Annotated in this window: 55 protein-coding genes and 2 tRNA genes (2 of these 57 cut by a window edge); 29 read left to right on the top strand and 28 right to left on the bottom strand. The window is 51.3% G+C overall.

Translation table 11 applies throughout. The features are described 5' to 3' along the window. From P2G88_RS10765 to P2G88_RS10745, 5 genes are all read right to left on the bottom strand, one after another. Positions 1-540, bottom strand: the 5' portion of a protein-coding gene (locus P2G88_RS10765) for an SCP2 sterol-binding domain-containing protein (RefSeq protein ID WP_275795867.1). It extends 78 nt beyond the left edge of the window; the window shows 540 of its 618 coding nt (coding positions 1-540); it begins with the start codon at positions 538-540; its stop codon lies off the left edge, out of view. Between the two features lie 9 nt (positions 541-549). Next, positions 550-1,308, bottom strand: a complete 759-nt coding sequence (gene ubiE / locus P2G88_RS10760; protein WP_275795866.1) for a bifunctional demethylmenaquinone methyltransferase/2-methoxy-6-polyprenyl-1,4-benzoquinol methylase UbiE — start codon at positions 1,306-1,308, stop codon at positions 550-552. 66 nt (positions 1,309-1,374) lie between these two features. Next, positions 1,375-2,088, bottom strand: coding sequence for a DNA-3-methyladenine glycosylase I (locus P2G88_RS10755; RefSeq protein WP_275795865.1), 714 nt, complete (start codon positions 2,086-2,088; stop codon positions 1,375-1,377). A 73-nt stretch (positions 2,089-2,161) separates the two neighbouring features. Continuing rightward, a complete protein-coding gene (gene prlC / locus P2G88_RS10750) occupies positions 2,162-4,201 on the bottom strand; it encodes an oligopeptidase A (protein ID WP_275795864.1) in 2,040 nt (679 codons plus the stop codon). 119 nt (positions 4,202-4,320) lie between these two features. Next, the gene (locus P2G88_RS10745) at positions 4,321-4,785 is read right to left on the bottom strand and encodes an Hsp20/alpha crystallin family protein (RefSeq protein WP_275795863.1); all 465 of its coding nucleotides are present in this window, start codon (positions 4,783-4,785) and stop codon (positions 4,321-4,323) included. A 153-nt stretch (positions 4,786-4,938) separates the two neighbouring features. Between P2G88_RS10745 and gorA the strand changes: the two genes are divergently transcribed. From gorA to P2G88_RS10720, 5 genes are all read left to right on the top strand, one after another. Beyond that, positions 4,939-6,288 carry a glutathione-disulfide reductase gene (gene gorA, locus P2G88_RS10740; RefSeq protein WP_275795862.1) on the top strand — a complete coding sequence of 450 codons (1,350 nt, stop codon included), beginning with the start codon at positions 4,939-4,941 and terminating at the stop codon, positions 6,286-6,288. A 108-nt stretch (positions 6,289-6,396) separates the two neighbouring features. Next, complete coding sequence (locus P2G88_RS10735) at positions 6,397-7,107, top strand: SIMPL domain-containing protein (RefSeq protein ID WP_275795861.1); 711 nt, start codon at positions 6,397-6,399, stop codon at positions 7,105-7,107. 5 nt (positions 7,108-7,112) lie between these two features. After that, positions 7,113-7,646: a GNAT family N-acetyltransferase gene (locus tag P2G88_RS10730; protein ID WP_275795860.1), complete on the top strand. Its 534-nt coding sequence runs from the start codon at positions 7,113-7,115 to the stop codon at positions 7,644-7,646. Positions 7,647-7,737: 91 nt separating this feature from the next. Beyond that, positions 7,738-8,829 (top strand): esterase-like activity of phytase family protein, encoded by a 1,092-nt coding sequence (locus P2G88_RS10725; RefSeq protein WP_275795859.1) that lies wholly within the window; start codon positions 7,738-7,740, stop codon positions 8,827-8,829. An 80-nt stretch (positions 8,830-8,909) separates the two neighbouring features. Beyond that, complete coding sequence (locus P2G88_RS10720) at positions 8,910-11,078, top strand: methyl-accepting chemotaxis protein (RefSeq protein WP_275795858.1); 2,169 nt, start codon at positions 8,910-8,912, stop codon at positions 11,076-11,078. Between the two features lie 3 nt (positions 11,079-11,081). On the opposite strand, the gene ilvN is transcribed toward P2G88_RS10720, so the two are convergent. The 10 genes from ilvN to orn form a co-directional block, all read right to left on the bottom strand. Beyond that, the gene (ilvN, locus tag P2G88_RS10715; RefSeq protein WP_275795857.1) at positions 11,082-11,579 is read right to left on the bottom strand and encodes an acetolactate synthase small subunit; all 498 of its coding nucleotides are present in this window, start codon (positions 11,577-11,579) and stop codon (positions 11,082-11,084) included. Continuing rightward, the gene (locus P2G88_RS10710) at positions 11,579-13,297 is read right to left on the bottom strand and encodes an acetolactate synthase 3 large subunit (protein WP_275795856.1); all 1,719 of its coding nucleotides are present in this window, start codon (positions 13,295-13,297) and stop codon (positions 11,579-11,581) included. Before P2G88_RS10710 ends, ilvN begins: the two co-directional genes overlap by 1 nt. A 175-nt stretch (positions 13,298-13,472) precedes the next feature. Next, entirely contained in the window at positions 13,473-13,841 is a 369-nt protein-coding gene (locus P2G88_RS10705; protein ID WP_275795855.1) for a DUF413 domain-containing protein, read from the bottom strand. Positions 13,842-13,963: 122 nt separating this feature from the next. Further along, a complete protein-coding gene (gene nhaD, locus P2G88_RS10700; protein WP_275795854.1) occupies positions 13,964-15,217 on the bottom strand; it encodes a sodium:proton antiporter NhaD in 1,254 nt (417 codons plus the stop codon). Positions 15,218-15,263: 46 nt separating this feature from the next. Continuing rightward, positions 15,264-15,761: a DUF4442 domain-containing protein gene (locus P2G88_RS10695; protein ID WP_275795853.1), complete on the bottom strand. Its 498-nt coding sequence runs from the start codon at positions 15,759-15,761 to the stop codon at positions 15,264-15,266. Positions 15,762-15,828: 67 nt separating this feature from the next. Next, entirely contained in the window at positions 15,829-17,400 is a 1,572-nt protein-coding gene (locus tag P2G88_RS10690; protein ID WP_275795852.1) for a tetratricopeptide repeat-containing sulfotransferase family protein, read from the bottom strand. A 63-nt stretch (positions 17,401-17,463) separates the two neighbouring features. After that, a complete protein-coding gene (locus tag P2G88_RS10685; RefSeq protein ID WP_275795887.1) occupies positions 17,464-19,917 on the bottom strand; it encodes a TonB-dependent receptor in 2,454 nt (817 codons plus the stop codon). Positions 19,918-20,969: 1,052 nt separating this feature from the next. Then, a tRNA-Gly gene (locus tag P2G88_RS10680) sits at positions 20,970-21,045 on the bottom strand. Between the two features lie 188 nt (positions 21,046-21,233). After that, a tRNA-Gly gene (locus tag P2G88_RS10675) sits at positions 21,234-21,309 on the bottom strand. A gap of 293 nt (positions 21,310-21,602) precedes the next feature. Beyond that, a complete protein-coding gene (gene orn, locus P2G88_RS10670; RefSeq protein WP_275795851.1) occupies positions 21,603-22,148 on the bottom strand; it encodes an oligoribonuclease in 546 nt (181 codons plus the stop codon). A 122-nt stretch (positions 22,149-22,270) separates the two neighbouring features. On the opposite strand from orn, the gene rsgA reads away from it, so the two are divergent. From rsgA to P2G88_RS10650, 4 genes are all read left to right on the top strand, one after another. Then, positions 22,271-23,305, top strand: coding sequence for a small ribosomal subunit biogenesis GTPase RsgA (gene rsgA / locus P2G88_RS10665; RefSeq protein WP_275795850.1), 1,035 nt, complete (start codon positions 22,271-22,273; stop codon positions 23,303-23,305). Positions 23,306-23,402: 97 nt separating this feature from the next. After that, a complete protein-coding gene (gene asd / locus P2G88_RS10660; protein WP_275795849.1) occupies positions 23,403-24,257 on the top strand; it encodes an archaetidylserine decarboxylase in 855 nt (284 codons plus the stop codon). 13 nt (positions 24,258-24,270) lie between these two features. Continuing rightward, complete coding sequence (locus P2G88_RS10655; RefSeq protein ID WP_275795848.1) at positions 24,271-25,146, top strand: DMT family transporter; 876 nt, start codon at positions 24,271-24,273, stop codon at positions 25,144-25,146. Positions 25,147-25,148: 2 nt separating this feature from the next. Next, on the top strand, positions 25,149-25,853 hold the full coding sequence (locus tag P2G88_RS10650) for a glycerophosphodiester phosphodiesterase family protein (protein WP_275795847.1): 705 nt from the start codon (positions 25,149-25,151) through the stop codon (positions 25,851-25,853). A 23-nt stretch (positions 25,854-25,876) separates the two neighbouring features. Here P2G88_RS10650 and P2G88_RS10645 read toward each other — a convergent pair whose 3' ends face one another. From P2G88_RS10645 to gpmM, 5 genes are all read right to left on the bottom strand, one after another. Then, complete coding sequence (locus tag P2G88_RS10645) at positions 25,877-26,269, bottom strand: MerC domain-containing protein (protein ID WP_275795846.1); 393 nt, start codon at positions 26,267-26,269, stop codon at positions 25,877-25,879. A 90-nt stretch (positions 26,270-26,359) separates the two neighbouring features. Then, on the bottom strand, positions 26,360-27,151 hold the full coding sequence (locus tag P2G88_RS10640; RefSeq protein ID WP_275795845.1) for an SDR family oxidoreductase: 792 nt from the start codon (positions 27,149-27,151) through the stop codon (positions 26,360-26,362). Between the two features lie 2 nt (positions 27,152-27,153). Then, positions 27,154-27,867: a divergent polysaccharide deacetylase family protein gene (locus tag P2G88_RS10635; protein WP_275795844.1), complete on the bottom strand. Its 714-nt coding sequence runs from the start codon at positions 27,865-27,867 to the stop codon at positions 27,154-27,156. Positions 27,868-28,000: 133 nt separating this feature from the next. Next, the gene (locus P2G88_RS10630) at positions 28,001-29,161 is read right to left on the bottom strand and encodes a peptidoglycan DD-metalloendopeptidase family protein (RefSeq protein WP_275795843.1); all 1,161 of its coding nucleotides are present in this window, start codon (positions 29,159-29,161) and stop codon (positions 28,001-28,003) included. Then, positions 29,155-30,687 (bottom strand): 2,3-bisphosphoglycerate-independent phosphoglycerate mutase, encoded by a 1,533-nt coding sequence (gene gpmM / locus P2G88_RS10625; protein WP_275795842.1) that lies wholly within the window; start codon positions 30,685-30,687, stop codon positions 29,155-29,157. The genes P2G88_RS10630 and gpmM overlap by 7 nt, the downstream gene beginning before the upstream one ends. Positions 30,688-30,886: 199 nt before the next feature. Between gpmM and P2G88_RS10620 the strand changes: the two genes are divergently transcribed. From P2G88_RS10620 to gpsA, 4 genes are read left to right on the top strand one after another with little or no spacing between them, the layout of a single operon-like run. Further along, positions 30,887-31,312, top strand: a complete 426-nt coding sequence (locus tag P2G88_RS10620) for a rhodanese-like domain-containing protein (RefSeq protein WP_275795841.1) — start codon at positions 30,887-30,889, stop codon at positions 31,310-31,312. Positions 31,313-31,345: 33 nt separating this feature from the next. Further along, a complete protein-coding gene (gene grxC / locus P2G88_RS10615; RefSeq protein WP_275795840.1) occupies positions 31,346-31,615 on the top strand; it encodes a glutaredoxin 3 in 270 nt (89 codons plus the stop codon). An 8-nt stretch (positions 31,616-31,623) separates the two neighbouring features. Beyond that, a complete protein-coding gene (gene secB, locus P2G88_RS10610; RefSeq protein ID WP_275795839.1) occupies positions 31,624-32,139 on the top strand; it encodes a protein-export chaperone SecB in 516 nt (171 codons plus the stop codon). After that, positions 32,139-33,146, top strand: coding sequence for an NAD(P)H-dependent glycerol-3-phosphate dehydrogenase (gpsA, locus tag P2G88_RS10605; RefSeq protein ID WP_275795838.1), 1,008 nt, complete (start codon positions 32,139-32,141; stop codon positions 33,144-33,146). Before secB ends, gpsA begins: the two co-directional genes overlap by 1 nt. Positions 33,147-33,149: 3 nt before the next feature. Here gpsA and trmL read toward each other — a convergent pair whose 3' ends face one another. Next, positions 33,150-33,614 (bottom strand): tRNA (uridine(34)/cytosine(34)/5-carboxymethylaminomethyluridine(34)-2'-O)-methyltransferase TrmL, encoded by a 465-nt coding sequence (gene trmL / locus P2G88_RS10600; RefSeq protein WP_275795837.1) that lies wholly within the window; start codon positions 33,612-33,614, stop codon positions 33,150-33,152. 61 nt (positions 33,615-33,675) lie between these two features. On the opposite strand from trmL, the gene P2G88_RS10595 reads away from it, so the two are divergent. Continuing rightward, positions 33,676-34,671: a cation diffusion facilitator family transporter gene (locus P2G88_RS10595; protein ID WP_275795836.1), complete on the top strand. Its 996-nt coding sequence runs from the start codon at positions 33,676-33,678 to the stop codon at positions 34,669-34,671. Here the strand turns inward: P2G88_RS10595 and P2G88_RS10590 are convergent. From P2G88_RS10590 to P2G88_RS10580, 3 genes are read right to left on the bottom strand one after another with little or no spacing between them, the layout of a single operon-like run. Next, positions 34,634-35,611, bottom strand: coding sequence for an alpha/beta fold hydrolase (locus P2G88_RS10590; RefSeq protein WP_275795835.1), 978 nt, complete (start codon positions 35,609-35,611; stop codon positions 34,634-34,636). The genes P2G88_RS10595 and P2G88_RS10590 overlap by 38 nt on opposite strands. A 29-nt stretch (positions 35,612-35,640) precedes the next feature. Beyond that, entirely contained in the window at positions 35,641-37,020 is a 1,380-nt protein-coding gene (locus tag P2G88_RS10585; RefSeq protein WP_275795834.1) for an ATP-binding protein, read from the bottom strand. Beyond that, on the bottom strand, positions 37,020-37,718 hold the full coding sequence (locus tag P2G88_RS10580) for a response regulator transcription factor (protein ID WP_275795833.1): 699 nt from the start codon (positions 37,716-37,718) through the stop codon (positions 37,020-37,022). Before P2G88_RS10580 ends, P2G88_RS10585 begins: the two co-directional genes overlap by 1 nt. Before the next feature lie 163 nt (positions 37,719-37,881). On the opposite strand from P2G88_RS10580, the gene P2G88_RS10575 reads away from it, so the two are divergent. Next, entirely contained in the window at positions 37,882-38,643 is a 762-nt protein-coding gene (locus P2G88_RS10575) for a Spy/CpxP family protein refolding chaperone (RefSeq protein ID WP_275795832.1), read from the top strand. 28 nt (positions 38,644-38,671) lie between these two features. On the opposite strand, the gene P2G88_RS10570 is transcribed toward P2G88_RS10575, so the two are convergent. The 3 genes from P2G88_RS10570 to argE are packed head-to-tail and all read right to left on the bottom strand — an operon-like array spanning position 38,672 to position 40,910. Then, on the bottom strand, positions 38,672-39,079 hold the full coding sequence (locus tag P2G88_RS10570) for a methylglyoxal synthase (protein WP_275795831.1): 408 nt from the start codon (positions 39,077-39,079) through the stop codon (positions 38,672-38,674). 9 nt (positions 39,080-39,088) lie between these two features. Beyond that, complete coding sequence (gene hxpB, locus P2G88_RS10565) at positions 39,089-39,766, bottom strand: hexitol phosphatase HxpB (protein WP_275795830.1); 678 nt, start codon at positions 39,764-39,766, stop codon at positions 39,089-39,091. Continuing rightward, entirely contained in the window at positions 39,759-40,910 is a 1,152-nt protein-coding gene (argE, locus tag P2G88_RS10560; RefSeq protein WP_275795829.1) for an acetylornithine deacetylase, read from the bottom strand. Before argE ends, hxpB begins: the two co-directional genes overlap by 8 nt. A gap of 324 nt (positions 40,911-41,234) precedes the next feature. Here argE and argC point away from each other — a divergent pair, with 324 nt between their 5' ends. The 6 genes from argC to argA are packed head-to-tail and all read left to right on the top strand — an operon-like array spanning position 41,235 to position 47,893. Beyond that, a complete protein-coding gene (gene argC / locus P2G88_RS10555) occupies positions 41,235-42,254 on the top strand; it encodes an N-acetyl-gamma-glutamyl-phosphate reductase (RefSeq protein WP_275795828.1) in 1,020 nt (339 codons plus the stop codon). Further along, entirely contained in the window at positions 42,251-43,021 is a 771-nt protein-coding gene (argB, locus tag P2G88_RS10550; protein ID WP_275795827.1) for an acetylglutamate kinase, read from the top strand. The genes argC and argB overlap by 4 nt, the downstream gene beginning before the upstream one ends. 18 nt (positions 43,022-43,039) lie before the next feature. Beyond that, positions 43,040-43,948 carry an ornithine carbamoyltransferase gene (locus P2G88_RS10545; protein WP_275795826.1) on the top strand — a complete coding sequence of 303 codons (909 nt, stop codon included), beginning with the start codon at positions 43,040-43,042 and terminating at the stop codon, positions 43,946-43,948. Positions 43,949-43,962: 14 nt separating this feature from the next. Further along, positions 43,963-45,186, top strand: coding sequence for an argininosuccinate synthase (locus tag P2G88_RS10540; protein ID WP_275795825.1), 1,224 nt, complete (start codon positions 43,963-43,965; stop codon positions 45,184-45,186). Next, entirely contained in the window at positions 45,186-46,574 is a 1,389-nt protein-coding gene (gene argH / locus P2G88_RS10535; protein WP_275795823.1) for an argininosuccinate lyase, read from the top strand. The genes P2G88_RS10540 and argH overlap by 1 nt, the downstream gene beginning before the upstream one ends. Before the next feature lie 8 nt (positions 46,575-46,582). After that, positions 46,583-47,893: an amino-acid N-acetyltransferase gene (gene argA, locus P2G88_RS10530; RefSeq protein WP_275795822.1), complete on the top strand. Its 1,311-nt coding sequence runs from the start codon at positions 46,583-46,585 to the stop codon at positions 47,891-47,893. Positions 47,894-47,947: 54 nt separating this feature from the next. On the opposite strand, the gene P2G88_RS10525 is transcribed toward argA, so the two are convergent. Continuing rightward, a complete protein-coding gene (locus P2G88_RS10525; protein ID WP_275795821.1) occupies positions 47,948-50,503 on the bottom strand; it encodes a PBP1A family penicillin-binding protein in 2,556 nt (851 codons plus the stop codon). 136 nt (positions 50,504-50,639) lie between these two features. Between P2G88_RS10525 and pilM the strand changes: the two genes are divergently transcribed. The 8 genes from pilM to P2G88_RS10485 all read left to right on the top strand — a co-directional run. Further along, the gene (gene pilM, locus P2G88_RS10520) at positions 50,640-51,698 is read left to right on the top strand and encodes a type IV pilus assembly protein PilM (RefSeq protein ID WP_275795820.1); all 1,059 of its coding nucleotides are present in this window, start codon (positions 50,640-50,642) and stop codon (positions 51,696-51,698) included. Then, positions 51,686-52,264, top strand: coding sequence for a PilN domain-containing protein (locus P2G88_RS10515; RefSeq protein ID WP_275795819.1), 579 nt, complete (start codon positions 51,686-51,688; stop codon positions 52,262-52,264). The genes pilM and P2G88_RS10515 overlap by 13 nt, the downstream gene beginning before the upstream one ends. Then, on the top strand, positions 52,264-52,872 hold the full coding sequence (locus tag P2G88_RS10510) for a type 4a pilus biogenesis protein PilO (protein ID WP_275795818.1): 609 nt from the start codon (positions 52,264-52,266) through the stop codon (positions 52,870-52,872). The genes P2G88_RS10515 and P2G88_RS10510 overlap by 1 nt, the downstream gene beginning before the upstream one ends. Further along, complete coding sequence (locus P2G88_RS10505; RefSeq protein WP_275795817.1) at positions 52,869-53,408, top strand: pilus assembly protein PilP; 540 nt, start codon at positions 52,869-52,871, stop codon at positions 53,406-53,408. Before P2G88_RS10510 ends, P2G88_RS10505 begins: the two co-directional genes overlap by 4 nt. Next, positions 53,401-55,158 (top strand): type IV pilus secretin PilQ family protein, encoded by a 1,758-nt coding sequence (locus P2G88_RS10500; RefSeq protein ID WP_275795816.1) that lies wholly within the window; start codon positions 53,401-53,403, stop codon positions 55,156-55,158. The genes P2G88_RS10505 and P2G88_RS10500 overlap by 8 nt, the downstream gene beginning before the upstream one ends. Before the next feature lie 201 nt (positions 55,159-55,359). Then, positions 55,360-55,875: a shikimate kinase AroK gene (gene aroK / locus P2G88_RS10495; RefSeq protein ID WP_275795815.1), complete on the top strand. Its 516-nt coding sequence runs from the start codon at positions 55,360-55,362 to the stop codon at positions 55,873-55,875. 23 nt (positions 55,876-55,898) lie between these two features. Beyond that, positions 55,899-56,972, top strand: coding sequence for a 3-dehydroquinate synthase (aroB, locus tag P2G88_RS10490; RefSeq protein ID WP_275795814.1), 1,074 nt, complete (start codon positions 55,899-55,901; stop codon positions 56,970-56,972). 8 nt (positions 56,973-56,980) lie between these two features. Then, positions 56,981-57,671, top strand: the beginning of a protein-coding gene (locus P2G88_RS10485) for a hypothetical protein (RefSeq protein WP_275795813.1). It continues 719 nt past the right edge of the window; only the first 691 of its 1,410 coding nucleotides appear in the window; its start codon is at positions 56,981-56,983; the stop codon falls past the right edge of the window.

Below are 57,671 nucleotides of genomic sequence, written 5' to 3'. Positions count from 1 at the left end.
GACTTCACCGGCGAAGTCTTCCACTGCCAGCGGATGAGCTGCTACGGGTTTTTCCTGCAAGGCCACATCACTGAGCACGCTGCGAAGCTGTGCCATATCTCTGGAAAATTTCTGCTTCAGGCCTTTCATCAGGTTGAATGACTGATGGGCAACGACATCGCCGGTATAGCGGGAAAGCTGCTCTTCCCAATCGATATTCAGCTCTTTGAACAGTATGCCAAAGGCTTGGGCAGTATGTAGATCGCCTTTAAGGGTCAGGGCCTTTTGCTGAATAAGCTGGTTTAAGCGGTTGAGATCACCAATTTTATCCAGGGTGTTGATGGACAGCTCAATATCGCAATCCACCGGGCTGTCGGTGTCGCCAAGCAAATCGACCTTGTCTGAAAAGGCAAAGGTTAGTGGTTGAGGGAATTCTCTGATACGCACCCGAAGTCGCTGTCCGGACAATGCGCGCAACCGCTCTGAACTGGCATCATCCAATGTCAGCAGACGATTGAGCAGAATTTCCAGAGAAGCATTAACCAACTGAGTGAAAGGCACTTGCAGTCCTTAGAATTTGAAACCGCGATGCAGGGCGACAATACCACCGGTCAGATTATGGTAAGTTACCTGTTCAAACCCGACTTGCTCCATCATGGCTTTGAGAGTGTCCTGATCCGGATGCATACGGATAGACTCGGCCAGATATTGGTAGCTTTCGGCATCGCCTGCCACCAGTTGCCCCATCTTGGGCAGCACGTGGAAACTATACAGATCATAGGCCTTGCTCAGGGCTTCGTGGGTGGGTTTGGAAAATTCCAGTACCAACAAACGACCACCCGGCTTAAGCACACGATACATAGAAGCCAGGGCTTTGTCCTTATCGGTCACATTACGCAGGCCAAAGGCGATCGTGATAAGGTCAAAGTGGTTGTCCGGGAAGGGCAAGCACTCGGCGTTGGCCTGCACATATTCGAGATTGCCGATAAGGCCTTTGTCACGCAGCTTGTCGCGACCTACTTTAAGCATGGCCTGGTTGATATCGGCCAATACCACTTGTCCCTTTTCGCCCACCAAACGCGAGAACTTAGCGGCTAAATCGCCTGTGCCGCCGGCGAGATCGAGCACCTTGTGGCCAGCACGCACGCCACTGCAATCAATGGTAAAACGTTTCCACAGACGATGGATGCCCATGGACATCAAATCGTTCATCAGATCGTACTTGGCGGCGACGGAATGAAACACCTCGGCGACCATCGACGCTTTGTTGGCCTTGTCGACCGTTTTATAGCCGAAATGGGTGGTTTCATTATTTAGCTGCTCGCTCATGCTGACTCCTAGGTTGCGTGCGGCGCTAGTGTACTTTATTGAGGTCAGAATACCAGCCAAATGGCCTTAATGCTGCCCCTCGGTGGGCAGATTGTCGCCCACACTAAAAGCGATAATACGGCTGAGTTCCTGAAAAGACCGCCCACTTTGTTTTTTGAGCAGATTAAAGGCGTCCTGAATGGCTTTTCTGCTGCCTTTGGAACTCACGGCGCCGGTAATGAGATTGCGGCTACGAAGATAGCCTTCCACATCTTTGCTCAGCAAGAAGGTGTCTTTTCCAATAAAGCGCAGCGCATAAGGGCCGGTATTGCCGCCCAAACGGGCACCGTGTTTTTTAAGGTAATCCCACAGGCCGATAACGTCATCCTCTGGCCAATCCGCCAGGAAACGGGCAAAGCTACCGTGCTTTTTACGCATATCATCCATCATCAACGCATTGTCACGAATGGTTTTGACCTTGTTGAAGTTGCGGATAATGGCCGGATCGCTGGCTTTACGTTCAAGCATCTCATCGGGCATCAGTAATATCTTGTCGATATCAAAACCGAAGAAAAGCTCTTCAAAAGCCGGCCATTTCTGTTCCACTACCCGCCATACAAAACCCGATTGGAAGATCTTTTTGGTGAACTCGGCCAGGATGCGATCATCCCCTACCTTTGCTAATGCGCCGTTACTCAGAGGTTTACCGAGCATGGCCTCAAGGGCAGCTTTGCCGCCCTTGCGCTCACATGCCCGCTGATACAGGGCATCAAAAGATTCCAATTGGTCGAGATATTCCATCGGTTTCGCCTTTAGTTGGAAAAGTGACAGCTATGCCTCCCCAGTCATTCCCGCATGTCGCTAGCGGGAACCCTTACGCATCAATACCGCTGTGGCGCAGCAAGGCATCGACCTTAGGCTCACGACCACGGAAGGCTTTAAACAGCTCCATTGGCTCACGGCAACCGCCCATTTCCAGGATATGCTCCAGGAAATCCTGACCGGTTTGTGGGTTAAAGATGCCTTCTTCTTCAAAGCGGGCAAAGGCATCGGAAGACAAGACTTCGGCCCATTTGTAGCTGTAATAGCCGGCCGCATAACCACCGCCGAAGATATGGCTGAAGCTATGCTGGAAGCGATTGAATGCAGGGGGAATTATCACCGCCACGTCATTACGCACCCTGTCCAACACGGACTGTACCTGGTTGGCTTTGCCCGGTTGATATTCGCGGTGCAAATGGAAGTCAAACAGGCTGAACTCCAACTGTCTGACCATTTGCATGGCCGATTGGAAGTTACGGGCTGCCAGGAGTTTATTCAGCAGATCTATGGGTAGTGGTTCACCGCTCTCATAGTGGCCGGAAATAAAGGCCAGCGCTTCTTCCTGCCAGCACCAGTTTTCCAAAAACTGGCTGGGTAATTCCACTGCATCCCAGGGCACCGCATTGATACCGGCCACGCCCACGGCGGTGACCTTGGTCAGCATATGATGCAGGCCATGACCAAATTCATGGAACAGGGTCAGTACTTCGTCATGGGTGAAGAGGGCAGGTTTTTTGCCTACCGGGCCGTTAAAGTTACAAGTCAGGTATGCCACCGGATGTTGCCAGCTGCCATCTGTTTTTTGGCGTTTGTCCAGGCACACATCCATCCAGGCGCCGCCGCGCTTGTGGGCACGGGCATAGAGATCCAGGTAGAAGCTGCCACGCAGTTCCCCTTGCTTATCGAAAATATCGTAGAAGTGCACATCTTTGTGCCAGGTAACCACATCGTTGCGCTCAACGATGTTCAACCCATACAGGCGTTTCACCACTTCAAACAGCCCCGCGACGACCCGCGGTTGCGGGAAATAAGGGCGCAGCAGCTCATCGGAAATGCTATAGCGGGCTTCTTTGAGTTTTTCGCTGTAATAAGCCAGATCCCAGGCTTGCAGTTCGTTCATACCATGTTCGCGGGCAGCAAAATCACGCAGGTCATCGAGGTCGCGCTTGGCCTGTGGACGTGAGCGGGCGGCTAAATCATCGAGAAAACCAATAACCTGCTCCGGGTTTTCGGCCATTTTGGTAGCCAGTGAACGATGGGCATAGCTGTCAAAATCCAGCAGCTGTGCCAGTTCGTGACGCAACTCTAGAATTTCTTCCATCACTGCAGAGTTATCCCACTTGCCGGCATTGGGTCCTTGCTCTGAGGCTCGGGTGCAGTAAGCGCGGTACATTTCTTCGCGCAAGTCGCGATTATCGGCATACATCATCACCGGCAGATAGCTGGGTATATCCAGGGTAAACAGCCAGCCATCCAGCTCCTTCTCTTTGGCAGCCTGGGCGGCAGCTTCAAGGGCGGACTCCGGCATCCCAGCCAGCAATGACTGGTCGGTGATATGTTTGGTCCAGCCTAAAGTGGCATCCATCAGGTTATTGCTGAATTTGGAGGACAGATCCGAAAGCTTACTTTTGATCTCGGCGAAGCGCTTTTTCTTATCCTCGGGCAAGGCAATACCGGAGAGAGTGAAGTCCCGTAGGGTATTGTCGATAACTTTACGCTGCGCTTCGCTTAGTTGCTGGAATTGTTCGCTGTCTTTGATGGCCTTGTAGGCCTGATAAAGTCCCTGATGTTGGCCCACATAAGTGCCGTAATCCGATAATAGCGGCAAGCAGGCATCGTGGGCTTCGCGCAGGGCGTCGCTGCTAAGCACAGAGTTTAAGTGTGATACCGGCGACCACAAGCGATTAAGAGCATCATCTGCTTCTTCCAGCGGCGCTACCAGATTGTCCCAGGTAAAGTGGTCTTGCTTTACCAGTGCTTCTATTTGGGATTTGCAGTGAGCAATGGCGTCTTCCACTGCGGGGCGGATATGTTCCGGGCGAATATGGGAAAAGGGCGGCAGATGAAAAGGCTGCTGCAGGGGATTGGTCATAACAAGAGTCCCGTTTGCAAAGATTGAAATACAAGATAAGGCTAAACGCGGCAAACTCAATACAAGTAGTAAGAAAAAGGGCGCCATTTGGCGCCCCAAGGGAGAGTATCAATGGCGTATTAGCCTATATTGATGCGTCTTTTATCTTGTACTGCGCCAGCCGGTCTTGGGATCAAAATGGACAACACGCCCTTGTCGTACCTGGCAGTGACTTTACTGCTGTCTTCCAGGGCGAAGGGCAGAGGAATATCCCGTCTGAAAGAGCCGTAACTGCGCTCCAGCAGATGGTAGCCTTTGTCTGTCTTGTCTTCATGCTTGAATTCTTTCTCCCCCTCGACGGTGAGTTGGTCACCGTGCAGGTGCAGATGGATGTCCTTTTTATCCATATCCGGTAAATCGATCTTGATTTCCAGTCCTTCTTTGGTTTCGGCCATATCCACCGCGGGACGCATCCATTTACCGGCCAAATCACTTTGCTGTGGCCAGTCTTTGAAAAAATCATCAAACAGGTTATCTATGCGACTGCGAAGTGATGTCACCGGGTCATTTTTATGCTGTCCGAACAAACTGGGAAAAAAGCTCATGATATTTTCTCCTGTGTTGTAATGGCGAAATAAAAAGTAGATCCGGCCTGTCCCGTTCGCCAGTGACAAACTTGCTTTGGATCAAAGGCGTTGCAAAAAAGTAGAATGGCCTTATTTGTAGACCCTCAGCCCAGCCAGTAAACAGGAAAAATAATGAAGGAATTTGACTATATCTGTATCGGCGCCGGTAGTGGCGGCATCGCCTCGGCCAACCGCGCCGCCAGTCATGGTGCCAAAGTGGCACTGATTGAAGCAGGCAAACTGGGCGGCACCTGTGTCAATGTGGGGTGTGTGCCCAAAAAAGCCATGTGGTTTGGCGCGCAGGTGGCCGAGGCCATCCATAAATATGCCCCGGATTACGGCTTTGACCTAGAGGTAAAGGGCTTTGACTGGCAAACCCTGGTCAATAGCCGTGAGGCCTATATCGAGCGTATTCATGGCTCTTACAACAGGGGATTGGCGAATAACGGCGTGGAGGTCATTCAAGGTTTTGCCCGGTTTATTGATGCCAACACGGTGGAGGTCAACGGCCAGCAAATAACGGCTAAACATATTCTGATCGCCACCGGCGGTAAGCCCATGATCCCTGATTTGCCGGGATCGGAATTAGGCATAGACTCTAATGGCTTCTTTGCCCTGACTGAGCAACCCAAGCGGGTGCTGGTGGTGGGAGCGGGTTACATTGCCGTGGAGCTGGCCGGTGTGTTGCATAGCCTCGGCAGTGAGACCCATCTGGCCATTCGCCATGATCGCGTGCTGCGCAGTTTTGATCCCATGCTTTCCGATACCTTGATTGAGTTGATGGAAGCCGACGGTCCTACCCTGCATAAATTCTGTGAAGTGAAGTGTGTTGAAAAGCAGGACGATAACAGCCTTAACGTTACTTTTAAAAATGGTCAATCTCTATTGGTGGATTGCCTGATTTGGGCCATTGGCCGCTCGCCTAATACTCACAATCTGGGCTTGGAAAAGGCTGGTGTGGCCTTGGATGAAAAGGGCTATATCTGGGTGGATGATTATCAGAATACCCGCGCTGCGGGGATCTATGCCGTTGGCGACAATACCGGCAGGATTGAATTGACGCCGGTGGCAGTGAAGGCGGGACGCTTGCTGTCAGAACGCCTGTTCAACGGTCAGGTCAATGCCAAGATGGATTATGGCAACGTGCCTACCGTGGTTTTCAGTCATCCTGCCATCGGCACCATCGGCATGACCGAGCCCGAAGCCAGAGAAAAGTTTGGTACCCAAAATGTAACGGCCTACCATTCCAGCTTTGGTGCAATGTATACCGCGGTAACCCGTCATCGCCAAATAACCCGCATGAAACTGGTATGCGTCGGCCCCGAACAAAAAGTAGTGGGTCTGCATGGTATTGGTCTGGGCATGGATGAGATCCTGCAAGGTTTTGCGGTGGCGATTAAAATGGGGGCGACCAAGGCGGACTTTGATGCTTGTGTGGCGATTCATCCCACTTCGGCGGAAGAGTTTGTGACGATGCGATAGTGCTTACTGAGACATCAATCTGTCTTCTGTCTCTGGTTACAGATTGTTGCGCATCCTATGAAGAATTTGAGAGTAGACTGATGCTTTGGGTAAAGAGGGAAGGTCAGAGTGAATAGACAACAAAATCTGGTGTTGGCAATAGGCGTCTTTCTGGGCCTGACTGCTTTGGGGTATTTGCTGGGTAATGCTGCCATTAAAGTGAAGGAATTCGAACGCACTGTGCAGGTTAAAGGACTATCCGAGCGCGAAGTTAAAGCCGACCAGGTCATCTGGCCCATTGCCTTTACCCAAGCCGGAAATGATTTGGCCGAGCTCTATCAGGAGATGGAAAAAAACGCGGACAAGGTACGGGCCTTTTTGGTGTTAAAAGGTATCGATCGAGAGGAAATCAATATCGCCGCCCCGATGGTCACCGATAAGCTGGCCCAACAGTGGGGCGGTGGAGAGCAGCCCGAATTCCGCTACACCGCCAATCAGGTAGTGACAGTCTATTCCGCCAAAGTGGATATGGTCAGATCCGCTATGCAGGATATGGTGGAGTTAGGCAAACAGGGCTTGGTGGTAAGCGGCAATCAATATGAATATGCCACCGAGTTTATGTTTACTGGTCTGAATGAGATCAAACCTGAGATGATTGAGGAAGCGACTAAAAATGCCCGCGCGGTAGCCCAGAAGTTTGCTCAGGATTCAGATAGTCGTGTCGGCAAAATTCGCCAGGCTACGCAGGGGCAGTTCAGCATTGAGAATCGTGATCGCAATACGCCCTACATTAAGAAAGTGCGTGTGGTCTCTACCATTGAATATTACCTGGCGGATTAATGCGCATGTCAGATTACAGCAAGCCACAAAGCCTTCACACAGAGCGTCTCAGATTACGCCAGGTCACCTTTGATGATGCGCCTTTTATCTTGTCGTTGGTGAATGACCCGGACTGGCTGAGGTATATCGGCGATAAAGGGGTAAGTGATATGGAAAGTGCCAGGGGCTATATCGAGAAAGGCCCCATGCAGCAATACCAACAACATGGTCATGGACTGATGTTAGTAGAGCTGGCATCTACTCAAGAACCTCTGGGGTTGTGCGGTATTCTCAAGCGCGACACGCTGCCGCAACCTGATCTGGGATTCGCCTTTGCAGCGCATGCCAGAGGCAAAGGTTATGCTTTGGAAGCGGCCAATGCCGTGCTGCGTGTGGCTAAAGCCGACAATCACCAAGAAGTCCTTGCCATCTGCCTGCCAGAGAACCATCGTTCAATAGGCTTATTAGAGCATTGCGGATTTGCCTTCCGGTCAACCTATCAGGCCAAGGCGGAAGATCCGGTTTTGAGTCTGTATGCCTGGTGTGCAGAGCAAAAATAAACATGAAAAATCAATGACATTGACCGCAATGCCTTGACCGACGCCCGCTAACCCAATATAACTGCCCGCCTGGCCCGACTAGACATAGACTATGAATCTAACCCTGCGCCTTCTTATATGCCTTTTCTGTATCGCTGGTCCTTCTGCCTGTGCAGCCACTCAGCCAACCGAGCAGAGCAAGGGAAATTGGGTCCGCCAGGCCAACGGCGATATTTTAAATGATCCCCAGCCGTCTGGCTTAACCGTTTGGCGAAAGCAACTGGTAACGTTGTCGGACAGAAGCGCCGTTCAACAGCAGCAACTGAAGCTGCACGTGCTTGATGCAGAGAGCGCACGTATACGACAGAGCTTACCGATCAGACTGTCGCCCGCACTTAACGCCAGCTGTTTTGCATCCTATTTGTCCTCAGCACCTGATCTGGAAGCCTTGGTTGCCGACAAACAGGACGACCGCGTGCTTTATTCGGTGACAGAAGATACCGCCGGTCTGCAGTTGTCTGAAGAGTGTCAGAAGCGATTTGCCGACAGTGGCTCTACCCTTTATCCCACCCTTTTGCTGCGCCTGGAATATCAGGACAACCAAGAAGTGCTGATCACCGCCGTGCGCCCCCTGCGTTATAGCCCAGATATGGCGGTGGGCAATTTTCCCAATGACGGTATTGAGGGGTTGGCGATTAGCAGAGATGGCACCTTGTACCTTGGCCTGGAAAAGGACATGGCCTCGCAGCCACGTATTTTTAAGTTAGCTCTGAATAGGGTGCAATGGAGCGAGGCTGGCTTTCTCGATGTACAAGATGCCAAGCTGCAACTCCCCGCATTCAGCGAAGGGGCACATCCGATTAATGCCCTGGAGTTTCTCGATCACCAGCAAGGATACTTGTTAGCCTTTGCCCGCAATGATGACCAGCTGTGGCTGGTGGATCTGACGGCCAAAAAGCCAACCAAAATCATCCCCATGGACTTCCTGGCGCCGACAGCCGATGCTGCTTGCCCTGCCTATGAGCTGATGGATAACGCATCCATCGAGGGCATTACCCTGATGGACGGTCAACTGTGGATGGTTAACGATCCATGGAAAGTCAATTATCTGAAGAATATTCAGTGCCCAAGCAATGCTGAGGCGTACCAGAAAATGGGTGCGCTACTCTTTAATATTCCTTTTAATATTCAATGGTTAGACTGATCTAAACTTATTCTGTTCTAGCTTGCGAGCGACCAAAAGTTTGCCACACTTAGACTCACCATCTCGATGTGAGTCTTTCTATGTCGCAGCAAATAACCACCCCAAGTCACGGCTTCTCATTACGCAGTGCGTCGATCTCCAGCAAGTTAATGCTTATGGTAGGTGTCGTGCTCTTTATTGTGACACTGGCTTTCCTGCTATATAGCCGGTTCTCTCTTCAGCAAACTCAGAAAGAAATCGTCGGACAAGTAAGCAATGAATTAGAGACGGAACTGATTGCTCGTCTTCAATCTCAGGCCAGTAAAGATGCTGCTGACGTGACCCTGACCATTGAGAAAGCATTCCAATACCCCGCCGCCCTCGCAGCGAGATTGGCAAAAACCATCGACAGGGGGGATGACCTGGCGCTTTCACGACCCCAGGTGGAGCGCACGCTAAAGGATACTCTTAGTGTGGCTCCGGCATCTTCTATGTATGCCCAGTTCGAAACGCAGGGGTTTCATGATAATGACGCAGATTACCTTGAAGGCACCACACACTCTGTTGTTGGCGTGGGCACGCTGGAGGTTTATTTTGTGCGTGAAACTGACGGCACGATCAACCAAGTACCCGTGGAAGACGCAGAAGAAAAACACGATGCAACCTTGGATGAGTTTGGGTTAAGGGAAGCAGAGTGGTATTTGTGTCCTTTTGAGCAGGCTAAACCCTGCGTATCGGATCCCTATGAATTTGAGATACGGCCAGGTTACTCAGAACTGATGACCAGTATCGTCGCGCCGGTAAAAGCCAAAGGAAGAGTGGTTGGTGTGGTCGGGGCAGATATGAATCTTCCGTTGCTGCAGTCCCGTGCAGAACAGCTAGCCGCCTCCCTCTACAATGGCAAATCAAAGGTTTATCTGGTAAGCCAAAATAAGCTTTTGGTGGCGGCTTCCGATGCCAAGGAAAAGTTGGCCAGACCTTTATCTGAGGCAATGGATAGCAAATTGGCAGACAGGTTATTTGCCTTGATTTCATCAGGCGGCTCTCTGCGAGAGGGAGACTTTTTGTATGTGGCAGCGCCTGTGACTATTCAAACCGCGTCCACCAATTGGTTAATGGTGATTGGTGTGGATTATGAGTCGGCAATGGCCTCTGTCAGCAGTTTGTCCAAGTCTATTGAAGATCAGGTTGCCAGTTTATTGTGGCAACTTTCTGTGATTGCTTTAGTTCTGTTGGTTGCCGCACTGCTTGTTACCAAAGTGGTCAGCTCCGGTATTGTTAATCCGGTGCGGATGGTGGCTGGAAAGATGACTGACTTAGCTAATCGAGGGGGCGACTTAACACAGCGATTACAGGTACAAACCCATGCGGAACTGATCGCCTTGGCAGAGGGCTTTAATACGTTTAAAGATACCATTGCCAACCTGTTGGAGATGGTGAAATCTTCCAGTCAGGAAGTGGCAAAAAGTGCTACGCAGACGCAAAAAGATGCAGAACTGACCAGCAAACAACTATCGCGTCAGCATCAGGAAATAGACAGTGTGGTGACTGCCGTCACACAGATGTCGGCCACCGCCAGCGAAGTGGCTAGCCACGCTAACGAAGCGGCTAATAGTGCCAATACGGTGAAAGGCTCGGTACACCGTACCGAGCGCACCCTGTCTGATGCGGTAGGCCAGGTCAAACAACTGGCCACCGATATGCAAAAGGCTTCCGAAGCGGTGTCTGAGGTGGCCAGTCGAAGTAATGATATCCGTAAGATCTTGGATGTGATTGGTGCTATCGCTGATCAAACCAATCTGCTGGCATTGAATGCCGCAATCGAGGCAGCTCGAGCGGGTGATCATGGCCGCGGCTTTAGTGTGGTGGCTGATGAGGTCAGGGCGCTGGCATCCAAGACCGCTGAATCGGTGGGGGAAATCGACAAAGTAATTTCAGGACTTCAGCAGGAAGTGAAAAACACCGTGAGCATGATAGATGCCAATAGCAGCAGGGCTAACAGCGCGTCTTCGCGTTCGGAAGAGGCCTTTGTGGAACTATCCAGCATTGTTGAGGAGATCGGCATTATTTCCGATCGCTTGATGCAGATGGCCACCGCCGCCGAAGAGCAAAGTTCGGTCAGTGAGGCCATTAACGAAAATATCGTTTCTATCGGCGATGCCGGCCGTTCAGTGGCAGAGCTGGCGGTATCGTCCTCTGACAGTGCCAGGAATATCGGCGAGCAGGTTACCCAATTGCAAACGCAACTGGGTAGACTGAAGACAAGCTAAGTCTTAAGGCCGCATGGCCTTTTCGCCACGGGCCAGGCCGCAGACCCCGGTGCGGGATATTTCCACTATTTCGCCCACCTGCGCCATGGTATTTACAAAGGCATCCAATTTGTCGCTGGTACCGGTAATTTCCATGGTGTAGTTGGTGGGGGAAATATCCACCACCTGGCCCCTGTAAATATCCACGGTGCGTTTGACCTCGGCGCGGATGCTTTCGCTCTTGGTCGCTACTTTTATCAGCATCAGCTCGCGCTCAATGTGCTGACCGTCGGTCAGATCAGAGACCTTGAGCACATCCACTAACTTGTTAACTTGTTTGGTGATCTGTTCAATGACCTTATCGTCGCCCACGGTGGTAATAGTCAGCCTCGAAAGGCTGGAATCTTCCACCGGCGCCACGCAGAGGGTATCCAGGTTATAACCGCGCTGTGAAAACAAGCCGATAATGCGAGACAGGGCGCCAGGTTCATTCTCCATCAATACGGAAATAATACGTCTCATCAGGTGCGCTCCGTCTTACTCAGTCTCATATCATCCATGGCCCCGTATTTGATTTGCATAGGGTACACATGTTCGTTTTGGTCGACGACAATATCCATAAACACCAGGCGGTCCTTTTCTGCAAAGCAGCGGGCCATGGCCTCATCCAGCTGGTCTGGGTGTTCCACCCGGATCCCGATATGACCGTAGGCCTCAGCCAGTTTTACGAAATCGGGTAGCGATTCCATGTAAGAGTGGGAGTGACGCCCCTTGTAAATCATATCCTGCCATTGACGCACCATACCTAAGGCACGGTTGTTGAGGGAGATGACCTTAATGGGTAAACCATACTGCAAACAGGTAGACAGCTCCTGAATGTTCATCTGAATACTACCGTCGCCGGTAACGCACACAGACACCGCCTCAGGGTGGGCAAATTGCACGCCCATGGCCGCAGGTAGGCCGAAGCCCATGGTGCCAAGCCCGCCTGAGTTGATCCAACGCCTGGGCTTATCAAAAGGATAATAAAGCGCAGCAAACATCTGATGCTGGCCTACATCCGAGCTAACAAAGGCATCGCCTTTGGTGTGCTTATACACAGACTCAATCACTTGTTGTGGCTTAATGTGCTCTGCATCGGTTTGGTATTTAAGACATTGGCGAGTGCGCCAGGAGGCAATCTGCTCCCACCAACCGGCCAGTTGCGCCTTGCGTTCGTTATCGTCAATTTCGTGCATCTGTTCAAAGAACTGGGTTAGCACAGACTTGACCGAGCCAACCACCGGAATATGAGCATTCACGGTCTTAGAGATAGACGCCGGGTCGATGTCCACATGAATAATGGTGGCGTGCGGGCAGAATTTCTGCACATTGTTGGTAACACGATCATCAAAACGGGCGCCTAACGCCAGAATACAATCGGCGTTGTGCATACTCTTATTGGCTTCCAGGGTGCCATGCATGCCGAGCATGCCCAACGACTGCTGATGCGTTCCTGGGAAGGCGCCTAAGCCCATCAGCGTGCTGGTCACTGGCAAGTGTAGTTTTTCTGCCAGTTCGGTAACCAGGCTGGCGGCATCGCAGGCAATGGCACCGCCACCCACATAAAGCACCGGACGTTTGGCGTCGAGCAGCACTTTAAGGGCTTTTTTAATCTGTCCTACATGCCCCTTGACGGTGGGGTTATAGGAACGCAGCTGCACTTTGTCAGGGAAGTGATAGGGATGACGCTCTTGAACATTGACCACATCTTTGGGCAGATCCACCACCACCGGACCAGGGCGACCGGTATTGGCAATATAGTAAGCTTTGGCAATGACGGCCGGGATGTCGATGGCGCGTTTGACCAGGAAACTGTGCTTAACGATGGGGCGTGAGCAGCCCACCATATCGGTTTCCTGGAAGGCATCTTCGCCGATGTGCATGGACGGTACCTGGCCAGACAGAATCACCATGGGAATACTGTCCATATAGGCTGTGGCAATGCCAGTCAGGGTATTGGTTGCACCGGGACCAGAAGTGACCAGCACGGTACCCGTTTGTCCAGTGGCACGGGCGTAGCCGTCCGCCATATGGGCAGCTGCCTGCTCATGACGTACCAATATATGCTGCACATCGTTTTGTGCATAAAGGGCATCGTAAATATCCAATACTGCCCCGCCGGGATAACCGAATAGATGTTTTACCCCAATATCTTTCAGCGCCCTGACCACCATGGCGGCCCCTGACATCATTTCCACCTGACAATCTCCCTGCGTTGTATGAACCGGCACTATAACCAAGGAATAAGTCTGAATAAACAGTATTTTGGCAAAAAGCGGGATATTTATCCCTGTATATCGATAAAATAGGATGGGTGTTTCTTTCTGTGCCAAAAAAAAGCCCGCACGGGCGGGCTTCTTCTCATCGGATCTGTTAATCGTCCAGTTCGATTTCCATATCGGTATCTTCACCCATATCGTCGCTGTCTGCGACCACACGGGATTTAGAGCCATAAATACTACCCAATTTTGGACGATTGATACGCTTCTGGTATTTACACCAGGCTTTTTCTATAACGGTCGAAGGCGCTTTATCGCCCCTGGCCGCGGCGATCAGAGCATGATCTTCCTCGTCCTCAGGTTCGATTTGGCCGTCAACCAAAGCTGCAACCAGGGTGCCATAACGGCTAAGTGCCTGGCTTTCGCCAATAGAAAAATCTCCCGAACGAGAAAAACCATAGGGGTAATTCTTTGGATCGAGAAAAGCGCGTTTTAGCAGAGATTCTTTCGTTAATTTAGCCATGATGGGCATCCCCAATTAACAAGTCATAAACATCAGGAATGAAGGGCATTTGCCAAGGACTAGATAGTGGCAAAAGGCAAAGCTGTCAACAAAAATTTGCTGTTGAACTGAACAATTGACTGTTAGATGGCCAATAGGTCGACCAATACTCTGACCGCCAGGTAGCCGAAGCCATAACAAAACAACAGCAATAGGGAATAGCGTGCATACTGAGCAAAGGTCAGGCCTTTAACTTTGCTCATGGCAACGATGCCTGCAGCAGAGCCGATCACCATCATCGAGCCACCTACACCGACAGCATAGGTCAGTTCCAGCCAGGCGCTTCTGTCCATCATAATGTCGGCTTTTAAGAGCGCTGCGGTCAGAGGCACGTTATCGATAAAAGCAGACAGAATACCCATCAGGAAATTGGCCCATTCCAACGGCACCAACTGATAGACCTGGAGTAGCAATTCCAGCACCTGAATGTGCTTGAGCATGCCCACAAGTAGCAAAATACCGAGGAAGAACAGCAGGGTGTCAAACTCGATGCGACGGATGTAATCCAGAATCGGATCTTTCTCCTGATCGGGGCGCAGGAAGTGGGCGATTAAAAACATAAGGGATAACCCACACAGGAAACTCAGTACCGGTGGAATAGAGAACAGGATGTTGCCGGCGATGGTGCATAGAATGGTGGCCAGGAACACCAATGAAATCAGCACATCCACAGGCTCTACCTGAGCACGATGCTTGTTAAGGGTAATGCGACCGTTCATGCGCACTGACAGTAGGGCAGCCAATAACATGACTGACAGGAACGAAGGCACGCTGAGCCACATCAGATCCTGAATGCGGGTTTTGCCTTCCAGGAAAATCATCAGGGTGGTCACGTCACCCGTGATCAGGGCCACGCCACCAGAGTTCACCGCAAACACCGTCAATACTGCAAACTTGACCGTTTTGGCTTTATCCAGACCCAGCTGCAGCACCATGGCAATGGCCACCAGGGTGGCGGTGATGTTGTCAGCCAGTGAGGAAAAGAAAAAGCAGAAGGCGCCGGTGATAAACATCATTTTGCGCTCGCTCATTTTGGCCGGCAGCAGAATATTCATCAGGCTTTCGATCAGGCGCTTCTTGTTGAGGTAGGCGACAAAGGTCATGGCGGCAACGAGGAAGAGCCACAGGTTTGCTATCTCGGCAATGTTTTCATGCAGTTGATGGTCTACAACGCTGGCCTGTGGCCCTCCGGCAGACTGAATATACAACATGATCCAGGACACGGTGCCGGCAAACAGGGTGACCTTGGCTTTGCTGATATGGGTAACTTCTTCAAAGATAACACCAAGTAGCGCCAGTAATGCGATGGCGATCAGCAGCATGTCCAGTGTGGGCATAGGTCGTCCTGTTACAACTCAGAAGGCACGCTTCCTGCGAAGAGGGTTAGGCAGAGCGTTTTTTGGGGATCCAGGCCCAGATCATCTCACAATCAACGGTTTGTGTGCCAGTGGCATCGGTCACTTTTACCGCCACATTAACTTCACCTTTGTCCTGCTGCATCATGGCGGAAATTTGTTCGTCACTGAGGTGCGCGACTGCCTGCATATCGCCCTGAGCACGAGTCAGGTAGCGGATGTTCATGGATTTGATCAATGGCAGCTTATCGCCGGGCAGGTTGATGCCGGTAATAAAACCGGTGGCAGACTCTGCCAATAAAGCCATGCCAGCGGCATGCACACTGCCAATATGATTCTGTACTTTCTTGCGGTTTTTCAGGCGAAAGGTCACGGATTTACCGTCGGTTTGCAGAATTTCTACCCCGGCGGTTCCTGCCAGTTTTACCTTGCTGCAAAAAGCTCGCGTCATAATGAAAGAGGCCATCTTGGGACCGAAGCGATTGGCGGTATCAACGAGTTTGCGAAGCGGGTTTTTGGCTGCCATGGTATTTTTCATCTGGTTGGACCAGGGTGAAGATTGCCAGATTGGCGGGTTTCTGGCAATGCTGGCGTTAAGACTTCAGCCATCCTGCAAAACGCAATAGTTGCTCCAATTCCTGCGTATAAGCCTGATAACGACGCCAGCGTCCTACAGAACGCGTATTGATAGGCTCTCTGACCTGCACTTTGCTGGCGGTGGAGACGGGAGTTTGATTGTCTTCCACTCTAAGGCAGGCTTGTTGCCAGGAGAGACCGCAAAAATCCAGTAAGGCGCGAACCTCTTCCTCAGGATTGGCGACCAGTTTTTCATAGTCCACAAAGCGAAAATGAGGATGCTGCATCTGGCTAAAGGCTTCTACCCACTGCCTGAATGCAGCATAGAATCGACCGGTGTTTTCGAGGTTATAGGCATAGGAATAATAGGGACTACTGATGGAAAACAGCTGGCGGAAATTACCAATGCAGGTATCCAACGGGTTGCGAAGCAGGCACAGGATTTTGGCCTTGGGTAATGCGCGGCGAATCAGGTCGAGATAGAAAAAGTTAAAGGGTAGCTTATCCACAAACCTGGGTGTTTGTCCGGTAACGGCGCGGGTTCGCTGCAAATAGCGCTCGCCCAACTGGGCAAAGTCTATTTGGTAGGCGCTTTCCAGGGTTTGTACATCGAGTACCTGACGACTGGGTGTTCGGGTCAGTTCTTTCACTGCCATGCCGAAGTCCTGCAATTCACCGGCAGAGGTCACCTCCGAATGGGAAGACAGTATACGTTCCACCAAGGTGGTACCAGAACGTGGCATACCCAATACAAAGATCGGCTCTTCGCTGACACAACCCTGGCTCATCTTGTCTTTGTATTGGAGCAGCAGTTGCTGGCAATGAGTATACAGGCGGGCATCCTCGGCAAAGTCATAATTTATGCTGGCCAGTTTTTTGTCTTTGCAGTCCCTGAGGATGGCAAAAGCCTGGTCATACTGCCCTAAGGCCTCATATTCTTTAGCCATGGCATGACCAAGATGCAATCCGGCATCGGCATCACTGTTGGCCTGATACAGGGGTTCCAGGCGATGCAGGTGATGGTTCTGCGTATCGATACCGCCCAAATCAGAGAGCGCAAAATGGGCTTGGGCATAATCAGGCTTAAGGTTAATCGCGGTTTCAAAGGCGCTTTTTGCTGTGTCAAAGTCACCACAGAATTTGGCACTGACTGCCAGGTTGTAATGGTATGCGGCTTTGCTGGCATCCAACTGCAAGGCTTTTTCAAAGTACTGCAAGGCTTGTTGATGCAAGCCCACGCGGCTTAAAGCGACACCCAGAGTATCCAGGGTCAGAGCGTTATCCAGTTTCTCAGGCGGACAAGCCTGTGCCAGTGCCTTGGCTTGGCGAAGATTGCCGAGCAGGGCGTGAGCCTTGGCCAAGTGGGCCAGATACTCAGGCTTGGGATCCCGTTTGATTGCTTCTTCTATCAATGCGGTGGATTTGGCAACCTGCCCCAGCTCAAAGTTGATCACCCCCAGTAAAAAATAGGCATCGGCATGGCCGGGCTGTGCCTGAATCACCTGCACACAGAGTGGATGAGCTTCGGTATAGCGCCTTTGGTTGATTAGGTTGATGGCTTGTTGATGAAGCGAAGCGATGGATGACATAGCGTTACAGTCTCTGCAGAAAAAAGGGCGCCTCAGGCGCCCTTATCTTAACAACAATGACGATCAGAGTGTGAAGTCGTAACTGAAATTCAATCCGATGGTGCGTGGACGAATCAGATAATGACCGTAATTCCGTTGAATGTCCGTACCGTTGCTATTCATGACCGGGAATTTGGCCAGGCCGATATCGGCTTTATCACGGCGTACCGCCGAGTAAGCATACTTGTCGAACAGGTTGTCGATATAGAAGGTCACAGACCAGCTCTCATCAGACAATTTGGCAGCAATATTGCTCAGAGAATACCCCGGTAAGGTTTCTCCGTCGGCACGATTACCTACTTTAGTGAATACATCACTCTGGTAAGTCAGGCCATAGGTCAAATCCAGTAGTAGGTCGCCTAATACTTCTGTGGTGTAAGTAGCACCGAAGGAGAACTGATTCTCAGGTGAACCGGGGAGTCTGTCACCATCTTTGCCGTCATAGAAATCCTGTAGCGGGGTGCCTTGGTCGTCCACCACGCCAAACAGGTAAGGGGCATCTTCGGTTAGCTTGGCCTTTGTATGGGCGAAGGTGGCATACACCGAGAAGTCATCTGTCAATAAAGCGCGGCTGGAGATCTCTACCCCTTTGGAGTTGGCGCTGCCGGCATTGGAAGTAATGGGCTGTTGGCCGTTCACGGTGGCACCCGCTACCTGAGCGTTATCCCAATCCACATTAAACAGGGCTGCGTTGAAGTGGAAGCGGTTCTTAAGCCATGAAGACTTAAAGCCGAGCTCATAGTTGGTAGTGGTATCCGCTTCATAGGTCATTTCATCTGGTTCAGCACATACATATTGCTTTCCGGGCTCGAGAACCTGAGGGCAGGCGGCAACGCTGTTTGAGCCACCGATTCGGAAACCCTCACTGATGGTCAGATAGCCCAGAATATCGCGGGTGAATTTATAGTTGGTGTTAAACTTCAACAGGTTGCCGTCATCCTCGGCAAATGAATTCTCGAAATCTAAGACGATACTGTCGGGATCGCGTCCACCGAATACGGTTTCATACAGAGGCAGGTCTAACGCAGAGCTGTTGTCTACCTCGTACTTGTAGAAACGCGTACCTACGGTGAATTCCAGTTTATCGGTGGCTTTCCAGCTTAGCTCACCAAACAGGGCTTGTTCTGTGACTTCGGTATCATCCACACTGTAATATTCGAGAGAATCGGGGCGAAGGAAGCCTTCAGCACCCCATACGTCAATGGCGTATTCATCGAAGCCGGGGGTAAATTCGCTGCTGGAGCCGTCAGATTCGTCCTTGTTGTAGTAGCCGCCGACAATCCATGACCAGTCAGAATCCCCTTGAGAAACCAAACGGATTTCCTGGGTGAATATCTTCTCTTCACCCAATTCACGGGTAAAGGCGGTAAAGGCCGGGAATTCTTCGTAGCTGAAAGCCAAGCGGATCAGCAGGTCAGTTTGGTCGCGTTGTCCATCCTCTTCCCACTTGGACATACCGGTGGCAGAGACCAATTCCGCAAAGCCTAAATCGGCAGTAATCTCCAGACTCAGTAATGAATCGGTGCGCTCATAGGGCTCTTCTACCCGGTAGGCTGATTCATAGTCGCCGATGATGTCGCTCAGAGGATTGCTGTCAGCCAAAGAGGTAGCATGCACAATAGAGCGGCCTTCTGCTTTTTGATTCTGGCGCAGATAGCTTAGCGTGGTGTCCAGCCAGTCAGTCGGGGTCCAGCGCAAGGCAACCCTTGTAGTCAGGGTTTTTTCGCCGTTGGCATCGGCAACACGCTTGAGGTTACTCTCTACTTCAGAGGCATTTGACCAATCTGGATCGGGCAATGAGGTACCCGGTTGACGCACCACATAGTTGTAATCGATATAGCCCGGGTCGTTTACGTAATTCAATGAGGCACGTAAGGCTAGTTTGTCTTCTATCAAGGGGGTGTTGAAGATCAAGCCGCCTTCAGCGCCGACGCTATCACTCTCTGCCATTTGGGAGATATCACCGAATACCTTGAGGGTGGTGAAGTCCAGATCCGGCGCTTTAGGCATATAGCGGATAGCGCCGCCCAAAGTGCCTGCACCATAAAGGGTACCTTGTGGGCCAATCAGCACCTCCACGCGCTCGATGTCTGTTAAGCGCATATTGATGTACAACGGAATCTCGCCCACATAGGTAGCTACCGTACCGCCATCGCTATTGGGGCCGGAGCTGTTGGTATTCAGGCCACGCACAATCAGAGCCGCATCGTCCCGGGCGCCCTGGTCGGGAGCGCTTAAGCCTGGCACCCAGCGAGCTACATCGGAGATATCTTTGATATTTTGCTCTGCGATCACGTCGTCATTTAACGCGGTGATGTTCAGTGGAGCCTCTTGCACCGTACCAGAACGGCGAGTGGCCGTGATTTGAATGGTTTCGATGGCTTTATCTGCTGCAGTCTGCTCCTGAGCTTTCGCCGGGGCAGGCAAGAGTACCGATGTGACGGCGATAGCAACCAAACTTAATGCGGGTTTTTCCAATGCCATGGTGGGTGTGCCTCTGTCTGAATGGACCATAAAATTTTTATCATTCTTTTTCCATGAAACCACATAAGGAATGGGGCTATCAATATGCAATTTAGCCCTAAAAATGTTGTTTTCTATATGTAAACAGAATGTTTATGCGAATTACTTTCCTGCTTCTTGTTATCCCCTTGCAGGCTGCGGAATAGAGGCTGGATTGTTAAGGATGGGTGCGGTAATTGTTAATGGTGTGTCGGCGGCTAAAATTGTGGATTTGATGATATTTGATTGCAAGTGCAGGGATTTGGAATATTTATTCAGTAACTATTGGTTAACAAATGCTGAAAATTAGAAGGATTATCCTAATTTTGGTGATAGCCCAAAGGGCGGAAGACAAGGATAGTCTGAAATAACACGCGGATGGCCGACCTGGAACGCTGCCATAAGGATGTGTACTGAGCAAAAAGAGAATTTGATATAGAAGAATTTGGAGCGGGGTAAATAGCGTCTCGGGACAAGCGAGGGCGCGCAGCTTGGCTAGCTATTTACGGGAGGCCGCGGATGGCCGACCTGGAAAGCTGCCACAAGGATGTGTACTGAGCACGAAGAGAAATTGATATAGAAGAATTTGGAGCGGGGTGAAATGCGGTGAGCGAAGCGAGCGAGAGGTGACTTAACGTCACGTCGAGAGCATTGAACGACTCATCGTGGACGATGAGGCTGGAACGCTGCTACAAGGATGTGTACTGAGCACTAAGAGTATTTGATATAGAAAAATTTGAAGCGGGGTAAATAGCGTCTCGAGACAAGCGAGGGCGCGCAGCTTGGCTAGCTATTTACGGGAGGCTGCGGATGGCCGACCTGGAACGCTGCCACAAGGATGTGTACTGAGCACTAAGAGTATTTGATATAGAAGAATTTGGAGCGGGGTGAAATGCGGTGAGCGAAGCGAGCGAGAGGTGACTTAACGTCACGTCGAGAGCATTGAACGACTCATCGTGGACGATGAGGCTGGAAAGCTGCCACAAGGATGTGTACTGAGCACTAAGAGTATTTTATATAGAAGAATTTGGAGCGGGAAACGAGACTCGAACTCGCGACCCCAACCTTGGCAAGGTTGTGCTCTACCAACTGAGCTATTCCCGCTTATTGGATACGTCCGCTGTTTTACTCAGTTTAGTGCGACGTGAGGCATTCAACTGAGCTATTACAAAACACTTCCTGTGTTTTGCCCTTCGGGCCATCGCTGGCGATGTTCAAAATTGTTCCAGACAATTTTGTCCCGCATATATGATTTTCCCTAAATCGGATTTCTAACGAAGAAGATAGAAATTTGGAGCGGGAAACGAGACTCGAACTCGCGACCCCAACCTTGGCAAGGTTGTGCTCTACCAACTGAGCTATTCCCGCTTACTTCTTTTGCTGCTTGGTATGACAGCATTTCCTTCAATTCGATGGAATGCTTTAACAGCATTGCTCCACTGAGCTATCGTACGTCCTGTACTTTTCCCTTCGGGCCATCGCTCCGCGATGTTCAAAATTACTCCGGGTAATTTTGTCCCGCACCGATTTAGACTGCTTGCTGTCGACTTTTGTCGACCACAAGCGGAGGCGCATTTTACAAAAAAAGCCGCGCTTAGCAAGCATTAAATTCACTGTTTTGTGCTAACAGGCGAAAAAGTGAGCGCGACGTCTTGCTGTCATCAAATGGAGAAAACGTTTTCCCGATAGAATTGAAGCTCGGCAATGGACTCACGAATATCATCCAAAGCCAGATGGGTGCCTTTCTTGTTCAGCTGAGACATCAGCTCTGGCTTCCAGCGCCGCACCAGCTCTTTGATGGTACTGACATCCACATTGCGATAGTGAAAATAGGCTTCAAGCTCCGGCATATGACGCACCATAAAACGCCGGTCCTGGCCGATACTGTTGCCGCACAAGGGGGACTTGCCCTTTGGCACCCAGTCGTTAAGAAAGGCGATAGTCTGACGGGCGGCTTCCTCAACATCCACCTTACTGTCCCGGCAGCGTTGGGTGAGACCGCTGGCACCGTGAGTTTTCACACACCATTCATCCATGTTGTCCAATACGCTGTCCGGTTGATGCACCGCCAGCACAGGCCCCTCGGCAAGTACATTGAGTTGTTGGTCGGTGACGATGGTGGCAATTTCCAGCACCTTGTCGGTATCAGGATCCAATCCGGTCATCTCCATGTCTATCCATACCAGGTTATTGGGATCTTGCGCCATCTTTGTCCTACCTTAGAAATAAACCGTATTCATAGCCTTGCTGGCGGGGTAAACTCTATGCCCTCAACTAGGCCTGAACAGCAAAGTACTGTAAAGGCATCAATATAGCATTCACAGTTAACGTGGCAAAAAGAAACCGACTCACACAGCGCCAGAAACGCCAGGTATCCAGCAACCTGGAGAAACGTCTTAGCGGCGGCGATTGCGCCATTGCCGATGAGCAATTAGGGGAACCCTTAGCCGGATTGGTGGTGGGGCGATTCGGTCAACACGCCGATGTGGAAGACGACGAAGGAACGGTCTACCGCTGCAATATCAGACGCACCATCGGCAGCGTGGTTTGTGGCGATAAAGTAAAATTCAGACCCGGAAAAGACTTAAGCCTGAATGTCAGCGGTGTGATTGAAGCTGTTGCTGAACGTCAGTCAGTGCTGACCCGTCCGGATTTCTATGACGGTATCAAACCAGTGGCCGCCAATATTGATCAAATTATTGTGGTCAGTGCAGTCTTGCCTGCACTGTCTCTGAATATTATTGATCGCTATCTGGTGGCCTCCGAAGATGTGGAAATAGCGCCCCTGTTGCTACTAAACAAAGTGGAAATGCTGTCCAAAGAGCAGCGCCAGGTAGTAGAAGAGAGCCTGGCCCTGTATCGTCAAATTGGTTATCAGGTGCTATTGGTCAGTTGTAAGACCGGCGAAGGTATCGATGAACTGGCCGCCTTACTGAAAGATAAAACCAGCGTGTTTGTTGGTCAGTCTGGCGTAGGTAAATCCAGTTTAATCAATAAGTTGCTACCTGGTGCCGAAGAAGCCATCGGCGATGTGTCCGATAACTCGGGACTGGGGCAACATACCACTACGGCGGCCAAACTGTTGCGTTTCCCCGGCGGCGGCAATTTGATCGACTCCCCCGGCGTGCGTGAATTTGCTTTGTGGCACCTGCCTGCTGAGCGCGTCACCTGGTGCTTTAAAGAATTTCGCGATTTTCTGGGCGGCTGTAAGTTTAGAGACTGCAAGCACGGGGATGACCCAGGTTGCCTGATTCGGGAAGCGGTGCAGCAGGGCAAAATCAGCCAGGAAAGGTTCGACAGCTATCACAAGATCTTATCCGGTATGGAAGAGCAGCGCCCAGCTCGCAGCCGTCCACCGCGTTAAGCATATCAATAAGATTTGATACCGACGTTTTTGCTATTTCAACTCCCGGCTCGGGATAGGTTACAATCCGCCCGTCTTTATCAACAGGAATATTCACGTGACGCCAATTAAGGTCAGCCTTCAGTACTTTATTCCCAAGCACGCCATTTCCAGATTGGTGGGCTTTCTGGCCGCCGCTAAAGCTGGTTTTATCACTACTGGCTTGATCAAATTGTTTATCCACCAGTTTAAAGTGGATATGACCGAGGCCGAGCGTGAAGATCCAGCAGCTTACGAGAGCTTTAATGATTTTTTCACCCGCTTGCTCAAGCCAGGCCTGCGTCCCATCGATGCCGATCCAGAGCGCCTGGTGTTCCCGGTGGATGGCACGGTGAGTCAATTAGGGGATATCGACAAGGACAGAATCTTTCAGGCCAAAGGTCATGATTACAGCCTGACCGCATTATTGGGCGGTAAGAAGGAACTGACGGAGCAGTTTGAAGAAGGTAAGTTTGCCACTATTTATCTGTCACCCCGTGACTATCATCGTATTCATATGCCCATGGATGCTGTACTGACCGATATGATTTATGTGCCCGGTGAACTCTTCTCAGTCAATCCCCTGACCACAGCCCATGTGCCAGGCCTTTTTGCCCGTAATGAGCGTGTGGTAGCACTCTTTGATACCGACAAAGGCAAGATGGCCATGGTGCTGGTAGGTGCCACTATTGTGGCCAGTATCGAAACCATTTGGGCAGGTACCGTTACCCCACCCGCCGGTAAAAAAGTCATGCACTGGCAATATCCGGCGCAGGGGCTTAATGCTGTGTCGTTGAAAAAAGGCGAAGAAATGGGTCTGTTTAAACTGGGCTCTACTGTGGTGATGTTGTTTGCACCCGATATGCTCGACTTCGATGACATTAAACCTGCAGATACCACGCGTTTGGGTGTGGGCTTCGCCAGCTTAAACTGATCGATCCAGCCTCGTGGATCCAGTTAAAAAAAGCCTCTGGTCCTTGCACCTGGCAGTGATTCTGTTGGGTGCTACGGCGCTTTTCTCCCGTATTATTCCTCTCTCTGCCCTGGATATCACCTTGGGCCGGGCTGTGATCGCCTTTGTGGTATTGGCATTGCTGGTCAAGTTAACCGGCGGTAATTTCCGCTTGCATCGTCGCCGGGATGTCTTTGTGGCTTTGCTATTGGGGTTGTTGATGGCGGTGCATTGGGTAACCTACTTTGCCGCCATGCAGTATTCCTCAGTGTCCGTAGGCATGATCGCCCTTTTCACTTTTCCGGTGATCACCGTCCTGCTTGAACCCTTCTTTGAAAAAATCCGTCTGGTTTGGCAGGACGTAGCCAGCGCTCTGGTGGTATTAGCGGGCATCGCCTTGATCGTTCCTGAGCCATCCCTGGGCAATGATGTCACTTTGGGTATTCTGGTAGGGGTATTTTCGGCGCTGCTATATGCCCTGCGTAATCTTATCCACCGTAAATATTTTTCCCATTATGGCGGCGCCCAGGCCATGACCTATCAGACCCTGGTGATTGTGTTGTGCCTGGCAGCTTTTGGCTCGCCTGCGTTACTGGAAGCCAATACCCATACGCTCGGGTTGCTGCTTGTGCTGGGTACCATCTGTACCGCTGCTCCCCATGCGCTGGTGGCTTATACTCTGATCCATCTGCGTGCCAAAACCTTTTCCCTGGTGGCTTGTATGCAGCCACTGTACGGCGTCTTATTGGCCGTATTGGTACTGGGTGAACAACCTACCTGGCAAACATTGGTCGGTGGTTTACTGGTGATTTGTGCTGCCATGTATGAAACTGTTAATGCCCATAAACTGCATCCAAAGGCAGACCAATAACCATGTTTGTTTTTGCCCATCGAGGCGCCAGCGCCATCGCCCCTGAAAATACGTTGCTTGCCATTCGCAAAGCTCTGGAAATGGAAGTGGATGGAATAGAGATTGATATCCATAGCATCGAAGGAGAACTTCTGGTCTTCCATGATCGCTGGCTGCACCGTTGTACCAATGGTAAAGGCCGACTGACAGATCACAGTCTGGCTGAGTTGCGGGCTCTGGATGCCGGAAAGGGAGAAAGAATACCTCTTCTCTGGGAACTGCTCAGCGAAATCCGCGGCACCTGCACCCTGAATATCGAAATTAAGGAATTAGATGAGCCGGGTGTGCTTATCAGCATGGTAGATAAGGCCATCAAGGAATTGGGCTTTCGCCGAGAGCAGCTGCCTATTTCGTCTTTTAACCACCATCTGCTGCGGCGCATTAAACTGCTTAAACCTGAGCATCCCATAGGCGCATTGACCGCGTCTATTCCGCTGGATTATGCTGCTTTTGCGCAGCGTTTGGGGGCGGTGTCATTGAACGCAGCCTTGTCTTGTATCTGCCCGGAATTGATCCAGGATGCCAAATCCAAGGGCTTGAAAACCTACGTGTATACGGTAGATCAAGAGCAGGATATGGAAATGTTGGCCAGCTGGGGGGTCGATGGCATTTTCAGTAACTACCCGGATCGGGCGATGGCGTTTTGCCGGGATTTGCCCAAAGCCTAGTCAACGACCTGGCCGAAGACCTTTTAATGGTCGTCACACTGATGACAGGCCTGACACAATCTCAGATTAAGAATATGGGCGGCAACGATTAGCAAAGCGCCGATGGCAATGGTGAAAGGCTCGTAGTCGTGGCCGAACATGTCTTTGTTCCAGTAGATGAGCCCACCTAACACCAGGCTATACAGGGGATATAGCTGACGGTGATAGCGATAGAAACCAGACAACAGAGCCCAGAAGCCGATAATCATAGAGACGGTCAGGATGCTGCGCTCAAACCAGTTTTCGGCAAAGAAACTGGCGCCAACAAAGGGCAGCAGTGGCACTAGTATTGGCAGCAATAGACAATGCAAGGCACACAGGCTGGATGCCCAAATACCCATTTTGTCCAATAAGTTGCTGCTATTAGTGTTCGACATTGCCGTTTCAGAATTATCTTTAAGGAGCGTTATAATATAACATTCCCGAAAATTGGCAAGTCGCACACCCTAATTTGAAGATTATTCCGGTTAGCGAATATTCTTATTGGCGGTAATTCTGAAGAACAAATTAGGCAGCCAGCGCTTGATGGTGGGGGCCCAGCCACTTAATCCTTTTCCTATGACCACTTCATATTTTTCTTTTTCCATGGCCTTTAAGATAGCGTTGGCACATTCTTGCGGCGTGATCCCCTCGGCGATGGATCTGGCCACCTTGCCAAAAGTGTCACCATGTTCTGTCAGCGCATTCACCGAAATATTGGTCTGCACAAAGCCCGGGCACACATTCAGAACTTTGAGTCCGTTGACCGTTTCTTCGGCACGCAGGCAATCCATATAGCCAATCAAGGCATGTTTGGACGCACTGTAGCCGGACATGCTCTGACCACCGACTTTTCCAGCCACACTGGCGATATTGACTACCATGCCCTGACGGGACAGCAGATGCGGGAGTATGGCCTGGGTCAGGGCGATGGTGCCGAAGTAATTCACTTCCATCACCTGACGTTGCACGCTGAGATCGGTTTCCCTGGCCAGGCCGCGTTGTGATATGCCGCCGTTATTGATCAGCACATCCAGGCCTGGCTCATTACCTAAGGTGTCGGCCACAACAGCGGCTAAGCTGTCAGCATCAGCCAAATCCAACTGCACCACAGTATGACGCTCTGCATGAGGCAGGCTGGCTTTTAAGCTTTGCAGTTTATCCAGCGAGCGCGCACTTAAAATCAACGACGCGCCGGCATCTGCCAGGGCCTGCGCCAATGCTTCGCCAATACCCATAGAGGCGCCGGTTAACCATATACGCTTACCTGACAACTGCATCTTTATTCCTCTGTATTTGAAGGCGGCTTTTGTTCCAATCTGGCTGTTCTGGCGGCCAGCAGACGGCTGACCGGCACCAGTTCAATACCCATCTCATTCAGACGTGGCAATTGCTGATGCAAAAAAGCCAGGGTCTTTTCATGGGGATGACCGATACCAATGGCTTGCTCATGCTTAACGGCGATGCGCAGCAAACGATCAAATTGCTCCTTCATATGGGCATCATTGCTTTCATGGTCGAGAAAAACGTGGCGACTGGCACTCAGCACGCCATTGGACAAGGCGATTTTCTCCGCTTTGCTGTAACGGGTGGTGCGACTATCGATAAAGTACAGACTTCTTTGTTGTAGGAAGTCCATGGTGGCCTGCATAGGGGCGGTGAGCTGGGTCAACTTACTGCCCATATGGTTATTGATGCCGACTGCATTGGGAATCGATATTAAGGCCGATTGCAGTTCCTTCTGAATGGACTCCCTGGTCATCAGGGAGGTCAGTGCTCCGGGTCCCAGTTTATTGCCGGCCAGGGCCTCCATGGGCATATGGATCATGACTTCGCGGGTCTGGTCGGCAGCGCGTTTGGCAAAATCCGTGGAAAAAGGGGTATGGGGCAAGATGGCAAAGGTAACACTGGGGGGTAATGCGAACGCCTCGGCATCTTGTTGCCGGTAGCCCATATCATCGATGATCAGGGCTATTTGTCCGCCATGGCTGGGCAAGCTTAAGCACCACAATAAAGATGTGGCAAAGCAGAGGGTTCCTAACCGTCGGATAAAGGCCATCACTATGTTAATTCTATTATTCTTATTCGGGCACTAGCTGTGTTGATTATAGGGAAGCCGTCAATGATTGCTAGGGTTGAAGCCATTGCGAGGGATCCACGGCTTCGCCTTTGTGGCGTATTTCAAAGTACAGACCGGGTTGTGACTGCCCACCGCTTTGCCCTACCAATGCGATGTCCTCACCGGCTTCCACCATCTCACCGGCTTCTTTTAGCAGGGCTTGGTTATAGCCGTACAGGCTCATATAACCGTCCCCATGATCCAGTACGGTGACCAGTCCAAAACCCTTAAGCCAATCGGCAAACAACACCTTCCCCTGATGCACGGCTTTGACTGCGTCGCCGGTGCTGCCGTTAAACAACACCCCTTTCCAGCGAATTTGACCCTGCCGGCGTTTGGCAAAAAGGTCGCGCATGGTGCCGCTGGTGGGACGCAGTAATTTGCCTTTGAGCTTACCCAAGCCCTCAAAATTCTGTGGTTGTCTGGCGGCCAACTCTGCAGCTTTTTGTAAAGCCTGGATCAGGTTTTGTTCGCTGATCTGCAACTGCTCTATTTGTGCCGCTTCGGAGGCGATGCGCTTCTCCATTGCATTCAGCGTGCGTTGTCTGCCGCGCTGTTCACCCTCCATCAACTGACGCTGTGCGTCTTGCACTTTGGCCAGATCAGAGAGTTCCTGCAGGACGTTGTCCAGCTGTTGCTCGACTTGTTTCAGCTCAGCGGCCAGGGTATTAAAACTGTCGATTTGCTCTTGTCTGGCACGGTTAAAATAACCGTAATAGCTCAGAGAGCGCTCCAACTTGCCGGCGTCTTTAAGGTTGAACAGCATTTTGGTGAAATCATGCTGTCCTGTCATATAGGCGCTTCTTAGCTGAGTGGCCAATGCGTCCTGCTGTTTACGGATATCATTCTGTAGCGAGGATTGCTTGTTCTTGAGCTGTGTCTGCTCTTTATTGGTGTTGGTCAGGCGTTTACGCGTATCGTTAATGTCTTTGACCAGCCGCGCGATGCGAAGCTCGGAGCGTTTCAATTCTTGTTCCAGATCTTTGGCACTGGAGAGTTGACTGTCCAATTCGGCCTGACGTGCTTTGATTTGCTCCTGCAGCGCTTTAAGTTGGGCTTCGGTCTGTTGTTCGGCATTGGCCAAGCCTATGCCAAGTGATAGCACACAGAAAAGCGTCAGGGGCCTTGTTATCAGCCCCCTTAAACGACGTAATTGGTTAGTGCTCAGCACAGGGTCACAATAGGTTTGCCCGTCATTTGCTTGGGCTGTTCCATGCCCATCAGATGCAACATGGTGGGTGCTACATCACTGAGAATGCCACCTTTACGGGCCGTTGCTTCTCTGCCCACATAAATAAAGGGTACCGGATCGCTGGTATGGGCGGTGTGGGCCTGACCGGTGCCATGATCTTTCATCTGCTCGGCGTTGCCGTGGTCGGCGGTGATAAGACACTCGCCACCAACCTTTTTAAGAGCTTCCACCACGCGGCCAATACAACGATCCACCGCTTCACAGGCCTTCACTGCCGCCTCGAATACGCCGGTATGACCAACCATATCCCCGTTGGGATAGTTACAGACGATGACATCGTACTTGCCGGACTCAATCGCCTCTACCAGTTTGTCGGTCAATTCGGTGGAGTTCATCTCGGGTTGCAGATCATAGGTGGCCACATCGGGAGAGGGCACCAGAATACGTTCTTCACCCTCAAACAGTGCTTCACGTCCACCGCTGTAGAAGAAGGTGACATGAGCATATTTTTCGGTTTCAGAAATGCGTAATTGGGTTTTGCCATGTTTGGCCAGCCATTCGCCCATTACATTTTCCAGTGGTTCAGGCGGATAGGCGCATGGGGCCGGAATGTCTGCCGCATATTGGGTCAGCATCACAAAACCGGCAAGTTTGGGATGGCACTTACGGGCAAAGCCGTCGAAATCCTGATCCACAAAGCTCTTGGTCAGTTCACGGGCGCGGTCGGCACGGAAGTTCATAAAGAAAACGGCATCACCATCTTCTATCGCTGTGGCTTCACCAATAGCCGTGGGCTTTACAAACTCGTCATTTTCACCACGCTCATAGGCGGCTTCCAGTCCGGCAACCGCCGAGTCTGCCTGGAATTGTGCCTGACCTGACGTCAGCAAGTCATAAGCGGCCTGCACCCGATCCCAGCGGTTGTCCCTGTCCATGGCAAAGTAGCGACCGGTGAGACTGGCAACTTTACCGCAGCCGAGCTTGGCAAACAGCGCATCGGCCTTTTCCAATGAGGGCTTAGCACTGCGTGGCGGAGTATCGCGACCGTCCAGAAACGCATGCAGATAAATGCGCTTGGCACCGCGCTGATGAGCGAGCTCGATCATGGCCAGAATGTGATCTTCATGGCTATGCACGCCACCGGGAGACATCAAACCCATAATGTGCACGGCTTTATCTTGGCTAATGGCGTTATCCAGGGATTCCAGTAATACCGGATTTTGTTGAAATTCACCGTCCTGAATAGCTTTGGTGATGCGGGTAAAGTCCTGGTAAACCACCCGTCCGGCCCCCAGATTCATATGCCCTACTTCGGAATTACCCATTTGCCCTTCAGGCAGGCCCACGTCCATGCCGGAGCCGGAAATCAGCGCGCTTGGACAATTGGCCATCAAACCATCCATCACGGGCGTATGGGCATGGGCGATAGCGTTATCTTGCTGATCTTCCCGATAACCCCAACCGTCCAGGATGATCAACACTAAGGGCTTCTTTTTCTGGCTCATGGGCAAACTCCTCACAAAATGCTGATGCTGGCAATGCCGGATGCTTGTTTGGCTAGGGCTCGCACTTTAGCAATACCCACCAAGAATGCCAATGGACAATACAAGCCGATTGGCGGGGTTAAAATGTGTCAGGCTGGTTTCTGTGAGCGATTTCTATATACTTTGCTCTCTTTTTTCCGCCATCTTTGAGAGTATCAACATGCAGCAGTTTATCGAATTCATCGGTAATCATTATCTTCTCTCCAGTGCTTGGGTAGCGCTGGCCGTATTGCTGGTTTACAGCTTTGTTACCAGCAGCTTCTCTCCCGTCAAGGAACTAAGCACCCACGAAGCCACCATGCTGATGAATAAAGAAGACGCTGTGGTAGTGGATATACGCTCGCAAAATGAGTTCAAGAAAGGTCATATTCTCGGCGCCAAGCAAATCCCGGCAGAAAAAATGAACCAAGGTGACTTCTCAAGCCTTGAAAATTCAAAAGACAAACCCATTATCTTGGTCTGTGCCATGGGCATGAGTGCCAAGAAGCCGGCCATGGATATGCTGAAAAAAGGCTTTACCCGGGTCAATGTGCTTAAAGGTGGCATGAACGCCTGGTCCAGCGCCAACCTGCCGTTGGCTAAGTAAGCTGGCTCATCCTCGTTGTAAACAGGTGAAATGATGGCAAAAGTTGAGATTTACACCAAGCAGTACTGCCCCTACTGCGTTCGGGCCAAACAATTGTTAAATGCCAAAGGCCTGAAATTTATAGAGTTTCCAATAGACCTTCAGCCAGAGCTGCGGGAGGAAATGATAAGCAGGGCAAATGGCGGTTATACTGTGCCGCAGATTTTCATTAATGGGCGCCATATCGGCGGCTGTGATGACATGATGGCCCTGGAGTCCCAGGGGAAATTGGATACATTACTGGCCGATATGGTCGAGTGTTAGGAACAAACATGACTGAAGAAGTAAAAGCTAACGGTGCCGATCAGGCGTCAAATACACAGGGTGGACAGCCCCAGTTCGCGATCCAGCGCATTTATACCCGCGACATTTCCTTCGAGTCGCCCAACGCCCCAGCAATTTTCCACAAAGAGTGGAAGCCTGAGGTGAAGATGGATTTGGATACCCGCAGCACTAAGCTTGATGCCAATCTGTATGAAGTGGTGCTGTCTGTTACCGTGACCGTTAAAGCTGGCGAAGAGACCGCATTCCTGGTGGAAGTGCAGCAAGCTGGTATGTTCAGCATCGCCGACAGCCTGCCGGACCAGCAAAAAGCCCATATGCTGGGTTCTTTCTGCCCCAATACGCTGTTCCCTTATGCCCGCGAGTGCATCTCCAGCCTGGTAAACCGCGGTACGTTCCCGCAGTTGAACCTGGCACCTGTGAATTTTGACGCCATTTTCGCTGCTTACCTGCAAAAACGCGCTCAAGACGCGCAGGCCCAGCAGGCTGCCAGCGCAGACGCTTAATGAAAGCCGATCCAAAGGCGGTTTCGGTATTGGGGGCGGGGTCTTACGGCACCGCCCTTGCTTTTTGTTTCGCCCGCAAAGAAGTGCCTACTTACCTGTGGGGGCGTGATGCCGTTCAGATGGCGCAAATGGCCAAAGACAGGCGCAATCAACGCTACCTGCCAGACGCGATTTTTCCAGACGCTTTGCATATTGAAGCCGATCTGGCCAAAGCCGTGGCGCGCAGTCTTAATATCCTGGTGGTGGTACCCAGCCATGGTTTTGCCGATATCCTCGAGGAAATCAAACCGATGCTTACTAAGCAGCATCGAGTGGCGTGGGCTACCAAGGGCCTGGAGCCGGAAACCGGTAGTCTGTTGCAAGAGGTAGCCAGACGTATCCTCGGTGATGAGATTTCCCTTGCGGTATTGTCCGGCCCGACCTTTGCCAAGGAGATGGCCGCTGGATTGCCTACTGCCATTTCACTGTCTTCCCGTGACGACAAGTTTGTTGAGGATATGGCGGATATGCTGCATTGCGGCAAATCGCTGCGGGTATACAAAAATAATGACTTTATTGGTGTGCAACTTGGTGGTGCGGTCAAAAACGTGATTGCCATCGGCGCGGGCCTTGCCGATGGTATCGGCTTTGGCGCCAATGCCAGAACTGCCCTTATCACCCGTGGTTTGGCCGAGTTAACCCGCTTAGGGGTGGCTCTTGGTGCCGAACCTGCCACCTTTATGGGGATGGCGGGCTTGGGCGACCTGGTGCTTACCTGTACCGACAATCAGTCGCGTAACCGCCGCTTTGGCCTGGCCCTTGGCAGCGGAAAATCCGTTGATGAGGCGATGCAAAGCATCGGACAGGTGGTGGAAGGGTATCGTAATACCAAGGAAGTCTATGTGCTTGCCCAGCGTCATGGTGTAGAAATGCCCATTACTGAGCAGATCTACAAGGTGTTGTATGAGAACAAGTCACCCAAAGAAGCGGCCATTGCCCTGCTAGGGCGGGAGAAGAAATTCGAGTAACGCTTACCCCGCGCCCTCATAACCAAACTGCCGCCAGGCCTCATAGACCATCACCGCCACCGCATTGGACAGGTTCATACTGCGGCTACCGGAACACATGGGAATGCGCAGGCGCTGCGCCGGCGGCAGTGATTCAATTAGATCCATGGGCAACCCCCGGCTTTCCGGGCCGAACATCAGGGCATCGCCGATGGCAAATGTCACGTCTGAATGGGCCTGTTTACCTTTAGTCGTCAGTGCAAACAGGCGCTTGGGTGCCAGACTCTGCAGACAGGCTTCGAGGTTGGCAAAGCGGCTGACCGCGGCAAATTCATGATAATCCAGCCCGGCACGGCGCAGGCGCTTGTCATCCCAGGCAAAGCCCAAAGGCTCAACCAAATGCAGACGAAAGCCGGTATTAGCGCATAGTCGGATAATATTGCCGGTATTGGGTGGAATTTCAGGTTGATAGAGAATAATGTCGAGCATGCTCAGCGTGGCGGATTGTCAAAAGCGGGCGACAGAATAGCAGATTGATAGGGGAGGGGGAATGAACCAAGCCGGTGCTGATAAAGCAGCCCACGACTACAGCTTCTGGGTGAAGCTGGCCAGTAGCTGTGCCGTATTTGCAGCCATCAGCATGATCCTGGTGAAAATCTGGGCCTGGTATGTGACCGACTCTGCCTCCATGCTCGCTTCCCTGACCGATTCAGTGTTCGATGTGGCGGCGTCGTTGATCAACTTCTTTGTCATTCGCTATGCGCTGATGCCGGCTGATGAAGATCATAAATTTGGCCATGGCAAGGCGGAGTCTTTGGCCGGTCTGGCCCAGTCTGCCTTTATCTTTGGCTCGGGTTTGCTGCTTGTTTTGCATGCGGTGGATGCACTAAAGTCACCGCAACCACTGAATAGGCCGGAACTGGCAATTTACGCCACCCTTTTCAGTGTGTTTATGACGTTGGCGCTGGTGATGGTGCAGCGCATCGCTATCGCCAGGACCCGCTCCCTGGCTGTGCGGGCGGACTCTTTGCACTATCAATCCGATTTATTGATGAACAGCGCCGTATTGGTTGCATTGTGGCTCAGTACCCAAGGCTATTTTGCCATGGATGCCTGGTTTGCCATTGGGATCGCTCTGTATTTAATGTGGGGTGCCTGGGGCATTGCCAAAGACTCGGCTGACACCTTGATGGACAAGGAAATGCCTGAAGATATCGTTCGTCAGGTCGAACAGATTGCCAATGCTCATCCGCACGTACACGGAATACATGATATTCGCACGCGCCAGTCAGGGCGGACGATCTTCGTGCAGTTCCACTTGGAATTGGATGACGATCTAAAGCTGGTGGATGCCCATGGTATCGCCGACAAAGTCGAAGCTGCGGTGGTCAGGGAAATTCCTGACGCCCAGGTGCTGATCCACCAGGACCCCCTTTCTGTCGCCAAAAAAAATGGGGTACATAAAGCACCATCGGATGACAAGAATGACGAAGCGACGCCAACGGTGACTAGACCGAGCCAATCCCATCAAAAAACGTCAGAATAGTCCACAGGGCGGCGTGCCGGTGTTTGTCCTCTTCCATCAGTAATTCATGTTTGGCACCGGCGAAAGTTTCCATTCGACAGTGAGGCATCAGGGCACACACGGCGTCTTGACGGGCATTGTCGACCACCAAATCGGCACCGGCCTGCAGCACCAGTACGGGTACTTTGAGGCGATGCGCCTGTTGCTCAATTTTGTCCATGGCCTTGATGGCCGCCGACAGCCATTGGAAGGTCACCCCGCCTAATTTGAGTTTGGGCTCTTTGTCATATTCTTCGCGGAAGATCTTGTAGCGTACCGGGCTATGTGTCAGCTGATTCAAGGCGAAAGGCAGAGCCATATAGTCCGCTTGACCGATAAAGTACCAAGGCGACTCACTGAGAAGCTTGTTCAGACGCAATCCGATACCGATCAAGCCATTGGCGATAAAGGCAGGAACAGGAGATTTGATGCCATACATCGGCGCACTGAAGGCGGCGGCCTGAAAATCTTCTGGATGGGCCAACAAGTATAAGGTACCTATTGCCGATCCCATGGAATGCCCGAGCAAAAAGGGCTTGTGCTGGCTATTGGGCTTCACCCAGCCATCGTAAAAGGTTTTCAGGTCGCTGACATACTCATCGAAATCCTCCACCAGGCCATGATGGGGATTGTGACTCATACGCCCGGACAGTCCCTGACCGCGGTGATCAAGCACAAAGACACTGAAGTGATTCTGGTAAAGATCGAAGAGGGTTTCTTTGTACTTCAGATAGCCTTCGATACGACCGCTACTGATAACGATACTGCCGCGCGCCTGTGGATGCAGTACATAAGCAAAAGCGATATCCACATCATCGACACCGGAAAACTGACCGGTTTGTACCTGATTGTGCCAAAAGCCCTCTATTTGGGTGGCATAATCGTTTTCCAAGTTGGCTTCGTCACTGAAAAAATATTCCATCGGCATCTCCTGCAACTTGGAAGGCGTTACTAAATTATTTTAAGGCTGATGGTGACCTCCAGACCGCCCATACTGCCATTTCTTGCCATCATGCTGCCGCCATGGGCGAGCACGGCGCGATTGGCGATGGCCAATCCCAGGCCGGTGCCACCGGTATCGCGACTTCTGGCGCTGGAGACACGATAGAAGGGGATGAGGATCTTGTCCAGCTCATCCTCCGGCACGCCAGGACCATCGTCGGCGATATGCAGATGCAAAAAACCTTGATGCACTTCGGCGCTAAGAATCACTCGTTGCTGTGCATACTTCAGTGCGTTGCGCATCACATTCTCCAGGGCCCCGCAGATAAGCTCTGCATCGACACTCAACTGCACATTTTCCGGGTACTCGGCGGCAAAAGACTTATTCTGGGCTTGTGCTTCAAAGCGTAAATCCTCACACAATGGCTCAAGCAGTTCTTCCAGACTCATACTGCGTGGACGCAGTCCGCCCTTACCCGCATCCAGCCTGGCCAATGTCAGCAGGCTTGCCAGCATCTTGTCGATGCGAACCGACTCCAGTTCGATACGATCGAGTTCGGTTTTCACATTAGGCGTTTTTTCCTGGGCTATTCCCAGCGCCAACTGCAACCTCGCCAGAGGGGAGCGCAGCTCATGGGAAATATCCGCGAGCATACGCTTTTGTCCTTCCAGCATTTGCTGAAGTTGTGCCGCCATATGGTTAAATTCCCGCCCCAGCTCACCCACTTCATCATTCCTTTTGGCTACATTGTCGGCGCGGGTTTGCAGGTGTCCCTGCGCCATCTCCTGTGCCGCCTCTCTCAATTGGCGGATAGGGCGCACAATGGACCAGGTTAAGGCCAGGCAGAACAAGCCACTAATGCCCAAAAACAGGCTTAACACCAGCCAGGGATGTTCGCGCGTTTGGGGAATAAAGCCAGGCGGTTTAGGGCGACCGACAAAAAGCAAATAAGAATGTTGATCCAGGGTCACTTCAAGCGGCCCAATAAAATGCCCAAACAGATTGTCGATGCGCAGTGGACTGTCTTGTTGTGCGAGGGCTAGAAAGGGCTCGGCGTCCATGCGCTGACCGCCAGGAAAGCCGGTCAACAATTCACCGCTTTTGGGATCCAGCAGAATCAGCGCCAAACGCTGACGCGCCCCCAGCGTTTCAAGGAATTGCTGTGGATCGTTGAAGCGTCTGACCAGCGCGCTGTCATTCAGCTTTTCAGCAAAACGCCTGGCTTGATGCAGTTCATCCGGTGCTGCGGGCAGATATTTGGTTTCTTCACCGAGCTGACGGGACAACCATATGGCGCCTAGTACCATTACCAGGGTGGTTAACCAAAACCATAGGAATATTTTGCCAAACAGGCTTTTAAAGGGATTAAACATCAGTTTATTGGCCATCAGGATCTGACTTCCAGCAGCATGTAACCGGCGCCGCGAAGAGTTTTAATGCGCTCCTGTGGGCAAACCCCTTGCAACTTACGGCGCAAATTACTGACGTGCATGTCAATACTGCGATCGAAGGCACTAAGCTTGCGTCCCAATACTTTTTCACTGAGATCATTTTTACTCACCAACCGCCCCTGATTGGCCATTAATAGATGCAGCATGGCAAACTCGGTGCCGGTCAGTTCGATAACCTGTTCTTTGTAGGTGACTTGCTGTATCGCCGGATCCAACAATAACCCATCTACACGTATGGGCTGTTGTGCACTGCTAGTGGGTAGAAACTCGAGGCGGCGCACAATGGCTTTTACTCTGGCGGATAGTTCACGGGGATTAAATGGCTTGGGTAAATAATCATCGGCGCCAAGTTCCAGCCCGAAAATACGATCAAAATCATCGCCTTTGGCGGTCAGCATAAGGACTGGGGTTAAATGGGTGCGTCTCAGCCGTTTCAGTACCTCAAAGCCGTCAATACCCGGCAGCATGACATCCAGCAAGATCAGGTCAAAATGCCCGGCACCTGTTGCCAGTTGCAAACCGCTGTTGCCATCATGGGCAATGGTCAGACGGTATCCCTGAGGCGTCAGATATTCGCTTAACAGCGCCGTCAACTCTTCATCGTCATCGATAATCAACAGTGACTTGTCTGCCATATATGTATCACTCTTAAAACTACTTTAAGCCTATGCTAAGGCTATGCCGTCCGGAGTCAAAGCGTAAGCGGGGTGCTTTTACACAAGCTTTACACTCCGTTTGCTCTACTTTGCATTGCCATCAGTAGACTGAAGGTGAATCTTCAATCCGCAAGAGGTATGTATGAAAAGATTGACCAAAACACTGTTATTGCCACTGTCTTTAAGTCTGGCCATGGGCGCCGCTGCATTGGCCAAAGAGCCGGGAGCACGAGGACAAGGCCCTCAACATGCAGGTCCCATGGGCGCCATGTTTGCAGAGCTTAACTTGAGCCAGCAACAGAAACAGGATATTCAGCAGCTCTTTGCCCAAGCACGCGAAGACAGAGACATCTATCGTGGCGACATGCTGGAGCAGCGCGAAGACATGCAAATTCTGTTGACGCAGCAAAGTTGGAACGCAGATCTGGCGTTACAACTGCTGGCCGGGAAGCAGTCACAGATGGAACAAAGCATGTGGCAAAAAGCGCAGGTCCAGCAGCAAGTGTGGCAGATCCTGGATGATGACCAGCGTGAGACTTGGTTAAACACAACGCCAGGGAAAGACGCTAGACCTATGGACAAGCACCGCGAAAAGCTGCAGGAAAAATTGGCGCTAAGCGATCAACAATTGGCCCAGTGGCAGAATCTGCAAGCGCAGGCAGAGGCCGACAGAATACTTCATCATGAGGTGCGTAAGGCTTTCCATGAGCAGGAAATGGCGCTGATTGCGGCCAATAATCTGACCGAGGAAAGCTGGAATGCGCTAATGAGTGAGTATCGAGAGCAGTTTCAGCAAATGGCACTGGATAGAACCAAGCAGCATTATCAGTTTTATCAGTTATTGGATGAAGAGCAGCGTAGCAAGCTGAAGGAAATGAGGCATAAGGGCCAAAAAGATGTGTAATCGCAAAAGCGGGGCAATGCCCCGCTTTTTAATACCCGGGCATCTTCCGCTTATAGGCCGGATTGTCAAAAAGCGGCGAAGTGATCAGCATATCGGCAGTAGAGAGGTTACAGGCCACCGGCAGGTTCCACACCGAGCAAAGGCGAAGTAAGGCCTTTACGTCAGGATCGTGAGGGGCGGGATTGAGCGGATCCCAAAAGAAAAATAAGACATCCAGATTACCTTCGGCAATCAGTGCACCAATTTGTTGGTCGCCGCCCAGTGGACCGCTTTTAAAGCGATGCACCGGTAACTGTAAGGCTTCGGTCAGCAGGCCACCGGTGGTGCCGGTGGCCACCAGTTTATGTTTCTCAAGCACGGCTTTGTGCTGTAAAGACCATTCGATTAGTTCCTGCTTTTTATGATCATGGGCCACCAGGGCCAGAGTTTTTTGCATCTTGTCACTCTATAGCTGTTTTGGATGGGGAGGACGCAACATCGGTAGGTGAATGGCTGCGTAAAGGTCATTTACTACCACGTCGGCAATAGCGAAAGGGGCGCGTTCGGCCTGAATATCAGGCACGGCAACCGTAAACAATCCTGCCGCGATGGCTGCTTTCACGCCTGGCAGGGAGTCTTCGAATGCGATGGCTTGATTGGCGCTAATCCCCAGTCGTTTGAGGGTGCCCAAATAGACCGCAGGATCGGGCTTTCCTCTTACCTCATGTTCGGCTGAATGGAATAGACTGATGGCATCACGCAGCATGAGTTTATCCAGCACGGTCTCGATAATCCGGCTTACCGAACCGGAGGCGACCGCCAGTATGTGGTTCTGTGCCAGGCAATGTGCAATCAATTCATAAGTGCCGGGCATGGCCTGACCTTTTTCTATGACTAATTCTATGACACGCTCTTCGAGGGCCCTGGCCAGTGATTTGATATTGGCATTTTCCCAGGGATAACGCTGATACCAATAGCTTACGACTTCTTCTGTACTCAAGCCTGTGGTTTGGCGGCACATCTGCTCATCCAAATGGACGCCAAGGGTTCTAAACAATTCCTGTTCCGCCTGTCGCCACAAGGGTTCAGAATCTATTAGCAAGCCGTCCATATCGAAGACAATGGCCTTCAGTTTTTCAGCCATTCAGACAAACCCGCTGGATAAAGCCGCGCAGGGCATTGACCGTGGGATTGATATATTCCAGTGACACATATTCATCGGGTTGGTGGGCTTGCTTGATACTGCCTGGTCCTAAAATCAGCGTGTCGCAGCCTAAGGCACTGATAAAGGGGGCTTCGGTGGAGTAGTTGGCGCTGGCAGGATCGAAGCCGGTCAGCTCTTTGGCCAGATCCAGAATCTGCGCCTCTTCACGACAACCAAAAGCCGGCACGGTGTCATACATCAAACTGCGGCTTAATCTGCCAGGGTATGCTTTACCCACCGGTGCCAGAGCCTCATCAATCAGACGAATGGCTTCATGATCGGCAAGCGCAGGAATGGCGCGCAGATCGAAATTCAATTTGCAATGACCACAGATGCGATTCTCGCCGTCGCCGCCGTGAATATGACCTAGGTTAAGGGTCACTTCCGGCACGCTAAAGGCATTGTCCTGGTATCGACTGGCCAGCTTGTCTTTCAGCGTCAGCAATTCGCCGATGGCTTTGTACATGATCTCTATGGCATTAACCCCACGAGCCGGATCGCTGGAATGCCCGGCCTGGCCCTGGATTTCGATGCTATGGGCCATATGCCCTTTGTGTTTGTAGATGGGTTTAAGCTCGGTAGGCTCACCAATCAGGGCCATATCCGGTCTGATCAACTGCTGCTCACTGAAAAAGCGGGCACCGGCCATAGACGTTTCTTCGTCGGCGGTGGCCAGCACGTAAATGGGCTTTTTCAATTTATCCAGCGGTAATCCCTGCAAGGCCTCCAATACAAAGGCAAAGAAGCCCTTCATGTCGCAGGTACCCAGTCCATAAAGTTTGTTGTCTTTTTCGGTCAGTTTAAAAGGATCATGCTGCCAACGTCCGGCATCGAAAGGTACGGTATCGGAATGTCCCGCCAATAGCAGCCCACCTTCACCACTACCCAGTTTGGCCAGCATATTGTATTTATTGCGGGCGTGAGGGACATGCTGAATAGTTATGTCAAATCCAAAGTCGCCCAACCAAGTCGCCAGCAGGTCGATAAGAGGGCGATTACTCATGTCCAGGTGCTCTTCAAAGGCACTAATGCTTGGACTGGCAATTATTTGCCTGTAGCTATCAATAAAGGCAATAGATCTCATCGGTCGGCTCCCTCAATTCCGCAGCGAAATTTGCGAATAATTTGTCTTTGAAAAAATATAAATATGCAAAAATATTGAATGAATATGTTTTTGCTGGCAAAGTATCACAAAATGACAATTTTTTAACTAGCAGCACATATCATGACTCAGACAGCGCCTAAAACAACTGGTCCATGCCAGGTCTTTTACAGACGACGATAACAGCATAGGTTATAGCGCGGTGCAGCCTTAAAAGGTTTAATCCAATTAGGCGGCTGACGCCCCCAAATTTTTCTCAGCTACTAAGCTTAGTATTCCGATTAACTATTTATCTTTCATGAGCCTATGAAAAACATCTGTATATTGGGCGCCAGTGGTTACACCGGTGCAGAACTCGCCGCTTTGGTGGCTAAGCACCCGCACTTTCATCTTGCGGGATTGTACGTTTCTCAAGGTAGCCAGGATGGCGGTAAGCGCCTGAGTGATCTCTATGGAAAGTTCAGAGGCCTGGTGGATCTACCGCTGCAGCCACTGGATGAAAACAAACTGCAGACCCTGGCCAGTGAGATGGACGCCATTTTCCTGGCCACGCCCCATGAAGTCAGTCATCACTGGGTGCCTGAATTACTTAAAGGCAAGGCGGCAGTATTTGATTTATCCGGGGCCTTTCGCCTCAAAGATGCCGAAGTCTTTGCCAAATATTATGGCTTTGCCCATGAACAGCCTGAACATCTGGCCCAGGCGGTCTATGGCCTGGCGGATTGGGTAGCGAATGACATTGCTAATACCCAGCTGGTGGCCGTGCCAGGCTGCTATCCCACCGCTTCCATCACCGCGTTAAAGCCCATTGTCAGCCTGTTGGATAATTCGGTGTTACCTATTATCAATGCCGTGTCCGGGGTCAGTGGTGCCGGACGAAAAGCGGCCATTAATTCCAGTTTCTGTGAGGTCAGCCTGCAAGCCTATGGGGTGTTAGGACATCGCCATCAACCGGAAATTGCCCAGGCCCTGGGTACACCGGTCATTTTCACACCTCACTTGGGTAACTTTAAGCGCGGCATCCTGGCGACCGTGACCGCAAAGGTCAAGCCCGGCATCGATGATGCAGCGATTAAGGCCGCCTATGAAAAGGCCTACGGTGATAACCCCATGATCAGAAGATTGAGTACCTGGCCAAAACTGGATGATGTGGTCAATACCGCCTTTGTGGACCTCAGTTGGAAGCTGGATCCCCAGAGCAATTATTTAGTGATTGGTAGTGCTATCGATAACCTGCTCAAAGGTGCTGCTGCTCAGGCGCTGCAATGCTGCAATATTCGTTTCGGTCACGACAGCCACTTGGGCTTATTGGAGAAAGCGTCATGAAGGCCCTGGTGATAAAAGTCGGTGGCGCCTTTATCGGCGATAAGCAAGCCGCCGCTAATCTGCTCGGCGTGATTAAAGAGTTGCAGGCAGCCCGCCCGGTGGTGCTGGTCCATGGTGGTGGCCCGATTGTGGAAGAGTGGATGACCGCCCTTAACCTGAAAACCGTCAAAATTGATGGTCTGCGTGTCTCCACCGATGAACAGATGCCTTATGTGGTAGGCGCCCTGGCCGGTACCGCCAACAAGGACCTGGTGGCTCAGGCCATCGCTGCCAATCTGGTGCCTGTGGGTCTGGCCCTGACCGATGGTGCTATGGTCAAGTGCACACCCATGGATAAAAAATACGGCGCAGTAGGCTCGGCTAAGGCCGGCGATGCCAAGTTACTGAACCTGCTGCTATCTCAGCAGTTCCTGCCCATTGTCAGTTCCATCGGTGCCAGCAGCAGTGGCCAGCTGTTAAATATCAATGCCGATCAGGCCGCGACCGCTATTGCTCAGTTACTGCATGCAGAATTGGTGTTGTTGTCAGATGTTCCCGGTGTGCTAGATGCCGACAAGCAGCTTATCCCGGAATTGCGTCCTGCAGATATTAATCGCCTAGTTGAACAAAACGTCATTCGTGATGGCATGACGGTCAAGGTAAATGCCGCCCTGGAAGCCGCTGGTGATATTGGCTTGCCGGTCATTATCGCTAGTTGGAAACAACCACAGGCGCTGCTTGGGTTGGCCCATGAGGGGTCGGCAGGCACGCGGATATATCCCAGTTAGAGGAGTTGTGGATAGAAAATGAAAGAGGATTTGATCAGCTTCGGCCATTGGCAAAAGGATAAATTGGAGCAGTTGCTGCAGTTGGCTTTGAAAGTTAAACGCAGCCCTCAGGATTATCGCCAGGCCCTGTCCGGTAAGAGTGTGGTGGCCTTGTTTGAAAAGCCTTCGCTACGCACTCGCGTCAGCTTTGATATTGGCATTCACATGCTGGGCGGCCATATGGTGTATATGGACAGCCAGGCTGGCAAACTCGCTGGGCGCGAGGATGCCTATGATATGGGCGCCAATCTGGCTTGCTGGGCTGATGCCATAGTGGCTCGGGTGTTCAAACACGAAACCCTGGAGCTTTTTGCCCAAGCGGCCAATGTGCCGGTGATCAATGCCCTCTGTGAACGTTATCACCCCTGCCAGGCGCTGGCTGACTTTCTAACCTTATTCGAACATTTTGGCTCAGCCGACAAGATCCGTTTGGCCTATGTAGGCGATGGTAACAATGTCAGCCACTCACTGATGCAGGTTGGCGCCATTCTGGGCGCAGATGTACGGGTGATCACGCCTGTCGGACATAGCCCCGAACCTTCGGTAATGGCCCTTGCTATCGAAAGGGCGGTGGAATGTGGTGGCAAAATCCATCATAGCCATGATCTGGCCGATGTGGAGGGCGCTAATGTGCTCTATACCGATACTTGGCTGTCCATGGGTGACAAAACGCCCCTTGAACAAATTAAAGAAGACTTCGCGCCTTTTCAGCTCAATGCAGCGCTGATGAAACGCGCCGGGGCCAGCTATGCCATGCATTGCCAGCCAGCTCACCGCGAGTTGGAAATTACCAGTGAATTGATTGACGGGCCCTGCTCGCTGTTGCTGCAACAGGCAGAAAACAGAATGCATGCCCAAAACGCCATATTGATTAGCCTGCTTGGCTAAGGAGAACGCTTAACATGTCAACGAAACAGATCAGCAAAGTGGTGCTGGCTTATTCCGGTGGTCTGGACACCTCCGCCATTATTCCCTGGCTCAAGGAAAATTACGATTGTGAGGTGGTAGCCTTTGCCGCCGACGTAGGACAAGGTGATGAAGAACTTCAAGGTTTGGAAGAAAAAGCCCTGCGTACCGGCGCCAGTGAATGCCACATTCTCGATCTGAAAGAAGCCTTTGTGGGCGAGTATATTTACCCCACCATCATGACCGGTGCCGTCTACGAGGGCATGTATCTGTTGGGGACTTCTATGGCACGCCCTATCATCGCCAAGGCTCAGGTGGAAATTGCCCGTAAAGTGGGGGCCGATGCCCTGGCCCACGGTTGCACAGGTAAAGGCAATGACCAGGTACGCTTTGAAGGTGCGTTTTCTGCCCTGGCACCGGATCTCAAGGTGATTGCTCCCTGGCGTCACTGGAATATGCGCTCTAGGGAAGACCTATTGGCCTATCTTGCCGAGCGTCAGATTAAAACCAGTGCCTCGGCCACTAAGATTTACAGCCGTGATGCCAACGCCTGGCACATTTCTCACGAGGGCGGTGAATTGGAAGATCCCTGGTGTGAACCAAGTAAAGAAGTCTGGACCATGACCCAGGATCCTGAGCAGGCACCGGACAAACCAGCGCGTGTGCAACTGAGTTTCCAAAGCGGACGTTTGGTGGCGGTAGATGGTGAACCCTTAAGTCCCTACAACGCCCTGGTGCGCCTTAACCAACTGGCTGCGCCTCATGGTGTAGGGCGTTTGGATATTGTTGAGAACCGCCTGGTCGGCATGAAATCCCGAGGTTGTTATGAAACTCCCGGTGGTACTGTGCTGATGGCCGCGTACAAAGCGCTGGAGCATCTGGTATTGGACAAAAGCTCGCTAAAGTTCCGTGAGCAACTGGGCTTGGAGTTTTCCCATCTGGTTTACGATGGTCGTTGGTTTACCCCTCTGCGGGAGTCCATTGTCGCCGCCGCACAAACCTTTGCCGAGCAGATCACCGGCGATGTGGTGGTGAAGCTGTTTAAAGGCCAGGCCACTGTGGTGCAACGTCGTTCTCCCAATTCCCTGTACTCGGAAAATTACGCCACCTTTGGCGCCGATAATGTTTACGATCAGCGTCATGCAGAAGGCTTTATCCGTTTGTACAGCCTGCCGGCCCGTATTAAAGCCCTGAAAGCGCAGCATGAGGGCGATCACTGATGGCGCTGTGGGGCGGTCGGTTTGAAGGCGGCAGCAGTGCGATGTTCAGGCGGGTCAATGACTCGTTGCCTTTTGATCAGCAGCTTGCCAGCCAGGATATTCGCGGCTCCATCGTCTGGTCGCGGGCCATTGCCCGCGCTGGTGTATTAACCGCCGAGGAGCAGCAGCGTCTTGAGCAGGCCCTTGAAGCCATGTTGGTGAAGGCCGAAGCTGGGCAGCTGGATTTCGCTGCTAGTCAGGAAGAAGACATCCACAGTTTTGTGGAAGCCGCGTTAACCGAAGAGTTGGGCGATTTGGCCCGTAAACTTCATACCGGTCGTAGCCGCAACGATCAGGTGGCCACCGATTTTCGCCTGTGGGTCAAAGAGCATGCTCAGGCACTTGCTCAGGATCTGCAGCAACTTCGCAAAGCCCTGGTCCAGTCGGCACAGCGTCATCAGACTGTCATCATGCCGGGCTATACCCATTTGCAGCGAGCGCAACCTGTCCGTTATCCCCATTGGTGTTTGGCCTATGTGGAGATGATTAAGCGCGATATCAGCCGTGTTCAGGATTTGCTGAAGCGTATGGATCAATGCCCGCTCGGCAGCGGTGCTTTGGCCGGCACGGTATATGAAGTAGACCGGGTGCAGATTGCCAAAGACTTGGGTTTTACAGAACCCTGTCGCAATAGCTTAGATGCGGTGTCTGATCGGGATTATGTGCTGGAACTTTTGTTTGTGGCCAGCTCCAGCATGATGCATTTGTCCCGTCTGGCTGAAGATATGATTTTCTTTAATTCCGGTGAAGCGGGGTTCTTGCGCCTTGGCGATGGTGTGACCTCTGGTTCGTCATTGATGCCACAGAAGAAAAATCCCGATGCCCTGGAGTTAATGCGTGGCAAATGTGGCCGTGTATTTGGCAGTTTGCAGGCACTGCTGGTAACCATGAAGGGGCTGCCGCTGGCTTACAACAAGGATATGCAAGAAGACAAAGAGGGGGCCTTTGACGCGGTAAATCAATGGCATATCTGCCTGATGATTGCCTGTGAGGTCATTGACTCGGTAGAGCTCAATAGTGAACGTTGTGCGCAAGCCGCCCGTGAAGGTTATGCCAATGCCACTGAATTGGCTGACTATCTGGTTGCTAAGGGGATCCCCTTTCGCACCGCTCATGAAATTGCCGGGCAGGTGGTGTTATCTGCCTTAGCAAAAAGTAAAGCCATCGAACAACTCTCGCTTGCAGAACTTCAGGAATTTTCAGAATTAATTCAAGAAGATGTATATCCTGTGCTACAACTTGAATATCTCGTTAATAAGCGCAGTATCTTGGGCGGCACCGGGGAGAAGCCCGTGCTTGACGCGTTGCGGCAAGAGCTTGAGGCTATTGCTGCCGGACAAGATCGTTAGCAGGAGGATTGATGCTATCCGTTCATGACAGTGTAAAACTGTTCCGCCAATCGGCACCCTATATCAATTCCCACCGGGGCAAAACCTTCGTGATCATGTTCGGCGGTGAAGCCGTTGAAGATCCCAATTTTGCCAATATTATCAATGATATCGCTCTGCTTAACAGCTTGGGTGTGCGTATGATCCTGGTGCATGGTGCCAGGCCGCAGATCGACCATCGGGTGGCCCTGCGCAATATTCGTCTGCGTTTTCATAACGAAATCCGTATTACCGACAAAGACACAATCGAATCGGTAAAGGACGCCGCAGGCTCGGTGCGCTCGCAGGTTGAGGCATTACTGACCATGGGATTGGCTAACTCCCCCATGCATGGTGCGCAGATCCGGGTTTGCTCAGGTAACCTTGTGGTAGCCATGCCGATGGGCGTGCGCGATGGTGTGGATTATGAACTGACCGGTCTGGTAAGACGGATTGATGTTAATGGTATCAATGACCACCTTAACGATGGCTCAATCGTATTGATCGGCCCTATGGGCTATTCGCCTACCGGAGAAGTGTTTAATTTGTCCCATGAAGATGTGGCCACTCAGGCCGCCATTCATATGAAAGCCGATAAGTTAATAATCTTCACCCAATCCGAAGGCTTGTTGAATGAAGAAGGCGTGTTGATTCGCAACCTGGACCGCAAGCGTTTCCAGGCGGTGCTTGATAATGCACAAGATCATGCCTCCCGCTCGGTGATGTCAGCGGTGGCGGCGAGCCTGGATGCCGGGGTTGGCCGCTGTCATTTTGTCAGCTATCGCAACGATGGCGCTTTGTTGCAGGAACTCTTTACCCGTGATGGTGCCGGTACCCTGATTTCTCAGGATTACTACGAGCAATTACGACGTGCCACCATCGAAGATGTGGGCGGTATCCTTAAGCTTATCAACCCATTGGAAGAAAAAGGGGTGTTGGTTAAGCGCTCAAGGGAATTACTGGAAAGCGAAATCGACCGTTTCACTGTGGTCGAGCGCGACGGTATGATTATCGCCTGTGCGGCCCTTTATCCATACTTACAGGACGCGATGGGCGAGTTGGCCTGTGTGGTTACCCACCCTGATTACCGCGGCACCAATCGTGGCGAGCGCATTATGAACGCCATTATCGATCAGGCTAAAAGTCTCGGCATCAACCGCATTTTTGTGCTGACCACTGTGACGGGGCACTGGTTCAGAGAGCAGGGATTCTTACCTTCTACTGTAGAGGAATTGCCGGAAGGGAAAAAACGCTTGTATAACTATCAGCGCAACTCAAAAGTGTTGATGCTGGAAGTGTAGAATAGCAAGTCTCTAGAATAGGGCCGCCTCAGGGCGGCCCTGCTGTTTAATCTGCTAGAAAAGGTCTTCTGTTTCGTTAGTGGATTCATCTTCCCCGGCAAAGGGATCGATAAACTCTTCTTCACTGACGTATTGCTTGGGCTCGGTGCCCTTTTTGAAATATTCGAACTTGGACGTATGGTCGGTCCGCTGTGTCAGTTTACCGGTACCGCGGTCCACCCGCACAGTAACGATATCTTCAGGCACCGGTGGGTATTGCTCAGGCACACCTTCGAGCGCTGTCTGCATAAAACGGATCCAGGCCGGTTGTGCCACCCTGGCGCCATCTTCGCCGCCAACCATGGCATTACCAATCCAGTTAAATTTCTGCGGGTTACGGTTAATCAGGTGCTGGTTACGACTGGCGCGACCCAAAGAGCGTTCCATATCATCAAAGCCCACCCACACAGTGGCCACAAGCCCCGGGGCGATACCACTGAACCAGGTATCTTTTGAATCGTTGGTGGTACCGGTTTTGCCTGCCAAATCATCTCGCTGTAACAGTGTATTGGCGCGCCAGCCGGTACCTTGCCAATAGGTTTTCTTAGACCAGCTGCCATCGCCGTAAATGGCTGTGCGCATCATCTCCCTGACCAGAAAGGCATTCTGTGGAGATATCACCGCTGGTGCATAATTGGCTTCTTCTGCCGGGAGTTCGCTCTCTTGCTCAGCCTGGAAAGTGGCTGTCTGTGGCACATCTGTTGGGGGCGCAATCCGTGGTTTTGCCTCCCAGATCACTTTGCCATTCTGGTCTTCCACCCGTTCGATAAAATAAGGCTGAACCGCATAGCCGCCGTTAGCAATCACCGAGAAACCTGTGGCGACTTCAATTGGGGTCAGGGATGCTGAACCCAGTGACAAAGACTCATCCCGGGGCAATTCATTGGGATTAAAACCAAACTTAGCCAAATGCTCGATCAGGTTATCGATGCCAACGGCTCGCAGGAGCCGCACTGATATCACGTTTTTTGATTTACCCAATGCAGTACGTAAGCTGATAGGACCATCATAAATTTCTGGGGAGTTTTTTGGCCGCCAGGCAATACCGGAGCTTCTGTCCCATTGATTGATCGGCGCATCGTTAACAATGCTGGCCAACGTAAAGCCGTTCTCAAGTGCCGCCGAGTAGACGAAAGGTTTGATATTTGATCCCACTTGGCGCTTGGCTTGGGTGGCACGGTTAAACTGACTCTGGTAGAAACTGTAACCGCCAATGATGGCTTCAACGGCACCCGTTTCGGGGTTCATCGCCACCAGAGCACTGCTGGCTTCCGGAAACTGCGACAACTGCCACAGCTGTAAATCTGTGTTAAACCTGGTCCATACCAACTCGCCTACCTGAGCAACGTCGGATGCCGTCTGGGGATCTTCGCCTTGCCTGTTGTCGGAGATGAAGGGGCGCGCCCATGACAAGCCATCCCAGCTGATAGTGCGGTACTGATTGTCCTTGCCATAAACACGGATAGATTGCTCGTCTACTTGGGTGACAATGGCAGGATAAAGCGGATGGTAGCTGGGAAATTCCTGCAACTCGGTGCGCATTTTCTCCTCAGTCCACCCCGTCTGAGTTTGGTCACTCTGCTCCGTATCAACCTGCCAAAGCTGTTTGATCGGGCCGCGATAGCCATGACGTTCATCATAGTCATGTAAGGTTTCCACTACTGACTGCTGAGCCGCCACTTGCAGATCGGATGAAACCGTTGCAAAGACTTTGTAGCCGTTGGTTTCGGCTTCTTCTTTCCCGAAGCGGGTGATCATCTCGGCGTATATCAGGTCGGCCAGATAAGGTGCTGCAAGCTCAATTTCGGCGCCATGCTTGCGGGATTGTACATCTTCATCCACAGCCTGGCGGAACTGGGCTTGGGTGATATAGCCTTCCGTCAGCATACGCGCCAAGACCACCTTGCGGCGCTCCTTCGAGCGTTCAGGACTGGAAATTGGATTTAACGTAGAAGGTGCTTTGGGTAAGCCGGCGATGGTGGCTATCTGTGCTAGAGTTAAATCCTTGATCTCTTTTCCAAAGTAGACCTGCGCAGCAGCACCAACACCGAAGGCGCGATGCCCTAACTCTATTTTATTGAGGTAAAGCTCAAGGATCTCGTCCTTAGTAAGAAGCTCTTCGATATGCCAGGCGATAAAGCTTTCTTTGACCTTGCGCATCCAGGCCTTCTCTCGGGACAGGAAGAAGTTACGGGCCAGCTGCATGGTAATGGTACTGGCGCCTTGGCTTTTTTCACCGGTCAACACCAAATTAATGAAAGCGCGGGCAACACCGATAAGATCTACACCAGGGTGTTCATAAAAGCGGCTGTCTTCAGTCGCCAAAATGGCATGCACCATGGTTTCAGGTATGTCATTTAATTCCAAAGGTATGCGGCGTTTGACCCCAAATTGTGATATCAACATGCCATCCTTGGAATATACTTTCATTGGGGTTTGCAGGCGCACATCCTTAAGGATATCAACGCTGGGAAGCTCGGGTTTTATGTAGAAATACAAGGAAATAACGCCGAGCACGGCCAACAAGGTTGAAGTTAGAAAGAACAGAACTAAAGGTTTGACGTACTTCACAAAAAAAGAGTTTCCACAGCGTTTCGCCAGAATTGGCTTATATTTTATACCTATGTACAGTTATTAGAACCATTAAGTATTAAAATTTGGTGAATAATGGGATCCTCGAACCTATCACAAGAACCAGGACACTACTGTGCTTGATAAATTGTTCAGTAAAAGAACAACGCCGCTTCTGGGGCTAGATATCGGCACCCGCTATGTAAAAGCGGTGTTGCTTAGCAAGTCCGGCGATAGATTCAAATTAGAAGCATACGCCTGCGAGCCAATCTCGGGGAATGCCTTTGCCGATCGCGAGATAAAAGATTTCGATGCGGTGAGCAATGCTATTCGTAAGGCCAAGTTAAGCCTGAAGAAAAAATGCAAAAATGCCGCTATCGCCATATCTGGTACCTCGGTTATTACCAAAATGGTGTTTATGGACCCGGACCAGTCCGATCACGAACTCGAAAGCCAGATTGAGGTAGAGGCAGATAGCCTTATTCCTTATCCCTTGGATGAGGTTTATCTCGACTTTGAAGAGTTAGGTGACAGTAAATCCCATGCAGGCAAAGTGGATGTGTTGCTTAGTGCAGCCCACAAAGACATCGTCGACGGTCGCGTTACGCTGATGCGTGAACTGGAGCTGGAGCCCAAAGTCGTCGACGTTGAAGTTTATTCGCTGGGCACGGCGTTGATGCAGTTTGCCGAAGAATCGACCGTTTGCTGTATCAGTATCGGTGGCAGCCAACTGCAATTCACGGCCGTGGAGGACAACAAGGTCATCTACAGCAAAGAGCATAACTTCGGTCTCGATAGCCTGGTCCGTGACTTGGCCCTGGTCTACGGCATGGAGCCCGCGGAGGTTGAAAAACAGCTGTTAGCCAATACGCTACCAGAAGGCTGGCGCCAGCAAAATTGGCCCATCTTTCTGGCTAACCTGCAACAACAAATGACGCGCGCTTTACAAATGTATGTGACGTCAACCGGACGCGAGCGCCCACAGCAATTGTTATTAGCCGGTGGGGGCGCAGCTATCAGTGGTATAGCCGCTGACTTAGAACAAGAGTTGTCGATGGATGTGGTGGTATTCAATCCTTTTGCTCAGATGCAAGTCAGCGATCAGATTAATCAGGAGAGCTTGCAACAGGTAGCACCGCAGTTAGCCATTGCCGCAGGATTGGCCAGCAGGAGTTTTGAATCATGGCACATATAAACCTGCTCCCATGGCGTGAAGTCAGGCGCCAACAGCAAAAGAACGAATATGTTGTTGTTTTGGTGGCTGTCGCCCTTTTCGCCCTGGCGCTGACTTGGATTGCGTCCACTGTAGTGGACGGCCTGATTGATAATCAGCGCCAGCGAAATGCGTTTTTAGAACAGCATATTGCTCAGCTCGATGCCCAAATCGGCAGAATCAAAGAAATTAAGGAACAGAAAACCCAGGTTGAGCAGCGCATGGCGTTGATCGAGCAGTTGCAAACCAACCGCAACGTTGCGCCTCAGGTCCTCGATGAGTTGGCCAATATTGTACCGCCGGGTATTGCATTCCGTAGCCTCAGTCGTAAAGGCAATCGAGTGGAAGTGCTTGGGGTAAGCGAGTCCAACAACAGATTGGCTGATTTTATGCGTCGGCTAGAGACTTCCAGGGTATTTGGACCAGGAGAGCTGTCTTCTATCGTGGCAGATACCACCAAAAGCGACGCTGTCAGTGAGTTTAAACTGAATTTTAGTATCAGCCCCATGGTCGCTCCTGAGATCCTGGCAACGATGGGAGTGAAGTAATGAAGTTCGATCCCGCAAAATTAAAGGAAATGAAGGAACTGGATTTCGAACAGGTCGCCATATGGCCTTTCGAAGTCAAAGTGGTGGTGGCATTTGTAGCCGCCATTGCGGTAGCGGTGCTGGGTTATTACCTGCTGATCAGTGACAAATTACCGATGCTCGAAACTGCCAAAGCACAAGAAATCGAGTTAAAGCAAAGTTACGAAGTAAAATACCGGATTGCTGTGAATCTGCCCGCCTATGAGGCGCAACTGGCCAGAATTAAAGAGGATTTCAGCTCTATGTTGAAGTCATTACCGACCAGCAATGAAACGCCCGGCTTACTGGACGATATCACCTTGGTGGGCACCACGGCCGGTCTAAATTTCAAGTTGCTGAATTGGCAGCGAGAAATTCCCAAGGAGTTTTACACTGAGCTGCCTATTCAGATGGAAGTCAGTGGAAACTACCATGAATTCGGGCATTTCTTGTCTGAGGTTGCCGCTTTGCCCCGTATTGTGACCGTGCATGACTTCGATATGGTCAATGATGGCAATGGTCTGAAAATGAGTCTGCAAGCCAGGACCTATCGCACTTCTACTGCAGGTTTAGGGGAGGCTGGTAAATGAAAATCAGGCTTCCGTTCTTGTTGTCCGTTTTGAGTCTGGCAGGATGTCATGCGCAGATGGATGATCTGCAGCAGCATATTGCCGAGGTTCAGCAAAATGCACAGGTTGTTATCGAACCTTATCCAGAGTTCAAACCAATTCCAGCTTTTCGCTATAAGGGGGAGGAGCAACGAAGCCCCTTCCAGCGGCCAAAGGGATTACTCCCTGAAGCCACTCAGGTGTCCAAAGCCAACTGTTTACAGCCGGATTTTTCCAGGCAGAAACAGCCTCTTGAGCGATATGGACTGGATGCGCTTAGCATCAAGGGATTTTTCAAAAGTGGTCAGTCTGTTTGGGCCATGATTCAAGCCAATGACGGCAGTTTGCACAAAGCCAGAAGAGGCGACCATATGGGACTCTTTTTTGGAAAAATCACATCCATTCAGGACGGCAAGGTCGCCATAGTCGAATTATTGCCTGATGGTACGGGTTGCTGGCAGGAAAAGCCGAGCTCCCTGACAATCGCTTCACAGGCAGGAGATGAAAACAATGTCTGAACGCTTTATTTTCAACAAAAAACTCAACAGGCGGCACAGGCATTTGCCTTGGCTGATGGCTACTTTGGCAATCGTGCTGGCTGGACGTTTGATGCCTGTGCAAGCCCAGGACATGGAATTGGTCGACCCGGATGCCAAACCGGCAAGGGTATTTACCTATGAACTGCAGGATATTCAGTTCCACCGAAGCGGTGAACATGGCGCCAAAGCCATTTTCACCTTCAATCAGGATGGGTTTGACCGGGCTATTGCCGAGAACAGCCTGGGGGTGCAACTGTTGTTGCCTGGGACCAAGCTGGGCGATGAACAGCTGTATAAGCTGGACGTGACCGATTTTACCACGCCGGTGAAGTGGTTGGAGACTTTCCAGGACGCCGATGGTGCCAGAGTGCAAATTGCCACATCTGAAGCGGTCAGTCTCCGCCATCAGGTATCTGGCAATAGCTTGGTGGTGGAATTGGAAGCTAAGAGCGCTGGCGACCAAGAAGCCGCTGCCAATTACAGTGGTGCGCCGGTTTCTCTGGATTTTCAGGATGTCCCTGTGCGCCAGGTACTGCAGGTGATCGCTCAAATCAACGGCTTTAATCTGGTCACGACCGATACCGTGACCGGCAATGTCACTATCAGCCTATCCGATGTGCCCTGGGATCAAGCTCTTGGCATGATCCTTAAGATAAAAGGGTTGGATAAGCGCATGGAGGGCAACATTCTGTTAGTGGCGCCAGCCGAGGAAATGGCTGCAAGGGAGACGCAGCGTCTGCAGTCTAAGCAACAAGTGGCAGAATTATCGCCGCTTATTTCTGAGACTATTCAGATTAACTACGCAAAAGCCAGTGAAATGGCCACCATCCTTAAATCCGGCGACGGCGGTATCCTGAGTACCCGCGGTACGGTCACGGTGGACGGTAGAACCAACGCTCTGCTGGTCCGGGATACTCGTGAGTCTATCCAGGAAGCCAAAGAAATGGTCAAAAAGCTGGATATTCCTATTAAGCAGGTGCTGATCGAATCACGTATGGTTACCGTGCGTGACAACGTGGATGAGCAATTGGGTGTACGTTGGGGTTTCAGTGACTTGCAAGATGACACTGGTGTATCTGGTTCATTGCAGGGTGCGGAGCAGATTGCGGGTGGCACTATTCCCGCTCTTTCTGATCGATTGAACGTCAACCTGCCGGTCGCCGGAACCAATGCTGGCCGCATTGGCTTTAATATCGCCAAGCTCGCAGATGGCACCATTCTTGATCTGGAACTTTCTGCTTTGGAGCAGGAAAACAAAGGCGAGATCATTGCCAGTCCGCGTATCACGGTGGCTAACCAGCATGAAGCCTACATCGAGCAAGGTACTGAAATCCCTTATGTGCAGGCGACCTCCAGTGGTGCTACCTCGGTAGAATTCAAGAAAGCGGTACTGAGTTTGAAAGTGACGCCACATATCACTCCTGACAACCGTATTATTCTGGATTTGGTGGTAACTCAGGATACACGCGGAGATACGGTTAACACCTCTACCGGCCCTGCTGTGGCTATCGATACTCAGGAAATCTCCACCCAAGTCTTGGTAGAGAATGGCGAAACCGTGGTTTTAGGTGGTATTTTCCAACAGAATCTCACCGATGCCGTCAGCAAGGTGCCGCTGTTTGGAGATCTGCCGCTTGTGGGCAACTTGTTCAAGAACACCAGCAAACTCAACGAAAAGCGGGAATTGCTGATATTCGTTACCCCCAGGATCATGACCGAAGCCCTGTAATCTCTGATCTTCGCGCCCCTTTCTGGGGCGCAAAGACTTGCATCTTTGTCAATTTAACTGAGATAATCGCGCCCTTGGAATTCGACCGGGGGTTGAGTTTATTTTGGAGTCGCAGTGAAACGTTCCGCAAACAGGGTTTTTCACCTGGAACGTCTATCACCGTCACTCTTTAACCGTTTTTTAGTTGTGACATAAACAAAGATGGCAGAAAAACGTAATATCTTTCTAGTGGGTCCCATGGGTGCAGGCAAAAGCACCATCGGTAAACACCTTGCAGACGAACTTCATTTGGAATTCTATGACTCCGATCAGGAAATCGAGCGTCGTACTGGTGCCGATATCGCCTGGGTATTTGACATCGAAGGCGAGGAAGGATTCCGTCAGCGCGAGGAAGATGTCATCAATGATCTGACCGAAAAACAAGGTATTGTATTAGCCACAGGCGGCGGCTCGGTGATCAGCAAGAACGTACGTAATCGTCTGGCAGCCAGAGGTATCGTGGTTTATTTGCAGACCAATATCGATAAGCAGGTTGCTCGTACTCAGCGTGACAAACGTCGCCCCTTGCTGCAAAACAAAGATCCGGAAAAAGTACTGCGCGAACTGGCAGAGTCTCGCAATCCTCTTTATGAGGAAGTTGCGGATTACGTGGTGCAGACTGACGACCAAAGTGCGCGTTCAGTTGCCAGCCAAATCATCGATAAAATCGGTCTTTAAACCTGCATAGAGGAACTGCGCTTATGTCCAGCTTGATGGTTGATCTGGCAGAGCGCAGTTATCCTATCCATATCAGCGCCAACCTGCTGCGCGACCCGGAAGCCTTCCGTGCTCATATCAAGGGCAATAAAGTCATTATAATTACCAATCAGGTGGTGGATATCCTGTTTGGCGCAGTCGTCACTGATACGCTATCTGAATTTCAGGTGGAAAAAATCGTATTACCCGATGGCGAGCAATATAAAACCCTGAAAAGCTTTGAGTCTGTTATTGCGCGACTACTGGAATTACGCGCGGCCAGGGACACTACCCTGATTGCTTTGGGCGGTGGTGTGATCGGCGATCTCACCGGTTTTGTGGCGGCTTGTTATCAGCGCGGTATTCCTTTTATCCAAGTACCGACCACCTTGTTATCGCAAGTGGACTCTTCTGTGGGCGGAAAAACCGCGGTTAACCATCCACTGGGTAAGAATATGATTGGGGCGTTTTATCAGCCTAACGCCGTCATTATTGATACCCTCTCCCTCAGCAGTCTGCCCAAGCGTGAATTCGCGGCAGGCATGGCAGAAGTCATTAAGTACGGCATTATCTACGACAAAGACTTCTTTGACTGGCTGGAGGCTAATCAACAAGGTATCGCTGACAAGCAGCAGAGCCTGCTGCAGCAGATGATTCGGCGCTGCTGCGAAATCAAAGCAGAGATTGTGGCCCAGGATGAGCGGGAGTCCGGTATCCGCGCGCTACTAAACCTGGGACATACTTTTGGCCATGCCATTGAGGCGGAAATGGGCTACGGACAGTGGCTGCATGGCGAAGCCGTCTCGGCCGGTATTGTTCTTGCATCATTAGTTGCGCAGCATAAAAACTGGATGCCGGCGTCAGATGTTTGTCGCATCAGAGCTCTGTTGGCAGCTTTTGGTCTTCCGACCGCGCCGCCAAAAGGGATGGGTTACCAGGCCTTTATGCAGCACATGCAATTAGACAAAAAGGTCCAGGCCAACAAAATCCGTTTCGTTATCCCCAACGACATCGGCACGGCAGTGGTCACTGATCAGGTTGATGAGGCGCTTTTACGTAAACTGCTAGACGCCTCCTAGGAGAAAAGGTGCAAGGGGCGTTTATCGAGCTACAAAAGCGTCTGCGACATTTGACCAGCTTTACCTCTGGTATGGTTGTGCTTGGTGCCGAAAATGCGTCCCGGGCATCGGCTTTTCTCAGTCAATTTATCGCTGGGCTTGATGAAAGTATGAACGTGGCTTTTATCAAAGCCGCATCAGGCAATGAAGATGCCGCCTATCGTCAGCAGTTAATACGTCAGTTAGTGGGGCCGGTGAGAGCCGATTTCGGCCTATCCCTCGATGAACTGTTGCCCTCTTTGCTCGAACACAGCGAGCAACCAACTCTGATTGCCGTCAGCGGAGCCGAGAATCTGTCCAACAGTTTTATTGATGAGCTTTGGAGCTGGCTTGGTCAGGTGGATGAGGAGCGTCGTATCAATGTTGTTTTATCTGGTGGCAAAGACTGGGCAGAAAAGTTAAAAGCTCGGTTCAAAGGTCCCAGGCAGCCGGTATATCTGTTCCCACAAGAGCCTGCCGCTGCCATCGAAGATATGTCCGAACTGGAAGTTATGCTCGCGCAAAAGCGTCAGGCATTCAGCGTACGCCTGGCCGAACGTGAACAGCGAAGTAACGGTTCTAACAACCCACTTTCTAATCCATGGCTAAAACTGGCTGTTGCGTTAGTTTTTCTGGCAACCTTTGCGGGATTGTTATGGTGGAAGCATCCGGAGTTATTGG

It is taken from the genome of Aliiglaciecola sp. CAU 1673 (assembly GCF_029223185.1).
Classification (GTDB): Bacteria; Pseudomonadota; Gammaproteobacteria; order Enterobacterales; family Alteromonadaceae; genus Bowmanella.
This window is presented reverse-complemented; position numbering and strand designations above follow the sequence as displayed.

What these genes read in the sequence shown, in the direction of transcription:
- P2G88_RS10575 (WP_275795832.1), top strand. Translation starts at nt 37,882, where the DNA reads ATGAAAAGATTGACCAAAACACTGTTATTGCCACTGTCTTTAAGTCTG.
- P2G88_RS10545 (WP_275795826.1), top strand. Translation starts at nt 43,040, where the DNA reads ATGAAAGAGGATTTGATCAGCTTCGGCCATTGGCAAAAGGATAAATTG.
- grxC (WP_275795840.1), top strand. Translation starts at nt 31,346, where the DNA reads ATGGCAAAAGTTGAGATTTACACCAAGCAGTACTGCCCCTACTGCGTT.
- aroK (WP_275795815.1), top strand. Translation starts at nt 55,360, where the DNA reads ATGGCAGAAAAACGTAATATCTTTCTAGTGGGTCCCATGGGTGCAGGC.
- P2G88_RS10730 (WP_275795860.1), top strand. Translation starts at nt 7,113, where the DNA reads ATGTCAGATTACAGCAAGCCACAAAGCCTTCACACAGAGCGTCTCAGA.
- argH (WP_275795823.1), top strand. Translation starts at nt 45,186, where the DNA reads ATGGCGCTGTGGGGCGGTCGGTTTGAAGGCGGCAGCAGTGCGATGTTC.
- gpsA (WP_275795838.1), top strand. Translation starts at nt 32,139, where the DNA reads ATGAAAGCCGATCCAAAGGCGGTTTCGGTATTGGGGGCGGGGTCTTAC.
- trmL (WP_275795837.1), bottom strand. Translation starts at nt 33,614, where the DNA reads ATGCTCGACATTATTCTCTATCAACCTGAAATTCCACCCAATACCGGC.
- gorA (WP_275795862.1), top strand. Translation starts at nt 4,939, where the DNA reads ATGAAGGAATTTGACTATATCTGTATCGGCGCCGGTAGTGGCGGCATC.
- argB (WP_275795827.1), top strand. Translation starts at nt 42,251, where the DNA reads ATGAAGGCCCTGGTGATAAAAGTCGGTGGCGCCTTTATCGGCGATAAG.
- P2G88_RS10690 (WP_275795852.1), bottom strand. Translation starts at nt 17,400, where the DNA reads ATGTCATCCATCGCTTCGCTTCATCAACAAGCCATCAACCTAATCAAC.
- P2G88_RS10585 (WP_275795834.1), bottom strand. Translation starts at nt 37,020, where the DNA reads ATGGCCAATAAACTGATGTTTAATCCCTTTAAAAGCCTGTTTGGCAAA.
- P2G88_RS10725 (WP_275795859.1), top strand. Translation starts at nt 7,738, where the DNA reads ATGAATCTAACCCTGCGCCTTCTTATATGCCTTTTCTGTATCGCTGGT.
- argC (WP_275795828.1), top strand. Translation starts at nt 41,235, where the DNA reads ATGAAAAACATCTGTATATTGGGCGCCAGTGGTTACACCGGTGCAGAA.
- P2G88_RS10515 (WP_275795819.1), top strand. Translation starts at nt 51,686, where the DNA reads ATGGCACATATAAACCTGCTCCCATGGCGTGAAGTCAGGCGCCAACAG.
- P2G88_RS10500 (WP_275795816.1), top strand. Translation starts at nt 53,401, where the DNA reads ATGTCTGAACGCTTTATTTTCAACAAAAAACTCAACAGGCGGCACAGG.
- P2G88_RS10570 (WP_275795831.1), bottom strand. Translation starts at nt 39,079, where the DNA reads ATGCAAAAAACTCTGGCCCTGGTGGCCCATGATCATAAAAAGCAGGAA.
- P2G88_RS10745 (WP_275795863.1), bottom strand. Translation starts at nt 4,785, where the DNA reads ATGAGCTTTTTTCCCAGTTTGTTCGGACAGCATAAAAATGACCCGGTG.
- P2G88_RS10650 (WP_275795847.1), top strand. Translation starts at nt 25,149, where the DNA reads ATGTTTGTTTTTGCCCATCGAGGCGCCAGCGCCATCGCCCCTGAAAAT.
- P2G88_RS10755 (WP_275795865.1), bottom strand. Translation starts at nt 2,088, where the DNA reads ATGGAATATCTCGACCAATTGGAATCTTTTGATGCCCTGTATCAGCGG.
- orn (WP_275795851.1), bottom strand. Translation starts at nt 22,148, where the DNA reads ATGGCGCAAGATCCCAATAACCTGGTATGGATAGACATGGAGATGACC.
- ilvN (WP_275795857.1), bottom strand. Translation starts at nt 11,579, where the DNA reads ATGAGACGTATTATTTCCGTATTGATGGAGAATGAACCTGGCGCCCTG.
- hxpB (WP_275795830.1), bottom strand. Translation starts at nt 39,766, where the DNA reads ATGGCTGAAAAACTGAAGGCCATTGTCTTCGATATGGACGGCTTGCTA.
- prlC (WP_275795864.1), bottom strand. Translation starts at nt 4,201, where the DNA reads ATGACCAATCCCCTGCAGCAGCCTTTTCATCTGCCGCCCTTTTCCCAT.
- P2G88_RS10720 (WP_275795858.1), top strand. Translation starts at nt 8,910, where the DNA reads ATGTCGCAGCAAATAACCACCCCAAGTCACGGCTTCTCATTACGCAGT.
- aroB (WP_275795814.1), top strand. Translation starts at nt 55,899, where the DNA reads ATGTCCAGCTTGATGGTTGATCTGGCAGAGCGCAGTTATCCTATCCAT.
- secB (WP_275795839.1), top strand. Translation starts at nt 31,624, where the DNA reads ATGACTGAAGAAGTAAAAGCTAACGGTGCCGATCAGGCGTCAAATACA.
- P2G88_RS10645 (WP_275795846.1), bottom strand. Translation starts at nt 26,269, where the DNA reads ATGTCGAACACTAATAGCAGCAACTTATTGGACAAAATGGGTATTTGG.
- P2G88_RS10580 (WP_275795833.1), bottom strand. Translation starts at nt 37,718, where the DNA reads ATGGCAGACAAGTCACTGTTGATTATCGATGACGATGAAGAGTTGACG.
- P2G88_RS10595 (WP_275795836.1), top strand. Translation starts at nt 33,676, where the DNA reads ATGAACCAAGCCGGTGCTGATAAAGCAGCCCACGACTACAGCTTCTGG.
- P2G88_RS10505 (WP_275795817.1), top strand. Translation starts at nt 52,869, where the DNA reads ATGAAAATCAGGCTTCCGTTCTTGTTGTCCGTTTTGAGTCTGGCAGGA.
- argE (WP_275795829.1), bottom strand. Translation starts at nt 40,910, where the DNA reads ATGAGATCTATTGCCTTTATTGATAGCTACAGGCAAATAATTGCCAGT.
- P2G88_RS10590 (WP_275795835.1), bottom strand. Translation starts at nt 35,611, where the DNA reads ATGGAATATTTTTTCAGTGACGAAGCCAACTTGGAAAACGATTATGCC.
- gpmM (WP_275795842.1), bottom strand. Translation starts at nt 30,687, where the DNA reads ATGAGCCAGAAAAAGAAGCCCTTAGTGTTGATCATCCTGGACGGTTGG.
- nhaD (WP_275795854.1), bottom strand. Translation starts at nt 15,217, where the DNA reads ATGCCCACACTGGACATGCTGCTGATCGCCATCGCATTACTGGCGCTA.
- P2G88_RS10510 (WP_275795818.1), top strand. Translation starts at nt 52,264, where the DNA reads ATGAAGTTCGATCCCGCAAAATTAAAGGAAATGAAGGAACTGGATTTC.
- P2G88_RS10695 (WP_275795853.1), bottom strand. Translation starts at nt 15,761, where the DNA reads ATGGCAGCCAAAAACCCGCTTCGCAAACTCGTTGATACCGCCAATCGC.
- P2G88_RS10640 (WP_275795845.1), bottom strand. Translation starts at nt 27,151, where the DNA reads ATGCAGTTGTCAGGTAAGCGTATATGGTTAACCGGCGCCTCTATGGGT.
- ubiE (WP_275795866.1), bottom strand. Translation starts at nt 1,308, where the DNA reads ATGAGCGAGCAGCTAAATAATGAAACCACCCATTTCGGCTATAAAACG.
- P2G88_RS10620 (WP_275795841.1), top strand. Translation starts at nt 30,887, where the DNA reads ATGCAGCAGTTTATCGAATTCATCGGTAATCATTATCTTCTCTCCAGT.
- P2G88_RS10705 (WP_275795855.1), bottom strand. Translation starts at nt 13,841, where the DNA reads ATGGCTAAATTAACGAAAGAATCTCTGCTAAAACGCGCTTTTCTCGAT.
- P2G88_RS10540 (WP_275795825.1), top strand. Translation starts at nt 43,963, where the DNA reads ATGTCAACGAAACAGATCAGCAAAGTGGTGCTGGCTTATTCCGGTGGT.